This window comes from Cryobacterium sp. HLT2-28 (assembly GCF_004402495.1).
GTDB classification, from domain to species: Bacteria; Actinomycetota; Actinomycetes; order Actinomycetales; family Microbacteriaceae; genus Cryobacterium; species Cryobacterium mannosilyticum.
In genome coordinates, this window is record NZ_SOFH01000005.1 from 1 (window position 1) to 55,579 (window position 55,579).

The 55,579-nt window shown below is 69.4% G+C and carries 55 protein-coding genes (1 of these 55 cut by a window edge); 22 read left to right on the top strand and 33 right to left on the bottom strand.

Going from position 1 to position 55,579, the window contains the following annotated elements; genetic code table 11:
• Positions 1-95: 95 nt before the first annotated feature.
• The 7 genes from E3O48_RS01035 to E3O48_RS01060 all read right to left on the bottom strand — a co-directional run bounded on the left by E3O48_RS01035 (position 96) and on the right by E3O48_RS01060 (position 8,811).
• The gene (locus E3O48_RS01035; protein WP_134536998.1) at positions 96-518 is read right to left on the bottom strand and encodes a VOC family protein; all 423 of its coding nucleotides are present in this window, start codon (positions 516-518) and stop codon (positions 96-98) included.
• Positions 515-2,755: a 4-alpha-glucanotransferase gene (malQ, locus tag E3O48_RS01040; RefSeq protein ID WP_134536999.1), complete on the bottom strand. Its 2,241-nt coding sequence runs from the start codon at positions 2,753-2,755 to the stop codon at positions 515-517. The genes E3O48_RS01035 and malQ overlap by 4 nt, the downstream gene beginning before the upstream one ends.
• A gap of 72 nt (positions 2,756-2,827) precedes the next feature.
• A complete protein-coding gene (locus E3O48_RS01045; protein ID WP_134537000.1) occupies positions 2,828-3,631 on the bottom strand; it encodes a methyltransferase domain-containing protein in 804 nt (267 codons plus the stop codon).
• A gap of 219 nt (positions 3,632-3,850) precedes the next feature.
• Positions 3,851-4,873 carry a non-homologous end-joining DNA ligase gene (gene ligD, locus E3O48_RS01050; protein WP_134537001.1) on the bottom strand — a complete coding sequence of 341 codons (1,023 nt, stop codon included), beginning with the start codon at positions 4,871-4,873 and terminating at the stop codon, positions 3,851-3,853.
• A gap of 61 nt (positions 4,874-4,934) precedes the next feature.
• Positions 4,935-5,672 carry a lytic transglycosylase domain-containing protein gene (locus E3O48_RS17890; RefSeq protein ID WP_241982346.1) on the bottom strand — a complete coding sequence of 246 codons (738 nt, stop codon included), beginning with the start codon at positions 5,670-5,672 and terminating at the stop codon, positions 4,935-4,937.
• Complete coding sequence (locus E3O48_RS17895) at positions 5,669-6,115, bottom strand: hypothetical protein (RefSeq protein ID WP_241982347.1); 447 nt, start codon at positions 6,113-6,115, stop codon at positions 5,669-5,671. The genes E3O48_RS17890 and E3O48_RS17895 overlap by 4 nt, the downstream gene beginning before the upstream one ends.
• 140 nt (positions 6,116-6,255) lie before the next feature.
• Positions 6,256-8,811, bottom strand: coding sequence for an ATP-dependent Clp protease ATP-binding subunit (locus tag E3O48_RS01060; protein ID WP_134537002.1), 2,556 nt, complete (start codon positions 8,809-8,811; stop codon positions 6,256-6,258).
• Between the two features lie 127 nt (positions 8,812-8,938).
• Between E3O48_RS01060 and E3O48_RS01065 the strand changes: the two genes are divergently transcribed.
• Together E3O48_RS01065 and E3O48_RS01070 are read left to right on the top strand one after the other, a co-directional pair.
• Positions 8,939-9,295, top strand: coding sequence for a hypothetical protein (locus tag E3O48_RS01065; RefSeq protein WP_134537003.1), 357 nt, complete (start codon positions 8,939-8,941; stop codon positions 9,293-9,295).
• Positions 9,296-9,298: 3 nt separating this feature from the next.
• Positions 9,299-9,748: a hypothetical protein gene (locus E3O48_RS01070; protein WP_134507254.1), complete on the top strand. Its 450-nt coding sequence runs from the start codon at positions 9,299-9,301 to the stop codon at positions 9,746-9,748.
• Positions 9,749-10,035: 287 nt separating this feature from the next.
• Here the strand turns inward: E3O48_RS01070 and E3O48_RS01080 are convergent, their stop codons facing one another.
• The 4 genes from E3O48_RS01080 to E3O48_RS01095 form a co-directional block, all read right to left on the bottom strand.
• Entirely contained in the window at positions 10,036-10,593 is a 558-nt protein-coding gene (locus tag E3O48_RS01080; RefSeq protein WP_134507256.1) for a hypothetical protein, read from the bottom strand.
• 75 nt (positions 10,594-10,668) lie between these two features.
• On the bottom strand, positions 10,669-14,046 hold the full coding sequence (locus E3O48_RS01085) for an ATP-binding protein (RefSeq protein WP_134537005.1): 3,378 nt from the start codon (positions 14,044-14,046) through the stop codon (positions 10,669-10,671).
• On the bottom strand, positions 14,046-14,819 hold the full coding sequence (locus tag E3O48_RS01090; protein ID WP_166788573.1) for a DUF4194 domain-containing protein: 774 nt from the start codon (positions 14,817-14,819) through the stop codon (positions 14,046-14,048). Before E3O48_RS01090 ends, E3O48_RS01085 begins: the two co-directional genes overlap by 1 nt.
• The gene (locus E3O48_RS01095; RefSeq protein ID WP_134537007.1) at positions 14,812-16,314 is read right to left on the bottom strand and encodes a DUF3375 domain-containing protein; all 1,503 of its coding nucleotides are present in this window, start codon (positions 16,312-16,314) and stop codon (positions 14,812-14,814) included. Before E3O48_RS01095 ends, E3O48_RS01090 begins: the two co-directional genes overlap by 8 nt.
• 117 nt (positions 16,315-16,431) lie before the next feature.
• Between E3O48_RS01095 and E3O48_RS01100 the strand changes: the two genes are divergently transcribed.
• The 3 genes from E3O48_RS01100 to E3O48_RS01110 are packed head-to-tail and all read left to right on the top strand — an operon-like array spanning position 16,432 to position 19,924.
• The gene (locus E3O48_RS01100) at positions 16,432-16,974 is read left to right on the top strand and encodes a hypothetical protein (RefSeq protein WP_134537008.1); all 543 of its coding nucleotides are present in this window, start codon (positions 16,432-16,434) and stop codon (positions 16,972-16,974) included.
• On the top strand, positions 16,974-19,025 hold the full coding sequence (locus tag E3O48_RS01105) for an ATP-binding cassette domain-containing protein (RefSeq protein WP_166788574.1): 2,052 nt from the start codon (positions 16,974-16,976) through the stop codon (positions 19,023-19,025). Before E3O48_RS01100 ends, E3O48_RS01105 begins: the two co-directional genes overlap by 1 nt.
• Positions 19,022-19,924, top strand: a complete 903-nt coding sequence (locus E3O48_RS01110; protein WP_134537010.1) for an ECF transporter S component — start codon at positions 19,022-19,024, stop codon at positions 19,922-19,924. Before E3O48_RS01105 ends, E3O48_RS01110 begins: the two co-directional genes overlap by 4 nt.
• Here E3O48_RS01110 and metH read toward each other — a convergent pair.
• Together metH and E3O48_RS17900 are read right to left on the bottom strand one after the other, a co-directional pair.
• Positions 19,812-23,438, bottom strand: coding sequence for a methionine synthase (gene metH, locus E3O48_RS01115; protein WP_134537011.1), 3,627 nt, complete (start codon positions 23,436-23,438; stop codon positions 19,812-19,814). The two genes, E3O48_RS01110 and metH, sit on opposite strands and share 113 nt — an antisense overlap.
• Positions 23,439-23,508: 70 nt before the next feature.
• Entirely contained in the window at positions 23,509-24,453 is a 945-nt protein-coding gene (locus E3O48_RS17900; RefSeq protein WP_241982356.1) for a lytic transglycosylase domain-containing protein, read from the bottom strand.
• A 199-nt stretch (positions 24,454-24,652) separates the two neighbouring features.
• On the opposite strand from E3O48_RS17900, the gene E3O48_RS01125 reads away from it, so the two are divergent.
• The gene (locus E3O48_RS01125) at positions 24,653-25,462 is read left to right on the top strand and encodes an alpha/beta fold hydrolase (RefSeq protein ID WP_370248833.1); all 810 of its coding nucleotides are present in this window, start codon (positions 24,653-24,655) and stop codon (positions 25,460-25,462) included.
• Positions 25,463-25,477: 15 nt separating this feature from the next.
• Here the strand turns inward: E3O48_RS01125 and E3O48_RS17745 are convergent, their stop codons facing one another.
• Entirely contained in the window at positions 25,478-26,308 is an 831-nt protein-coding gene (locus tag E3O48_RS17745; RefSeq protein WP_174774732.1) for a hypothetical protein, read from the bottom strand.
• Between the two features lie 432 nt (positions 26,309-26,740).
• On the opposite strand from E3O48_RS17745, the gene E3O48_RS01135 reads away from it, so the two are divergent.
• Both E3O48_RS01135 and E3O48_RS01140 read left to right on the top strand, forming a co-directional pair.
• Positions 26,741-28,030, top strand: a complete 1,290-nt coding sequence (locus E3O48_RS01135; protein ID WP_241982348.1) for a glycosyltransferase — start codon at positions 26,741-26,743, stop codon at positions 28,028-28,030.
• A 4-nt stretch (positions 28,031-28,034) separates the two neighbouring features.
• Positions 28,035-28,265: a hypothetical protein gene (locus tag E3O48_RS01140; RefSeq protein WP_198413000.1), complete on the top strand. Its 231-nt coding sequence runs from the start codon at positions 28,035-28,037 to the stop codon at positions 28,263-28,265.
• Positions 28,266-28,281: 16 nt separating this feature from the next.
• On the opposite strand, the gene ctlX is transcribed toward E3O48_RS01140, so the two are convergent.
• Complete coding sequence (gene ctlX, locus E3O48_RS01145; RefSeq protein WP_134537013.1) at positions 28,282-29,229, bottom strand: citrulline utilization hydrolase CtlX; 948 nt, start codon at positions 29,227-29,229, stop codon at positions 28,282-28,284.
• 3 nt (positions 29,230-29,232) lie between these two features.
• Positions 29,233-30,264, bottom strand: coding sequence for an ornithine cyclodeaminase (locus E3O48_RS01150; RefSeq protein WP_134507268.1), 1,032 nt, complete (start codon positions 30,262-30,264; stop codon positions 29,233-29,235).
• Between the two features lie 124 nt (positions 30,265-30,388).
• On the opposite strand from E3O48_RS01150, the gene E3O48_RS01155 reads away from it, so the two are divergent.
• The 4 genes from E3O48_RS01155 to E3O48_RS01165 all read left to right on the top strand — a co-directional run bounded on the left by E3O48_RS01155 (position 30,389) and on the right by E3O48_RS01165 (position 33,176).
• A complete protein-coding gene (locus tag E3O48_RS01155; RefSeq protein WP_134537014.1) occupies positions 30,389-30,859 on the top strand; it encodes an Lrp/AsnC family transcriptional regulator in 471 nt (156 codons plus the stop codon).
• Positions 30,860-30,909: 50 nt separating this feature from the next.
• A complete protein-coding gene (locus tag E3O48_RS01160) occupies positions 30,910-31,542 on the top strand; it encodes a histidine phosphatase family protein (protein ID WP_134537015.1) in 633 nt (210 codons plus the stop codon).
• Between the two features lie 61 nt (positions 31,543-31,603).
• Positions 31,604-32,509 carry a hypothetical protein gene (locus tag E3O48_RS17485; RefSeq protein WP_166788575.1) on the top strand — a complete coding sequence of 302 codons (906 nt, stop codon included), beginning with the start codon at positions 31,604-31,606 and terminating at the stop codon, positions 32,507-32,509.
• Entirely contained in the window at positions 32,436-33,176 is a 741-nt protein-coding gene (locus tag E3O48_RS01165) for a class F sortase (protein ID WP_166788576.1), read from the top strand. The genes E3O48_RS17485 and E3O48_RS01165 overlap by 74 nt, the downstream gene beginning before the upstream one ends.
• A gap of 9 nt (positions 33,177-33,185) precedes the next feature.
• On the opposite strand, the gene E3O48_RS01170 is transcribed toward E3O48_RS01165, so the two are convergent.
• The 3 genes from E3O48_RS01170 to E3O48_RS01180 all read right to left on the bottom strand — a co-directional run bounded on the left by E3O48_RS01170 (position 33,186) and on the right by E3O48_RS01180 (position 35,120).
• Entirely contained in the window at positions 33,186-33,536 is a 351-nt protein-coding gene (locus E3O48_RS01170; protein ID WP_134537017.1) for an MmcQ/YjbR family DNA-binding protein, read from the bottom strand.
• 10 nt (positions 33,537-33,546) lie between these two features.
• Positions 33,547-34,545 (bottom strand): LLM class flavin-dependent oxidoreductase, encoded by a 999-nt coding sequence (locus E3O48_RS01175; RefSeq protein ID WP_134507274.1) that lies wholly within the window; start codon positions 34,543-34,545, stop codon positions 33,547-33,549.
• Between the two features lie 104 nt (positions 34,546-34,649).
• Positions 34,650-35,120: an isoprenylcysteine carboxylmethyltransferase family protein gene (locus tag E3O48_RS01180; RefSeq protein ID WP_134537018.1), complete on the bottom strand. Its 471-nt coding sequence runs from the start codon at positions 35,118-35,120 to the stop codon at positions 34,650-34,652.
• A 130-nt stretch (positions 35,121-35,250) separates the two neighbouring features.
• Between E3O48_RS01180 and E3O48_RS01185 the strand changes: the two genes are divergently transcribed.
• On the top strand, positions 35,251-35,676 hold the full coding sequence (locus E3O48_RS01185; RefSeq protein ID WP_134537019.1) for a universal stress protein: 426 nt from the start codon (positions 35,251-35,253) through the stop codon (positions 35,674-35,676).
• A 212-nt stretch (positions 35,677-35,888) separates the two neighbouring features.
• Here E3O48_RS01185 and E3O48_RS01190 read toward each other — a convergent pair whose 3' ends face one another.
• Entirely contained in the window at positions 35,889-36,215 is a 327-nt protein-coding gene (locus E3O48_RS01190; RefSeq protein ID WP_134537020.1) for an antibiotic biosynthesis monooxygenase, read from the bottom strand.
• Between the two features lie 108 nt (positions 36,216-36,323).
• Here E3O48_RS01190 and E3O48_RS01195 point away from each other — a divergent pair, with 108 nt between their 5' ends.
• Positions 36,324-36,842 (top strand): DNA alkylation repair protein, encoded by a 519-nt coding sequence (locus E3O48_RS01195; RefSeq protein WP_134537021.1) that lies wholly within the window; start codon positions 36,324-36,326, stop codon positions 36,840-36,842.
• Positions 36,843-36,906: 64 nt separating this feature from the next.
• On the opposite strand, the gene E3O48_RS01200 is transcribed toward E3O48_RS01195, so the two are convergent.
• Positions 36,907-38,595, bottom strand: coding sequence for a long-chain-fatty-acid--CoA ligase (locus E3O48_RS01200; RefSeq protein ID WP_134537022.1), 1,689 nt, complete (start codon positions 38,593-38,595; stop codon positions 36,907-36,909).
• 77 nt (positions 38,596-38,672) lie between these two features.
• Complete coding sequence (locus E3O48_RS01205; RefSeq protein WP_134537023.1) at positions 38,673-40,544, bottom strand: PA domain-containing protein; 1,872 nt, start codon at positions 40,542-40,544, stop codon at positions 38,673-38,675.
• A gap of 157 nt (positions 40,545-40,701) precedes the next feature.
• Between E3O48_RS01205 and E3O48_RS01210 the strand changes: the two genes are divergently transcribed.
• Complete coding sequence (locus E3O48_RS01210) at positions 40,702-42,510, top strand: DEAD/DEAH box helicase (protein ID WP_134537024.1); 1,809 nt, start codon at positions 40,702-40,704, stop codon at positions 42,508-42,510.
• Positions 42,511-42,594: 84 nt separating this feature from the next.
• Here the strand turns inward: E3O48_RS01210 and E3O48_RS01215 are convergent, their stop codons facing one another.
• Positions 42,595-43,191: a TetR/AcrR family transcriptional regulator gene (locus tag E3O48_RS01215; RefSeq protein ID WP_134537025.1), complete on the bottom strand. Its 597-nt coding sequence runs from the start codon at positions 43,189-43,191 to the stop codon at positions 42,595-42,597.
• A 202-nt stretch (positions 43,192-43,393) separates the two neighbouring features.
• Here E3O48_RS01215 and E3O48_RS01220 point away from each other — a divergent pair, with 202 nt between their 5' ends.
• From E3O48_RS01220 to E3O48_RS01230, 3 genes are read left to right on the top strand one after another with little or no spacing between them, the layout of a single operon-like run.
• Entirely contained in the window at positions 43,394-43,990 is a 597-nt protein-coding gene (locus E3O48_RS01220) for a DUF6230 family protein (protein WP_134537026.1), read from the top strand.
• On the top strand, positions 43,981-44,475 hold the full coding sequence (locus tag E3O48_RS01225) for a DUF6114 domain-containing protein (protein WP_241982349.1): 495 nt from the start codon (positions 43,981-43,983) through the stop codon (positions 44,473-44,475). Before E3O48_RS01220 ends, E3O48_RS01225 begins: the two co-directional genes overlap by 10 nt.
• Positions 44,472-45,161: a hypothetical protein gene (locus tag E3O48_RS01230; protein ID WP_134537027.1), complete on the top strand. Its 690-nt coding sequence runs from the start codon at positions 44,472-44,474 to the stop codon at positions 45,159-45,161. The genes E3O48_RS01225 and E3O48_RS01230 overlap by 4 nt, the downstream gene beginning before the upstream one ends.
• Before the next feature lie 88 nt (positions 45,162-45,249).
• Here the strand turns inward: E3O48_RS01230 and E3O48_RS01235 are convergent, their stop codons facing one another.
• Positions 45,250-45,963, bottom strand: coding sequence for a DUF4386 domain-containing protein (locus E3O48_RS01235; protein ID WP_134537028.1), 714 nt, complete (start codon positions 45,961-45,963; stop codon positions 45,250-45,252).
• A 71-nt stretch (positions 45,964-46,034) separates the two neighbouring features.
• Positions 46,035-47,462 carry a DHA2 family efflux MFS transporter permease subunit gene (locus E3O48_RS01240; RefSeq protein WP_134537029.1) on the bottom strand — a complete coding sequence of 476 codons (1,428 nt, stop codon included), beginning with the start codon at positions 47,460-47,462 and terminating at the stop codon, positions 46,035-46,037.
• Positions 47,463-47,536: 74 nt separating this feature from the next.
• On the opposite strand from E3O48_RS01240, the gene E3O48_RS01245 reads away from it, so the two are divergent.
• From E3O48_RS01245 to E3O48_RS01255, 3 genes are all read left to right on the top strand, one after another.
• Entirely contained in the window at positions 47,537-48,142 is a 606-nt protein-coding gene (locus E3O48_RS01245; protein ID WP_134537030.1) for a TetR/AcrR family transcriptional regulator, read from the top strand.
• Positions 48,143-48,225: 83 nt separating this feature from the next.
• Positions 48,226-48,546: a thioredoxin family protein gene (locus tag E3O48_RS01250; RefSeq protein WP_134537031.1), complete on the top strand. Its 321-nt coding sequence runs from the start codon at positions 48,226-48,228 to the stop codon at positions 48,544-48,546.
• Positions 48,547-48,637: 91 nt separating this feature from the next.
• Positions 48,638-50,218: an alkaline phosphatase PhoX gene (locus tag E3O48_RS01255; protein WP_134537032.1), complete on the top strand. Its 1,581-nt coding sequence runs from the start codon at positions 48,638-48,640 to the stop codon at positions 50,216-50,218.
• On the opposite strand, the gene E3O48_RS17490 is transcribed toward E3O48_RS01255, so the two are convergent.
• From E3O48_RS17490 to E3O48_RS01285, 7 genes are all read right to left on the bottom strand, one after another.
• Positions 50,215-50,382: a hypothetical protein gene (locus tag E3O48_RS17490; protein ID WP_166788577.1), complete on the bottom strand. Its 168-nt coding sequence runs from the start codon at positions 50,380-50,382 to the stop codon at positions 50,215-50,217. The two genes, E3O48_RS01255 and E3O48_RS17490, sit on opposite strands and share 4 nt — an antisense overlap.
• Positions 50,366-51,592, bottom strand: coding sequence for a Dyp-type peroxidase (locus E3O48_RS01260; RefSeq protein ID WP_134537033.1), 1,227 nt, complete (start codon positions 51,590-51,592; stop codon positions 50,366-50,368). The genes E3O48_RS17490 and E3O48_RS01260 overlap by 17 nt, the downstream gene beginning before the upstream one ends.
• Complete coding sequence (locus E3O48_RS01265; protein ID WP_134537034.1) at positions 51,592-52,125, bottom strand: copper chaperone PCu(A)C; 534 nt, start codon at positions 52,123-52,125, stop codon at positions 51,592-51,594. The genes E3O48_RS01260 and E3O48_RS01265 overlap by 1 nt, the downstream gene beginning before the upstream one ends.
• A 73-nt stretch (positions 52,126-52,198) precedes the next feature.
• The gene (locus E3O48_RS01270; protein WP_134537035.1) at positions 52,199-52,780 is read right to left on the bottom strand and encodes a copper resistance CopC family protein; all 582 of its coding nucleotides are present in this window, start codon (positions 52,778-52,780) and stop codon (positions 52,199-52,201) included.
• A 159-nt stretch (positions 52,781-52,939) separates the two neighbouring features.
• Entirely contained in the window at positions 52,940-53,575 is a 636-nt protein-coding gene (locus tag E3O48_RS01275; RefSeq protein WP_134537036.1) for a hypothetical protein, read from the bottom strand.
• Positions 53,576-53,654: 79 nt separating this feature from the next.
• On the bottom strand, positions 53,655-54,164 hold the full coding sequence (locus E3O48_RS01280; protein WP_134537037.1) for a hypothetical protein: 510 nt from the start codon (positions 54,162-54,164) through the stop codon (positions 53,655-53,657).
• Complete coding sequence (locus E3O48_RS01285) at positions 54,161-54,718, bottom strand: hypothetical protein (RefSeq protein WP_241982350.1); 558 nt, start codon at positions 54,716-54,718, stop codon at positions 54,161-54,163. Before E3O48_RS01285 ends, E3O48_RS01280 begins: the two co-directional genes overlap by 4 nt.
• Before the next feature lie 149 nt (positions 54,719-54,867).
• Here E3O48_RS01285 and E3O48_RS01290 point away from each other — a divergent pair, with 149 nt between their 5' ends.
• A complete protein-coding gene (locus E3O48_RS01290) occupies positions 54,868-55,245 on the top strand; it encodes a metal-sensitive transcriptional regulator (protein WP_134537038.1) in 378 nt (125 codons plus the stop codon).
• Between the two features lie 22 nt (positions 55,246-55,267).
• On the opposite strand, the gene E3O48_RS01295 is transcribed toward E3O48_RS01290, so the two are convergent.
• Positions 55,268-55,579: the end of a sulfite exporter TauE/SafE family protein gene (locus E3O48_RS01295; protein ID WP_134507296.1), read on the bottom strand. The gene runs 453 nt beyond the window's last position; only the last 312 of its 765 coding nucleotides appear in the window; its start codon lies off the right edge, out of view; the stop codon is at positions 55,268-55,270.

Here is a 55,579-nt window from a genome sequence, read left to right on the forward strand (position 1 = left end):
AACACCCTCCGCCTTCGATTAACAGCGTCCACGCCGGGCCAGTCCGATCTGACTAGACGTGTACCGCTACCGACAATCGATTAGGACTCACTCATCTAGGTGGGGCTCCCGGCGATGTTGACCATCCAGCTCACGCCGAACCTGTCCAGGCACATCCCGAAGCTGTCGCCCCACGGGGCTTTGTTGAGCGGCATGGTCACGGTGCCGCCGGCCGAGAGCCCGTCCCAGAACCGGCGCAGCTCGGTCTCGTCCGCGGAGTCGCCGCTGAGGGAGACCGCGTAATTGGTGCCGGGCGTGTACTCCATGCTGTTGGGAGTGTCCGCGCCCATCAGGACCAGGCCGCCGTCCGTTTCCAGCATGGCGTGCATGGTCTTGTCCTGCTCAGCCGGGTCCTGGCTGACCTGGAACTCCGCGAACGTGCTGCGGGTCAGGGTGCCGCCGAAGACCGACTGGTAGAACTCCATGGCCTCCTTGGCCGTGTCGCGAAAACTCAGGTACGGGTTGAGACGTGAGGTCATGAGCTGCACTCCTTCGTTGACGGATTCCTGCTTCGATTATCGACCACCCGGCGCGGATACCCGAGAGTCGGGTCAGCTACGGCGTCGGCACCAACCCGGTCGCCGAGCTTCATCGCCCTGATCAGCGACGCGAAACGCGTGTTGCCGGGCAGGTCGTCGATCAGCACGGACACCCCGTCCGGGCCGGCCAGGGGAATCCGCCAGTTCGGGTACTCGTTCATGGTTCCCGGCTGGTTCTGGGTGCGCCGCTCACCGACCGCGTCCACCAGCGCCACGCCGAGAAGCGATGACGGCGTCAGCGCCGTGAACGCATGGAGCGCCTCGACCGTTTCCTGGATCCCGACGGGCGTCCCGGACACCGGCAGCAGCCCCCGCTCGCGCACGAGGGCGAGCACCGCCTCCTGCTCCGCCGCGTCCGCCGCCCGTTCCTCGTCGACCGGGCGACCGAGCAGACCGAGGGATTCGCGCAGGGCCACGTGGTCTCCGGCGAGGTAGCCGGCGGTCGGCGGCAGGTCGTGGGTGTTCACACTGGTCAGGCACTGTTGCCGGTAGCGCTCGGGGGCGAACGGCACCCCGTTGTCGCGCTCGAACCAGAGGATGGAGGTTCCGAAGATGCAGCGCTCGGCCAGGTACTCCCGCACCCAGCCCTCGAAGACCCCGAGGTCCTCGCCGATCACAATCGCCCCGGCGCGCTGGGCCTCGAGCGCCAGGATGCCGATCAGGGCCTCGTGGTCGTAGTGCACGTACGTGCCGTCCCCCGGACCAGCGCCTTCCGGGATCCACCAGAGCCGGAAGAGACCCAGGATGTGGTCGACGCGCACCCCGCCGGCGTGACGGAGCACGCTGCGGAGCATGTCCCGGTACGCCGCGTAGCCGGAGTCGGCCAGCCGGCCCGGGTGCCACGGCGGCTGGGACCAGTTCTGGCCGATCTGGTTGAACATGTCCGGCGGCGCACCGACGGTCATCCCCTGGGCGAGCACGTCGTGCAGGGTCCAGGCATCCGAGCCGTGGCGCTGTACCCCGACCGCGAGGTCGTGCACGACGCCGATGCCCATGCCGGCATCCGTCGCCGCCCGCTGGGCGGTCTCCAGCTGGTGGTCGCACACCCACTGCAGCCAGCAGTGGAAGGTCACCCGGTCGGCGAGCTCGTCCCGGTGCAGTGCGGCGAAAGGGCCGCGCGGGCCGGTCGGTTCCAGCAGCCACTCCGGCGAGTCCGCCGGGAAGCGTTCGGTCAACGCGCACCACAGCGCGAAGTCCTCGAGCCCCGGGCCCTGCTCCCGGCGGAAGACCTCGAACTGGTGCTCCCTTGCCGGGCTGCGCCGGACCTGGTGGATGAGTTCGAGCGCGGTGAGCTTGGCTGCGTAGGAGGAGTCCCTGTCCAACCGTTCGGTGTCGAGGTTCGCCGGCTGCAAGGTGGCCGCGAGGTTCTCCACGACGGTGCGGGACGCGGCGGGCAGGTAGGCGTACTCGAGGATGTCCTCGACCCGGATGTACAACGGGTGGAAGAACCGCCGGCTGGACGGCAGGTAGGGCGACGGCTCCACGGGCGGGGCCGGCTCCGAGGCGTGCAGCGGGTTGACCAGCACGAATCCGGCGCCGTACTGGGCTCCGGAGATCGCGGCCAGGTCGGCCAGGTCGGCGAAGTCGCCGATTCCCCAGGACCGTGAGGACCGCACGGAGTACAGCTGGGCCATCAGGCCCCAGCTCTGCTGCCCGGCGAGCGCCTGGGTGGTCTGCAAGCGCTCGGGGGTGACCACGAGCGTGCTCCTGGCCGTCTCGCCGGCCGATTCGGCGAGCAGGGTGTGCCAGCCGAGGGGCAGGTCGGCGGGCACGACATAGGAGGCCCGGCTGACACTGCGGCCGTCGATGTTCCGCGGGTCGCTCCAGTCGCCGCGCTGCGGAACCGGATGCCGTGAACCGTCTTCGGCGAGGACCGACACTGTGACCGACTGGCCGGTGCCGACGTGCACGGCGACGTCGAGTTCGCTGCCCTCGCGGGCGACGAGAGTGGGCGGCAGCAGCCGACGCCACGGCTCACTCTGTTTCTCGGCCAGCGACGACGCGAGCTCCTCCGGCGAGCCGGCCGGGACGCCCAGGGCCGTGAGCACGCCGCGCAGAGTCTCGGCCTGCACCGTTCGTTCCACACCGTCCCAGCCGCGGATCGACGTGTCCACCCCGTGTGCCCGTGCCAGTTCCAGCAACGCTGCCGTCGTTTCGTCGGGTTGACCGTGCTTCATGGCCCCACTCGTTTCATGAACCCACTCGTTTCATGACCCCACTCTATGGCCTGTGCCCGGGCCGCCCGCCGTTCAGGCGAGGACGGTGGCGCGCACCGCCCAGGCACGGGCCGACAGGGGAATCGAGCCGTCGGGCTGCACGGGCAGGCGCGCGCGGAGGATCTCGCGCAGGTAGGCCCGCCGGCGCTCGTCCAGTGACATCAGGTAGGCGGGAGCCGGGCCCTGCCCGCCCAGGAACGGCTCCCAATAGTCGTCGAAGTCGGGGAATGGGGTGGGGATGTCGATGGCCCGGGCCTCGGGGTCGGTCAGCCCTGCCTCGGTGAACAGGTCCTGCAGGGCCTCGGGCCGGCAGGAGGGGAACCGGGCGCCTTCGTGCAGGCGCACCGCGTCGGGGTCGAGCAGGGCCGCGGCGTCCCAGAAATACCGGATGCGCTCCATCTTCCCGGCGTAGTCCCAGACATAGGCGGCGATGGTGCCTCCCTCCACCGTCACCCGGGCCATCTCGGCCAGCGCCGCGCGCTGATCCGTGATGAAGTTGAGGACCAGACCGGACACGGTCACGTCGACCGCCTGGCCGGGAAGCGGGATGGCCTCGGCGCCGCCCTGGTAGAGCCGTGCCCGGCCGCCCAGGTTCTCCCGCGCCGCCGCGAGGAATCCTGCCGAGGGTTCCACCCCGGTCACCTCGGTCGGGGAGCACCGGTCCAGGATCTCCTGGCACAGCGCCCCGGTGCCGCAGCCCACGTCGAGCCAGCGCCGACCGGGCGAGATCCCGAGCCAGTCGACGAACTCCGCGGCGACCAGACGGCTCCACCGCCCGATGTAGCGTTCGTACGGGCTTCCCTGCTCCCAGCGCTCGAGCACCGGTTCCGAATCCATGGTCGCTTCTCTCCACGCCTGCGTCTGTGACTCTCGCTGCCGGGACCTCGAGCCTGATCCGCCGGGCCGGGTCTCCGCCACCGATTGCTCACAAACTACAACCCTTCGGGGCGAATGCGACAGGGACTTCTACGCTGGAAGGCGTGGAAGCTCGAATTCCCACGATGACGCCAGCGATCCTCACGGTCACGGTAAAACCTGCTGCCGGGCCGCCCATGGTCAGTGATCCGGACGGGCCCGGCTCGGCTGCACCCGGGGCGGCTCCCCCGGCATCTTCGGGAAGTCGGGCGGGAACGGCAGCTCGCCGAGGCCCGCCTCCCGGTCCCGGGCCCACCAGCCGAGCAGCAGGTCGATCGTTCCGGGGTGATCGTGCATCCGCGCCCAGGGGTCGCCGGTGCTGCGCAGCCGATCCGGCACGGTGGCGACGGTGTGGTCCCGGGGATCGGCGTCACCGAGCTCATCCCAGTCGAGCGGGCAGGACACCGGCGCGTGGGCCAGCGGCCGCGGGCTGTAGGCGCCGGCCATCGTGCGGTCCCGGTTCGCCTGGTTGAAGTCGACGAACACCCGCTCGCCCCGCTCCTCCTTCCACCAGTTCGTGGTGACCTGGCGCGGCATCCGGCGTTCCAGTTCCCGTGCGGCCGCGATCACCGCGTGCCGCACGTCCAGGAACTCATGGGTCGGGGTGATCGGCGCGAAGACGTGCAGGCCGCGGTTCCCGGATGTCTTCACGAAGGCGGTCAGGCCGGCCTCCCCGAGCACCGAGCGCAGTTCGACCGCGGCCGTGACGGCATCGCCGAAGCCGGTGCCCGGCTGCGGGTCGAGGTCGATCCGCAGCTCGTCGGGGTTTTCGGGCAACCCGGCGCGCGAGGCCCACGGGTGGAAGACGACCGTGTTCATCTGCACCGCCCAGACCGCGGCGGCGGGCTCATCAAGGACCAGTTGCGGATGCGACCGTCCGCTCGGGTACACAACCGTCACCGACCGCACGAAGTCGGGCGCGCCCCGCGGCGGGTTCTTCGAGAAGTACTGGTCGCCCTCGACGCCGTCCGGGAACCGCTGCAGGGTCACCGGCCGGTCGCCGTTGGCGCGGATGAAGGCGGTGCCGACGTCGATGATGTAGCGGGCAAGGTCCAGCTTGGTGGTCCCGGTCTCCCGCCAGAGGATCCGGCCGGGGCTGGAGAGGCGCACCTCGCGGTCGCCCTGCGGTCCGGGGACGGTGAGGAGCACGGCATCGGTTCCCATGCGGACAACCTAGCGGGATTGCGCCGCCCGGCACCAGTCTGTTCGACCGCCCGGTCAGCGGTCAGTACCAGTTCACGCTCTCGGAGTGCGCCCATGCCCCGCAGGGGGTGCCGTACCGGGCCGCGATGTAGCCCAGGCCCCAGTTGATCTGGGTCGCGGCGCTCGTGCGCCAGTCGCTGCCGGCGGACGCCATCTTGCTGCCCGGAAGGGACTGCGGGATGCCGTAGGCCCCGCTGCCGGCGTTGTAGGCGTCGGCTCGCCAACCGGACTCCCGGTTCCACAGCGACACCAGGCAGCTGAATTCACCCTGGCTCCAGCCGCGTGCGGACACGGCCGAGGAGGCGTAGGCCCGTGCTGCGGCCGGATCGACGACCGTGCCCGGTGACGGCGCGGTACCCGAACCCCCGCTTCCGGTCCCCCCGCTTCCGGTCCCTCCGCCCTGGCCGGCCGCGGCCTGCGCTGCGGCTGCTGCCCGTGCCGCTTCCGCCTCTTGCTTCTGGTAGGCCTCATCCGCGGCGACCCCGGCCAGATAGGAGCGTTCGGTTTCCGCCGTGGAGTTCTTGAGGCTGGCGAGCTGGGCGACGAGCACGTCGGCCGTCGCGGTCTGCGCGGCCAGTTGCTCATCGGCGGCCCGCTGGGCGGTCACCGCCGCTGCCGCCTGGTTCTGGGCGATCCTGGCCAGCCGGTCCCGCTCGGCGGCGGCCGCCGCCGCCGCCTTCGAGGCGCTCTGGCCCACGTTGGCCTGTGCCAGGGCCCTCTGCTGGATGCCGGCGGCCGTCTCGCCGAGGCGTGTCGTCACGCCCAGTTGATAGAGCAGGTCGGCCCCGCCGTCGGCAGACAGGAGCAGCCGGGTGACGACGCCGCCCGAGCCCGCCCGGTAGAGCTGCGCCCCGTCCGGCCGAGCTGATCGTCTGCCGCCGACGCCTTGTCCGAGGCGACGGCCAGTCGAGCGGAGAGCGCGGCGGCGTGCGCGGCGGCCGTTCCCGAGTCGGCCTGGGCAGTGGCGGCCGCCCCGTTGGCGACGATGGCCGCGTCGCCGAGGCTCGCCGCCGTGGCCTCCAGCCCGGACAACAGCCCGGTGATCCGTTCGACCGCGGCTTGGGTCGTTGCCGTGGTGCTCCGGGCCGCCTGGACATCCGCCCAGCTCGGGTACGTCTCGTCGGCTCGAGCGGGAGCCGGCAGGGACAGGGCGACGAGGGCGACAAGGGCGGCCACGCCGAGCATCCGCGGTGTCGTGCGCACGCGTCTCCCCGGGGTTCTCGTCGAGCGGTTGTCAGTCGAGTCTAGTTCGGCCGCGCAGCGCCTCTCGGCTGCGCAGCTGGCTCTCGGCTGCCCAGACGGCGAACCGGTGGCCGGCCCGATATCGGGCCGGCCACCGTCGCTCACGCGACGAGCACCAGGCGCCGGTCGACCCGGAGGCTGTCGCCATCGACGGAGACGGTGACGTCTCCCCCGGACTCCAGGTCGCCTGCCACCAGCAGGTCCGCGACGCGGTCGTCGAGCTCACGCTGGATGACCCGGCGCAGCGGCCGTGCCCCGTATTCCGGCTGGTAGCCGTGGGTGGCGATCCAGTCGACGGCCTCATCGGTCACCGTGATGCCGATCCCCTGGTTGCGGAGTCGGGCCTCGGTCTGACCGAGGAGCAGTCGGACGATCCGGCGCAACTGCGGCTGGTCGAGCTTGCGGAACAGCACGATCTCGTCGATCCGGTTGAGGAATTCCGGCCGCATGGCCTCGCGGAGCTTGCCCATCACGCGGCCCCGCAGCGCCTTCTCCGAGCCGAAGCCGTTGCCGGCCCCGTCCGTCTCGGTGGTGAAGCCCAGAGCCCCGCTGCGGCTGGCCAGGAACTCCGAACCGAGGTTCGAGGTCATGATCACGACCGTATTGCGAAAGTCCACCGTTCGGCCCTGACCGTCGGTGAGGTGCCCGTCGTCGAGCACCTGCAGCAGCAGGTTGAACACGTCAGGGTGCGCCTTCTCGATCTCGTCGAGGAGCACGACCGAGTACGGGTTCCGCCGCACGCGTTCGGTCAGCTGCCCTGCCTCGTCGTAGCCGACGTAGCCGGGAGGAGCGCCGACGAGCCTGCTCACGGTGTGCCGTTCGCTGAACTCGCTCATGTCGAACCGCAGCATGGCGTTCTCGTCGCCGAAGAGCGACTCCGCGAGGGCCTTGGCGAGTTCGGTCTTGCCGACGCCGGTGGGCCCGAGGAACAGGAAGCTCCCGACGGGCCGGCGTGCGTCGCCCATGCCGGTGCGGTTGCGTCGCACGGCCTTCGCGATCACCGTCACCGCGTCATCCTGCCCGACCACCCGCAGGTGCAGGTCGTCTTCGAGCCGGGCCAGGCGTTCGCGGTCGCCGGCGGTGAGCCGGCTGGCCGGGATGCCCGTCGCCCGGGCGATGATCTCGGCGATCTCGGGTTCGCCGACGACGGCGTCGTCCGGGGCCGGCATGGATGCCCGGCCGGCGTCGGCCGATTCGATCTGCTCCTGCAGGGTGTCGGCCTCGTCACGCAGCCTCGACGCCTCTTCGTACTGTTCGGCGGCCACCGCCAGGGTCTTTTCGGACTCGAGGGCGGCAAGCCGCTCGCGCAGCCGGGCAAGGTCGGGCCGGGAGCCGAGCTTCAGGCGCAGACGGGCGCCGGCCTGGTCGATCAGGTCGATGGCCTTGTCGGGCAGGAACCGGTCGGTGATGTAGCGCGCCGACATTTCGACCGCGCTCCGGATCGCCTCTGCCGTGTAGCGCACGCCGTGGTGCTCCTCGTACCGGCCCTGCAAACCCGTGAGGATCTGCACGGCGTCGTCGATGCTCGGCTCGCCGACCCGAACGGGCTGGAACCTGCGTTCGAGCGCCGGGTCCTTCTCGACGGTGCGGTATTCCTTGAGGGTCGTCGCTCCCACCACGTGCAGTTCCCCGCGGGCCAGGCGCGGCTTGAGGATGTTGCCGGCATCCATCGCCCCGTCGCCGGCCCCTCCGGCGCCGACCACGGTGTGCAGTTCGTCGATGAAGACGATGAGCTCGTCGGTGCGCGCGCTGACTTCGTCCATCGTCTTGGTCAGGCGTTCCTCGAAGTCGCCGCGGTACCGGGTGCCGGCGAGCATGGCGGGCAGATCGAGCGCGATCACCCGCTTCTGCCGCAGCTGCTCAGGGACCTTCCCGTCGACGATGGCCTGGGCCAGACCCTCGACGATCGCGGTCTTGCCGACACCGGCCTCGCCGATCAGAACCGGGTTGTTCTTGGTGCGGCGGGACAGGATCTCGATGGTCTGATCGATCTCGTCGGCCCGGCCGATGACCGGGTCCAGCTTGCCGTCGCGGGCGCGCTGGGTGAGGTCGGTGCCGTAGAGCTCCAGCATCGGGTTCTCGGATTCCACGGCCGCTTCGGACTGCTCACCGGCCGGCCGTCCGTCCTCGGCCGCGCGGGCACCGGACTGCAGGGACTCCTGGGTGACCCCGGCTGCGGCCAGCACCTGGCCGGCCGGGGAATCCTGATTCACGACGAACGCGAAGAAGAGGTGTTCCGGGTCGATGTAGGTCGAGCCGAAGGCGCGGGCGACCTGGTGCGCATCCAGCAGCGCGCGCTGCGCCGACGGCGTCAGTGACGGGTCGGCATCGGGGCGCAATTCGGACTTCTCGGGAAGGCGCTGCTCGGCGGCCTTGGCGATGGCGCCCGGATTCGACCCGGCTCGCCGGATCGCCCCGGCGGCCGGCTCCTGCACCGCAAGGACCCGGAGGATGTGGAGCACGTCGACGTCGGAGTGGCCGTGGTCGATCGCGTATCGGGCAGCCTGGGCGAGCACCTCGTGGGTGCGGCGGCTGAGCAGCCGGGTGATGTCGATAGGACGCGCCGACTGGGCGGCGCGCTGGCCCTGCAGGTAGCGGGCGATGAACTCGTCGAACGAACCGCCGTCGGACCCTGCGGGACCAAGGAATGTAGGCATGTGACCTCCTGATGGTGAAACTTGAGTGCCCTTGACTCAACTTAACGCGGGCATCCTGATTTCATTCCCGGGGTTTCCCGTGAGTCGGCCGTGACGCGCGGATCAGGCCGGGGCACCGGAGAGTGTGGTGGACTGGGCAGACCTGCTCGAGACCGGAGACACTCCCACGATGAAGCTCACCGACATCACCCCGCCCGCACGGAGCTTTTCGCGCTGGCTCACCGAGGAGGAGATCGGCCAGGTGCTCGCCAGCGACCGAGGCTGGCGGCTCGCCCCCGACGGGAGCGTCGTCGCCGGCAAGCTGCGCAGGACGATCATCGCCGCGTCGCTGACCGAGCTCGGCGCCGCGGCCCTGGCCAACCGGTGGACGAGCCGGGCTGCCGCGCCGGGCAGCGACGGCAGCGGCCCGACCCACATCATGTGGGGCGTGTTCAATGCGCGCACCGACGCCGACGTCGCCGCCGCAATCGCCGGGCGGTCCTGAACTATGACCAGACAGGTCGCCGACCGCGGGCGCACCCCGACCACCCTCCCCCGAACGATCGGACGCTGGTTGCTGGGCGCGTTCCTGCTCCTGGCCGGGATCAGCCACCTGAGCTGGAACCGGGAGGCGTTTCTCGCCCAGGTACCGCAGTGGCTGCCGCTGGGGGGCGACTTCGTCGTGATCGCGTCGGGCCTGGTCGAGATCGCCCTGGGCGCGGCCCTGCTCGCCCTGCCCCGATGGCGCGTGCCGGTGGGCTGGGTCGTCGCCGCGTTCTTCCTCGCCGTCTTCCCCGGCAACATCTCCCAGTTCGTCACGGCCACCGACTCGTTCGGGCTCAACTCCGACCTGAGCCGGGGCATCCGGCTGGCCTTCCAGCCCCTGCTGGTGCTCTGGGCCCTGTGGTCCACCGGGGCCTGGCAGGCCTGGCGTTCGGCCCGGTCGGCCCGCCGCTGAACCGGGCTCCCAGTTCCCTGCCAGCATCACGGATACCCCATGGGGTATCGTGAGCGAGACAGTTGAACGAAAGGGACCATCGAATGTGCCGAGCAGTGACGTGTAGGAAGTGCGGAAAGACAACCTGGGCCGGGTGCGGACAGCACGTCGACCAGGTGATGCGAGGGGTTCCGGGCGCGCAACGCTGCCGCGGGCACGAAAACGAACCGTCCCCCAAGGGGTTCTTCGCCCGGTTGTTCTCCGGCAGCTGAGCCGACCGCGGCGCCCTCTGGAGCGCCGCGTCGGAATCAGTAGTCGCTGGCCGGCGAACCGGACCTCTCGGCGTGCTTGAGCCTGAGCACGGCCAGGTCGATGCTCACGAACACCTCGGTGCGGGCGGCCCGCCGGTCCTCGTAGTCCGGGTCACGGTCGTCGATGGCGAGCCGCACCAGCTTCGCTGACACCGCGGCCCGGATCTCGTCACTGGCGGCCCGCTGGGCCCGCTCGACGATACGGGCAACGTGCCGGTCATCCTCGGCGACCGCCCGCAGGGCGATCGAGAGCCGTTCGTGCACCCGACGCCGGAGCCGGAGTTGGCTGATGTCCGCGTGCTGGTCCTCGGTGAGATCGGTGGTCCACCGGGACCTGGTCAGCGTCTTCCGGAGGCGGCGCACCCGCCGGGCGTACGAGTCGTTCTGGCGGATGAGCACGTCCAGTTCGTTCCGGGCGGCGTCCGCATACATTTCGGGATCGTAGTCGGCGTGCTCCCGGAGAGCGCCGATGATGATCTCGTTCTTGACGGCCATCCGCACGGCGGACAGCGCGATGAAGAGGCCCTCGTCGACCATCGTACTGACCTTCGACACGTCACCTCCTCACCCGATGCATCGAGCCTACCGGGAGGCGCGTCGGCACTCCATCGGGCCGGCGCGCCTCCCGGCTCACCCCGCCGCGGAGACCGGGGAGGACAACGGGGTGATGTAGGAGTACCCGGTGCTCGTGTTCTTGGTCATCGACAGCACGAGTTCCATGTGCGGCTCGAGGGCGGTGACCTTGTCGAGCGGCGAGCCGACGATGAGCTGGAACCCCAGGCCCTTCCAGGCGGCCACGGCCCGGCCGGCGAACTCCGAGTCGGACTTGACGAACCCCTCGTCGAGGAAGACCGGCGCGAAGCGTGGCCGGGTGCGACTCTCGTCGCCGAGCTGGAACCGGAGGGCCGCGCCGACGACGAATGCGACCAGTTCCTGGGACTCGCCGCCGCTCTTGCCACCGAGGGACGAGTAGGTGCTGACCTCGTCCCCGTCGGGGGTGATCCTGACCGCGGTGATCTCCACGTGCTTGCGCACGTCGAGCAGCAGGTCCCGCGGCGACTCGGTGCGGGCGCCACCCTCCGGCCGGCGAATCCGGCCCATGAACGCCTGCAACCGGGCGAACCGGCTCTCGGTCTGTTCGTCGCTGAAGTCCTCGGTGGACCCGGAGGAGAGCAGCTTGAGTTCCGTGCGGAACGCCGCCTGGTCGTCGCGGTGCAGCCGGCGCAGGGAGATCCTCAGGCGGTCCCGGCCCGCGCCGAACGGCAGGGTGGTGAGGATCTCGTTGATCGGCTGCAACCGGTCCTCGATCTCCTCGATGGCGGTGCTGAAGGCGCCGATGAGCGGCACAAGGTCCTGCCCGCTCCAGGCCGAGAGCCGGCGCTTCCATTCCTGGCGCCGCTCGTGCAGGCCCAGCGTGTAGACGGCATCGAGGATGTCCCGGTAGCTGGTGTATGAATCCAGCGACACGCCGATGTTCGGGTCGGGCCAGCGGGCCTGGAAGTTCTCGAAGATGCGCAGCAGGGAGTCCCTCGCGCTCGCGGCGTTGCCCCGGTCCAGGACCGACTGTTCGGTGAGTCGTTCGCGCAGCCGCTTCACCCCGTTCTCGAATGCGGCGAGGTCGCCCTCGTCTCCGACGGCGGCGAACTGGGCATCGAGGTGGGCGGAATGCTCTTCCGACAGGGTGACGGATGCCGCGGCCGCCATCCGGTCCAGCTGCACGCTCACGGCATCCTGGCGGTCCACGATCCCGGTCTGTTCGGCTCGGAGCAGCGCGGCCCGGGCGTCGGCGGAGTGCTTCTGTTTCTGGGCGGCGTCGAGCTCGGCCCCGAGGCGTTTCTCCTCGTCGCCGAGCGCGCGGAGCACGTCGCTGTCGGCCAGCACCCGTTCCGACTCGGCTTCCTTGTCCCGGATCCGGGATTCCGCGGCGGCGACGTCGATGGCAGGCCAGGCGGTGTCGAGCACGAACCGGTGGGCGCTGCGGAGGTCCTGGTGCGCGGCCAGGCGGCCGGCCAGGACGGAGGCCTCCGCCGCGAACGCCTCCGCGATCCCGGTCAGCCGGGCCAGCTCGGCGGCGATCTCGTCGAGCCTGGCCCGGCTGGAGAAACCGATGATCGACTTCTGGTCGGAGTTCCAGCCGTGGGCCCCGCGCTTGCCGTTCCGGTTCTGGCCGCTCATCGTCACCCGCGGCCCGTCGCCGACGAGGTCGGCAGGGGTTGCGACGCACAGGGCGTCCAGGTTCGACGCCCTCGCCCGGTCCTGCACCCAGCCGCTGAACGGAGAGTCCTTGAAGACGAGTTTGCCGGAGACGAAACGCGGGTCGCCGACAACGTCACTGTGCTCCCGGAGCTTGACCCCTTCGAAGTGGATCCGCACCGGGATCCGGAGCGGGTCGATGGCTTCGCCGAGTGCCCGGAGGCGCGTCTCGTCGACGAGCATGACCCGCACGACGGAGGCCAGGGTCACCTCGGCGGCCTGGCGCCACGCATCCTCGCCCGGCGCGACGTCGATGAGTTCGGCCACGAAGGGCAGCTCGGCGGCCGGGATCCCGGCGGCCTCGGCGATCATCAGCCGCGCGTTGTGCAGGTGCTGCGGAACCAGGCTTTGCCGCCCGGTTAGGAAGTCCCGTTCCTGTTTCACAGCGCGAATCTGCTCCTCGACCGGATAGGACCGGCGCTGGAGGGCCAGACGCTCCGCGTCCAGGTCCTTCTCCGCCGCGTCGAACCGGGCCAGGAAGTGCCGGGCGGCACCCTGCGCCTGGCTGAAGTCGTGCGGGCTGTCGATCTCGACGGCCAGGGCGAGGCTGCGATCGTCGAACCTCGCCCGTTCCGCTGCCACATCGTCGCGCTTGTCACGGAGCAGGCCGAGCTCGCTCTGCAGGCTGGCGAGGACGTCGCCGCCGTTCTCCCGCTGCTGGTGCTGGATGCCGGCGATCCTGGACTTGAGGAGCGTCTCGGCGTCGCGCGCCTGGGTCAGCGCCACCTGGTTCTCGCGCCGCTCGGCTCCGTTGACGTCGGCGGCGCCCTCGAGCAGGCCCCGTTCGGTGTGCAGCTGCCAGAGAACGAAAGGAGTGTCGCCGGTGCGGTGCACCCCGAACCTGTCGACCAGGTCGGCCTTCTCGGTCGACGTCTCGTAGACCTGGTGCAGGGCGGGCAGACGTTCGAGAACTCGGGCCTTCTGGGCCTCGGTAACCATGGCCCCGTACGAACGTTCGAGGTCTTCGAAGTGGTCGACGGCCTTGTCGGCCGCGGCGAAGGTCGCGGGTTCCTCGAGCACCATGGACTTGTAGAGACCGTCGACGGTCTTGACCTGCTGGCCGGCCTGGATCCGCGCGAGCAGGCGGAGCGCCTTCCCGCCCTCGCCATTGGCGCCGATCCCGAGCCGGGTGTACAGGGTCTGGGCGAACGCCGCGTAGGTGTCGAAGACGGCCAGCTCAGGGAAGCGTGCCTTCATGGCCCGTTTGTCGAACCGGGACTCGGTGACCTCCGACAGGTCGCGCAGGTCGAGCGCGCCGTCGGTGGCGGCCATCTTCATCGTGATGTCGGCGAACCTGTTCCCCCCGCGGGGCACGAAGTAGGCGCGCAGCACGGTGAAACGGCGCTGGTTGTCGTCGATGAAGGTCATCGCCACCGCACCCCAGGTGGAGGCGTCCGCGCCGCGCAACACCTGGTCCTGAAGCTGGCCGGTCCCGGCCTCCCGGTTGGAGTCCGTCTTGCCGCGGAGGTAGGTCATCAGGTTGCGCTGGTCGACGCTGCGCGCCCGGCCCGAGCCGGCGTCGTTGGACGCCCCGTTGAAGGGAGTGTCCGAGGGCATCATCAACGCGAGGTACGCGTCGAGCAGGCTGCTCTTGCCGGTGCCGGACGCACCGGAGACGAGGGTGGACTCTCGGGCGAAGGCCACCTCGTGGTGGCCGTGGAAGCCACCCCAGTTGACCATCTGGAAGCACTCGGCGCGCCACTGGGTGGTGCCCTCGGTGAGTCCGTCCACATAGAACAGAGGGGAATCGCTCATCAGCTGGCCTCCAGGCTGGACTCGGTGATCTCGTCGAGAGTGACCGGCAGGTCGGGCAGGGTGACGTCGTCCGGCAGGGTGACGTCGTCGGGCAGGGTGACGTCGCCCGGCACGCTGGGCTCGTCACCGTTCTGCGCGGCCAGCCACTCCAGCAGCTCGCCCAGCCGCTCGACAGGCAGGAGCACCTCGATCACCGCGGAGATGCGGAACCGGTCGGGATCGCTCGTCCTCAGCAGCACCCGCGCCTTGACCAGGCTCTCCACCGCGGCGGCGGCCCTGCGCGCGTCGCCGGAACGGTCGGTCGCGTGCTCCGGCCGGAAGTGGGCCACGTTGTCGACCAGGTTGTCGCGGTCGACGATCACGATCTCGTGGCCGTTGGCCCGCTCGCTGCGGAACCGCTGCCGCAGCAGCACGAGCAGGATGGTTTCCTCCCGGGTGTAGGAGACGTCGTGCAGGAGGGTCGGGAACCGATCGCCGCCCTCGGCCACGGCCTGCCTCTTGAACGCCACCTCGTAGTGCCGGTCCACGTGCAGGTCGAGGAAGACGTCGTTGAGGCGCGACTTCAGCAGGCCCTCCGACTGCAGGAGGGTGCGCCACTCCGCCGGCTGGAGCGCCGCGGAGATATACCGGTGCTTGAGCAGCAGCACCAGGGTCCTGCGCTGGTCGAGGGTGAGCCCGCCCTCGTCGCCCTCGAACAGGGAGAAGCTGTGCGCGTCGCCCTCCAGCCGCGGCTCGTCTTCGGCGGCGCGGTCGTCTGTCCAGGCGTCAGTCATCATCGGGTCCATAGGTCAGGGCGAACAGCGCCGCCGTTTCGTCATCGTTCAGGATGATGCGGGGCACCTGGAAGCGGCGGCTGGAACCGTCGGGACGCACGGTTTCGAGCGTCTCGACGGTGCCAGCCCGGTGCACGGCGTCGATCTGGGTGGCGATCTGCAGCATCCCGAGGATCTCCACCGGGCGGCGCATGCTCGCGGCGAGCTCGTTGAAGGCGTCGCCGACGGATGCCGCGCCGCCCCGGCCGAGGGCGCTCACCAGGGCGTCGCGCATCTCGCCGAGGCGCGGACCGCCCTGCTGGCGCAGCTCGTCAAGGCTCGGCGGCACCGGCGCGTCGTCGGTGACGTCCTCGAGCGCGGGCGGCGGGCGGTGGCCGGCCGGGTCGTAGAAGCGTTCCCGGAGATGCTCGACCTCGAGCGTGCCCGGCATGAGTTCGGCGGTGACCGTGCTGCGGGGTCCGGCGGTCAGCATCCAGGTCGCGAGTTCCTTGTTGATGTCGCGGAGGAGGCGTTCCAGTTCGCGGTCCTTCACGACGTCGTGGTTGACGATGTGTTCCCGCAGCGTGGTGGTGAGCCCGTTCCGCTGGGTCAGCACGTCATCGATGCCCTTGCGGATCAGGCCGACGGTTCCCATCAGCCCGCGCCGCTCGGCGGCGCTGAGTTCGAGGGCGAACGGGTGCAGCAGGATGGTTTCGAGGTCGTTCTTCAGGTCGGCGAGGAGCGAATCGTTGCGCAGGAGGGTGAAGGCCCCCTCGAAGGCGCGCCCCTCCGGGGTCGATGACATCAGCGCATCCGTCTTCGACAGGTACTCGTCGAGCACCTCGCCGATCGGGCGATCCTCGCTGCGGAAGTCGTTGACGATCTGCCGGTGCATCCCGGCGACGGATTCCTCGACGCGTTTGAAGTCGCTCGGCAGCGCGGTGATCAGGTCGACGAGGTTGGCGTAGCCCTCGTGCATCGCCTCGTTCGACACGGCGGCGATCTCGCCGCCGGCGGCGAGCCGGTCACGCTCGCCCTGTTTCTCGGCGATCTCCTGGTCCAGGCGACGGATGCGTTCCGCCCGGTCAGGGTTGGCCTGCGTGGCGCGGTGGCGCACGGTGTCGACGATGGTGGTCAGGCGGGACTCGCTGATCAGGGCGCGGTCACGGGAGAGGCCCTCGACCAGGAGCAGCGCCTCGAGGGCGTGCGAGGTGAGGGAATACTGCTCCTCGTCGCCCTCCCCCGTCTCCCGGTAGAGCCACTGGTCGTTCATCCACTGCACGCAGAGGGCGCGGCCGTTCTTGCCCGGCACCTCGCTTCCGACCGAGCGGAGGTCGGCGAGGTAGGCGTCGACCTGGGCGTGCAGCCGCTCGGCCGGAACGCTGCGGCGGTCCCTGCTGAAGGAGGACTTGAACACCGCCAGCACGAACGGGGCCCACTTGCGGTCCAGCAGGCGAAGGGTGGGTTTGTCGAACGCTTCGCGCACCCGCGCCAATTCACCCGCAATTTCACTCATCCTGCCACCGATTATCCCATCCCCGGGCGGCGGCATCGGCCCGGGGTCCGGGTCAGGACAGCCGACGCCGGACGTCACAGTCGCGGAGCAGCCCCGCCGGATCGGTATTCTGGGGGCATGAAGATGCCCGCGCTTGCCGCCCTCACCCTGCTGGGGGCGCTGGCCCTGACCGGCTGCGCCGCCGGCACGACCACCCCGGCCGCCGGCCCGGCCACCCCGAGCACGGGGTCGGCATCCGCCGCACCGGGCGGCTCCTGCGCCGGGGTGAACGTCGTGGTGGACTTCGGCCCGCTCGAGGCGGCCACGATCACCGATTGCTCGGCCACCGGTGACGCGGCGACCGTCCCGGCGAGCCAGGTCGTCGCGGCCGCCGGGGCGACAACCGAGGGCACCGTGCAGTACGGCGACCAGGTGGTCTGCCGGGTGAACGGTCGCCCGGCCGCCGACGAGACGATCACCGTCGACGGCGCGGCGCCGTTCACCGAATCGTGCCAGGGCATGCCCGCGGCCGCGGCGTACTGGGCGCTCTGGATCAGACCGTCCGCCGACGCGGACTGGGAATACGCGCAGGAGGGTCTCGGCTCCCTGCAGCTCAAGCCCGGCCAGTCCGTCGGCCTCGTCTTCACGACCGGCACCGAAACGCCCACGCCCGGCAGCTAGTGTTCCGTTTCCGGCCGGCTCCCCTGCGCGCCGCGGCGTTCCTCGCCGTGGGCTTCGTGCTGTTGCGGGCGGGCTACCGGGTTCTCTTCGCCGGGGCATCCGGTCCCGGCCTCCTGCTGCTGGACCTCCCGAGGGTTCCGCTGGCCGGGCCGTTCAGCCAGGTCGCCCTGCTCGGGCCGGTCACCGCCGGCGGCCTGGCGAATGCCGCCCTGAGTGCCCTGCCGGTCGCGGCGCTGATCCTCGTCTTCGGGGTGCTCAACGCCGTGGTGGACGTGAGCCGGCTCTTCGCCCGCGGTGCCGGGCGCGGTCCGCTGCGCACGGTCTCCCGTGCCCTGGTGATCGCCTGGGCCACGTTCCCGGCCCTGCTCGACTCGGTCAGGCGGGTGCGGGTGGCCGGCCGGCTGCGCGGCGGTGAGCGGTCGATCCCGGCCCTGCTCGTTCCCGTCTTCGAACAGACGATCGAGCGAGCCCTCGCCCTCGCCGCCTCGATGGAGGTCCGCGGTTTCGCCGCCGCGCACGTGGTCGACGGCGCCTGCGAGAGGCCCGCCGTGATGACGGATGCCGCGCTCGGCTTCGGCGACCCGCGGGAGGACGGCCCCGATGCCGGCCACGGCGACGGCCGGCGCGACTGGCACCTCGCCGCGCTGAACCTCGAGTTCGAGCCCGGCACGCTCACCGTGATCGCCGGGGCGACCGGGTCGGGCAAGACCAGCCTGCTGCACAGCCTGAGCGGCCTGTTCCAGCATTTCTTCGAGGGTCGCCAGGCAGGCCGGATCACCGTCGGCGGCGCGGACCGCGCCGGGACCCCCCCGCGCGACACCGCCGGTTTCGTCGGGGTGGTCAGCCAGAACGTGCGGCTGTCCTTCGTGGCTGAAAACGTGCGGGACGAGGTCGGATTCGCCCTGGCCGTGCGCGGCGTGGCCGCCGTCATCGTCGACCAGCGGGCGCGGGAGATCGCCGGCCGGCTGGGGATCGAGCACCTGCTCGACCGGCAGGTGCACGCACTGTCGGCGGGAGAGGCGAGCCTGGTGGCCATCGGCGCCGCCCTGGCCTCCCGGCCGATCCTGCTCCTGGTCGACGAGCCGCTGGCCGACCTGGACGCCGCGGCCCGGGTCCGGGTCTGCGGGCTGCTCGAGCGCCTCGCCCACGAGTCGGGGGTGTGCGTCGTCGTCGCCGAACACAACACTCGCGAGTGGGCGGGTGCGGCGGATGCCTGGCTCGAGCTGCGCGGCAACCGGGCGCACCGGCTCAGGGCCGGTGACGCCCCCGGCTCCGCGCACCCTGCCGACGGTCCTGCCGGCCTCGCGACGGCTCCCCCGACCCCCGTCGCGCCGGGGACGACGGGGACGACGGGGACGACGGGGACGCCGCTGGCGAGCATCCGTCGCCTGAGTATGCGCCGCGGGGCCGATCTGGTTGTTCACGAGGTGTCGCTCGAGATCGCGGCCGGCGAGATCATCGCCCTCGAGGGACCCAACGGCGCCGGCAAGTCCAGCCTGCTCGGGGCGCTGGCCCTGCCTGCCGCGCGCGGGACCGTGTTCGTCTCCGGGCGGGACGTGGCAGCGCTCCGCCCTGGGGAACGCCGGGCTGCGGTGGCGCTGGTGCCGGAGCACGCCGACGACCTGCTCTTCTCGACCACCGTCGCCGAGGAGTGCCGCCGGGCCGACCGGGCCGTGCGCCGCAGCGAGGCCGCCGGCGCCGCGCAGCCCGCCGCGGACCGGTTCGCGGGACTGCTCGGCCTCGACCTCGCCTCCGCAGGACATCTCCTGCGCCGGCACCCGCGCGATCTGTCGGCCGGCGAACGGCTCTGCCTGGTCATCGCGATCCAGCTCGCGGCGGCGCCGTCGCTGCTGCTGGTCGACGAACCGACCCGCGGGCTCGACCTGGAGGCCCGGGCACTCGTGGGCGCCGCACTGCTTCGCGCCGGGCGCACCGCCTCAGCCGTGGTGTTCGCCACCCACGACCGGGACTTCGCTCGCGCCCTCGCCACGCGCACGATCTCGATGCAGGCCGGCCGCGCCGCGAACGGGCCGCTGGTGGGGGCACCGTGATCCGCGCGGGCGGTCGCTGGACGGCCGGGATCCTGGTGGGCGGCAGCATCCTCGCCGCCGCGGGCTTCGCCTGGCCCCTCTTCGCCGCCGCCGTTCCCAAAGACGCCCAGGCGGCCGTGCCGATCGTGGCGTTCGCGCTCGTCCCGGCACTGGTCGTGGCGCTCGCCCTGACGCTCGACCGGGAGATGTACACCGCGAAGACCGTCGCCCTGCTCGGCGTGCTGTCGGCGGTCGGCGCAGCGGTGCGCATCGCGGGCACCGGGGTGGGCGGGGTGGAGGCCGTGTTCGTCCTGCTGGTGCTGGCCGGCCGAGCCTACGGCGCGCGGTTCGGCTTCCTGCTCGGGCTGCTGACCATCGCGGTGTCCTCGATGCTCTGGGGCGGCTTCGGCCCGTGGACGCCCTTCCAGATGTTCGCCTGCGGCTGGGTCGGCGCCGGCGCCGGCCTGCTGCCGCAGGTCGGCCGCACCGGCACCAGGGCAGGCCCGGGGAGCCGGCTGGGCGCCCGCCTCGAGATCGCACTGCTGGCCGGCTACGGCATCGCCGCGTCCTACCTGTTCGGCCTGGTGATGAACCTCTGGTTCTGGCCGTTCGCGGTGGGTGGCGGCACCGGGATCTCCTACGCCGCGGATGCCCCGCTGGGCGAGAACGTCGCCTCCTTCACCCTGTACACACTGGTGACCTCGACCCTGACCTGGGACACCGTGCGCGCCGTGACCACGTTCGCGGGGATCGTGCTGGTCGGGCCGGCCGCGTTGTCCGCGCTGCGCCGGGCCCGACTGCCCGGCGCTAGACCGAGAAGTACTTCGCCTCGGGGTGGTGGAACACGAACGCATCCGTCGACTGCTCCGGGTGCAGCTGCAGCTCCTCGGACAGGACCACGCCCATCCGCTCGGGCCTGAGCAGCTCGACCACCTTGCGGCGGTCCTCCATCTCCGGGCAGGCCGGGTAGCCGAGCGAGAAGCGGGCGCCGCGGTATTCGAGTTTGAACATGCCGGCCACATCCTTCGGGTCCTCGGCGCCGACGCCGAGTTCGTCCCGCACCCTGGCGTGCCAGTATTCGGCGAGGGCCTCGGTGAGCTGCATGGTCAGGCCGTTGAGCTCCATGTAGTCGCGGTACTTGTTCTCGGCGAACAGTTTCGCGGTGACCGTGTCGACGTTCGCCCCGGCGGTGACGAGCTGGAGGGCGACGACATCCGTCTGCCCCGACTCGCGCGGGCGCACGAAGTCGGCCAGGCACAGGTGCCGGTCGCGGCGCTGCCGCGGGAAGGAGAACCGGAGCCGCTCGGTGCCGACGACTCCGCCGGAGCCTGCGTCGGGCGCGAGAAGGCCCGGCACGCCGAGCACCCCCGACGGGTCGTCGCCGTGGTGCAGGATGACGAGGTCGTTTACTTCGCTGTAGGCGGGGAAGTAGCCGTAGGCGACCGAGGCGTCGAGGATTCCCTCGGCGAGGATCCGGTCGAGCCAGTACCGCAGGCGCGGCCGCCCCTCGGTGTCAACGAGCTCCTGGTAGCTCGCGCCATCCTCGGCGCGGCTGGGTTTGAGGCCCCACTGCCCCATGAAGGTCGCCCGCTCGTCCAGGAACGCGGAGTATTCGGCCAGGGCGATGCCCTTGACGATCCGGGTGCCCCAGAACGGCGGGGCCGGCACCGGGTTGTCCGCGGCCACGTCGGAGCGGGTCGGCATTGCGTCGGGCTCGGTGACAGTGAGCAGGTTGCGCTTGTGGATGCGCTTCTTTAGGGGAGGGAGCCCCACGGATGCCGGGTCGGCGCCGCGCGCGATGGCCACCAGCGGCTCCATCAAGGCCAGGCCCTCGAACGCGTCCCGCGCATACCGGACCTGCCCCTCGAACAGCCCGGCCAGGTCCTCCTCGACGTAGGTCCGGGTGAGGGCCGCCCCGCCGAGGATCACCGGCCACTTCTTCGCCAGCCCACGCGCGTTCAGCTCGAGCAGGTTCTCCTTCATCACCACGGTCGACTTCACGAGCAGGCCGCTCATGCCGATCACGTCGGCGTTGTGCTCCTCGGCCGCGGCGATGATCTCGTTGATCGTCTTCTTGATCCCGATGTTGATCACGTCGTAGCCGTTGTTGGTGAGGATGATGTCGACGAGGTTCTTGCCGATGTCGTGCACGTCGCCGCGCACGGTGGCCAGCACCATGGTGCCCTTGCCGGCCGCCGTCGACTTCTCCATGTGCGGCTCGAGCAGGGCGACCGCAGCCTTCATCACCTCGGCCGACGCCAGCACGAACGGCAGCTGCATCTCGCCGCTGCCGAATCGGGCGCCGACGACCTGCATACCGGCGAGCAGGTGCACGTTGACGATGTCGAGGGCGCTCATCCCTCCGGCGCGGGCGAGGTCGAGGTCGCCCTCGAGGCCCTTGGCCTCTCCGTCGATGATGCGGCGTTCGAGCCGTTCACCCACCGGCAGGGCGGCGAGCTCCGCGGCGCGCTCGTCCTTCAGCGCGGCTGAATCGACCCCCGCGAAAAGGTCGAGCAGGGCGGCGAGCGGGTCGTAACTGAGGTTCCCCTCGACGTCGTATTCCCGGCGGTCCCAGACGAGGTCGAGCGCCACCTTGCGCCGGTCATCCGGCACGGAGGCCAGGGGCACGATCTTGGCCGAGTTGACGATGGCGGAGTCGAGCCCGGCCTCGGTCGCCTCGTGCAGGAACACCGAGTTGAGCACCGACCGGGCGGCGGGGTTCAGGCCGAACGACACGTTGGAGACCCCGAGGGTGGTGTGGATGCCGGGGTACCTGGCCTTGATCTGCCGGATGGCGTCGATCGTCTCGATCCCGTCCCGGCGGGTCTCCTCCTGGCCGGTGGCGATCGGGAAGGTGAGCGCGTCGACGATGATGTCCTGAACCCGCATTCCCCAGTCGTTCACAAGGGTCTCCACCAGCCGGGTGGCGATCCGCACCTTGTGCTCCGCGGTGCGGGCCTGGCCTTCCTCGTCGATGGTCAGGGCGATCACTGCGGCGCCGTGTTCCTTGACCAGCGGCATGATCCGGCCGAAACGCGATGCCGGGCCCTCGCCGTCCTCGAAGTTGACCGAGTTGACGACCGGGCGGCCGCCGATGAGTTCCATCCCGGCCTGCAGCACCGCGGGCTCGGTCGAGTCGACCACAAGCGGGAGGGTGGACGCGCTGGCGAGCCGGGAGACGACCTGGCGGATGTCCGCGACCCCGTCGCGGCCGACGTAGTCGATGCACACGTCGAGCAGGTGGGCGCCCTCGCGCACCTGGGCACGGGCGATGTCGACGCAGTCGTCCCACCGTTCCTCGAGCATGGCGTCCCGGAAGGCACGCGACCCGTTGGCGTTGGTGCGCTCCCCGATCGCCAGGAAGGCGCTGTCCTGGTCGAAGCTCACGTGCTGGTAGAGGCTGGCGACGCCGGGATCTTCCTCGATCGTGCGTGTCGTGACGGGGGTGCCGCGCAGCCGGTCGACGACGGCCTTCATGTGTGCGGGGGTGGTGCCGCAACATCCGCCGACCAGGGCCAGCCCGAATTCCTTGACGAACTGCTCATGCGCGGTGGCCAGCTGGTCGGGCGTGAGTGGGTAGCTCGCGCCGGTGGCGGTGAGCATGGGCAGTCCGGCGTTGGGCATGCACAGCACCGGCACGTGTGAGTAGCGGGAGAGGTGGCGGAGGTGTTCGCTCATCTCGGTCGGCCCGGTCGCACAGTTGAGGCCGATCGCGTCGATGCCGAGCGGTTCGAGCGCGGTGAGTGCCGCCCCGATCTCACTGCCCATCAGCATCGTGCCGGTGGTCTCGACGGTCACTTCGACGAAGATCGGCAGCCGGATGCCGGACTCGGCGATCGCCTGCTTGCACCCATTCACAGCGGACTTGGTTTGCAGCAGGTCCTGGGAGGTCTCGATCAGGAAGGCGTCGGCGCCGCCACGGATCAGGCCGATGGCCTGCTCGGCGAACGTCTCCTTGAGGTGGGCGTAGGTGGTGTGGCCGAGGCTCGGCAGCTTGGTGCCCGGGCCCATCGAGCCGAGCACCCAGCGCATCCGGCCGTCGCGCGCCTCGTAGTCGTCGACGCTTTTGCGGGCGATGGCCGCGCCGAGGCGGGCGAGCTCCTCGATCCGGTGCTCGATGTTGTAGTCGGAGAGGTTCGACCAGTTGGCGCCGAAGGTGTTGCTCTCCACCGCGTCGATGCCGGTGTCGAGGTAGGCCCCGTGGATCGCCTCGATCATGTCGGGGCGACTCACGTTGAGGATCTCGTTGCAGCCTTCGAGCTGCTGGTAGTCCTCCAGGGTCGGGTTGTGCTCCTGCAGCATCGTGCCCATGGCCCCGTCGGCGATGACGACCCGCTGCTTCAGCGCGTCGAGCAGTGCCTGCGCCCGTTCAGGCCGCACGGCGGCCCCGAAGGTGCTCTGCCGCTCGCCGGCCTGGTCACGAGGTTGCGTCATCGGCCCAGCTTAACCGGGCCGGGCCCGGCCGTTCCCCCCATTACGCCGGGCGTCCGGGCCGGGCATCCGGTCAGTACCAGCCGGCCGACTGCGAATGGTCCCAGGCGCCGCACGGGGTTCCGTAGCGGCCGGCGATGTAACCCAGGCCCCAGGTGATCTGGGTGGCCGGGTTGTTCTGCCAGTCGGCGCCGGCCGACGCCATCTTGCTGCCGGGCAGCGCCTGCGGGATTCCGGTGGCCCCGCTCGACGAGTTGTAGGCGTTCACGTTCCAGCCGGACTCCCTCGCCCAGAGGCTGACGAGGCAGCCGAACTGGTCGCCGCCCCAGCCGTACTGGGCCATCATCAGGTCGCGGGCGATGGCCTGGGCGCCGCTCGGGTCGGTCGGCGCGGACGGCCGGAACGGGGCGGACGGCTTCGCCGACGCCGCGTTGGCGGCCTCCGCTGCTGCGGCCGCCGCAGCCGCGGCCTGAGCCTCGGCGGCCGCCTGGGCCGCAGCGGCAGCCGCTGCGGCCGCGGCCTGCTCGGCGGCGATCCGGTCGGCCTCCGCCATCGACGCCTGAACGTTCGCCGATTCCGCCTTCGTCAGGTCGACAAGCTCGAAGACCCGCTCGGGCGCCAGCAGTGTGAAGTGGGTGAGTGAAGCGACGGATGCTGCGAGAGCCGTCGCATCCGCCTTTCCCTCGGCCGCGGCCATGACGACGACGGCCTCGTTCAGCGCACCCTTGGCCGTGGACGCGGCACGGGCCGGCATCACATTGTCGTAGGCGATCAGCTGGTCGGGGTGCACCCCGGTGCTTTCGGCGAGGTCGCGGGTGGCCTTGATGCGTACATCCTGCGCCGCCGCGACGGATTGCATGACGAAACCGGTTCCGACGACGGCGGTGACGAGGAGGAACGCGCCGGCCGCGAGGATGCGCTTCCGATCCTGGCGCCGATGCGTGTCCCGGTGGCGGGTACGGCCGCTTCCGGGGGTGCTGACGGACGGGAAGGACGACGTTTTCTTGATCCGGGGCATAACTTTCACAGGGCGAATCGCTCGAGCACAGGCGCCAGCGGTTCTGGTTCGATGAGCTCAGGCGGGGTTCCGCCCGGGCGAAGCTGCAACAGTGCCTTCGCTTACTGGAAGAATCCTCATTTTCCACTGGCAAAGTACTGGCAGGCGGGGGTGCCTGCCGGCGGCGTGGCCGCCGCGGAAGCACCGCTCTCATGGTGCAATGGTGGTGATGTCACTCCGCACCGCGCCCTCGCACCGGTTCGTCTATTCCCCCGACGGCATGCAGCTCGCCACCTACGAATTCGGCGATCCGGCGGCCCCCACAGTGGTCGTTGTGCACGGTTTCGCGTCCAGCGCCGTGGCGAACTGGCATCTGACCGGCTGGACCAGGGACCTGACCCGGGCCGGGTTCCACGTGATCGCGATCGACCAGCCCGGCCACGGAGCCAGCGATAAACCGCACTCCCCGGCCGCCTACACGATGGCGATTCTCGTCGCGGATGTTCAGCGGGTTCTCGACGCGTATCTGCTCGACGAGGTGGACTACGTCGGTTATTCGCTCGGTGCGCGGGTCGGCTGGCAGGCCGCCTGCGAGTTGGAGGGACGCGTCCGGCGCGCGGTGCTCGGAGGCATTCCCGACGGCGATCCGTTGCGGCGCTTCCGGATCGCGGATGCCCGGGCGCACATCGAACACGGCACCGACGTCGACGACCGGCTCACCGGCGCCTACCTGACCATGGCCCGCGCAGTGCCGGGCAACGATCTGAGGGCGCTCGTCGCACTGGTCGAGGGGATGCGCGGCGGCTCCCAACCGGGGGCGGAGAACGCCCCGGCCCAGCCGCTCCTGTTCGCGACCGGGAGCGAAGACCGCATCCTCGAGGCGTCGCGGGCGCTCGCCCGCGCCGCCCCGGATGCGGCCTTCGTCGAGATCCCGGGCCGGAACCACTTCAACGCACCGACGGCGCGGGCGTTCCGGGAGGCCGCGATCGGATTCCTCAGCAGCCCCGGAACACCCGTGTCACCTCGGTGATGCCGCGCGGCTGAGTCAGTACCAGCCGACGGACTCCGACTTGTCCCAGGCGGCGCACGGGGTGCCGTAGCTGCCCGAGATGTAGCCAAGGCCCCAGGTGATCTGGGTGGCCGGGTTGGTCTGCCAGTCGGCGCCGGCCGAGGCCATCTTGCTGCCGGGCAGCGCCTGCGGGATGCCGGTGGCCCCGCTCGAGGCGTTGTACGAGTTGACGTTCCAGCCGGACTCCTTGTTCCAGAGGCTGACGAGGCAGCCGAACTGGTCGTCGCCCCAGCCGTACTTGGACATCATCAGGGCGCGGGCGATGGCCTGGGCGCCGCTCGGGTCGGTCGGTGCGGACGGGCGGGACGACGAGCTGGTCGACGCCACGGTGGCCTTCGCGGCCTTCGCGGCCTCGGCAGCGGCGGTGGCGGCCTGCTCGGCGGCCACGCGGTCCACCTCCGCGGTGGCGGCCTGCACGGCAGCGGTCTGGGCCTTGGTCTCGTCGACGAGGTCGTAGACCCGGTCGGGAGCCAGAAGCGTGTAGTGGGTGAGCGAGGCAACCGACACGGTCAGTGCCGCGGCATCCGACTTGCCCTGGGCCGCCATGATCACAGTGTTGGCTCCGTCCAGGGTGCCTTGGGCGGCCTGGGAGGCCTGGGCGTGGGCGATGCCGGCGTACGCACCCAGCTGCTCGTGCTGGCGCCCGGTGCTCGCGGCAAGTTCAGCGGTGGCTTCGACGCGGTCGTTCGACGCGGCCGACGCGGATTGGATCACAGCGCCGGTTCCGATCGTCGCGCCGATGGCGACGATGGCGCCGGCCAGGAGGAAGCGGCTGCGGCGCCGACGCGGCTTCCGCGGGCGGGTCAAGCCTTCGTCGGAGGTGCTGGTGGACGTGGGGGAATCAAACGAGGAAGAAATAGGCAATCCCTTTGCAACACGAATCGCCCGGGCCCCCGCGCGTCATCAGGCAGGTGCGGAGCGATTCTTGTCCGGCAACCGCGGGCAGAGTGCGCGCGGGCGAAGTTCCCAGTCTGCAATATGTTTCTGGACGAAACCTCACTTGTTGCTGGCAATGTCATGGCAACGCGCTTCCCCTGCCTTGCGCGCGGCATGCGCGGGCAGGCCGCGCCGCTCTGATAATCTCTCACAATGGGAACCAAGTCATTCGATCGAGGTGTCGGCATCGTGATTGCCGCCGTGGCCGGGGGCGCTGCGGTTCTCCTCTGGCTCGTCGTAGCAGCGGGCAAGCCCGCCCCGGGCGCATTACCCTCCCAGGGCTTCCTCCTCGGCATCTGGCGAGTGCTCTACGACCTCGCCGCGCCGGCGCCCAGGGTGATCCTGGGTGCCGTCGCCCTGGCCTTACTCCTTGCCGCGGGAATCGCCATGCTCGAGAGGCGAACCTCGAGCAAGGCCCGTCGCTCCTTGAACAATCGCACCACCCCGCTATCAGCCGGAATCGTGATGGCCAGGACGCGCGGCATCTATGCCGGCGAGGTGACCGTGACCGTCCTGGTGCCTGCACACAACGAAGAGGCCTCCATCTTCGGGACGCTCTCATCGCTGCTTGCCCAATCGCACAGGCCGGACCGGGTAGTCGTCGTGGCCGACAACTGTACCGACGGGACCGTCGAGATTGCCCGGGCCCTCGGGGTGGAGATCTTCGAGTCGCTCGGGAACACGGCCAAGAAGGCCGGCGCACTCAATCAGGTCCTGAAGCAGCTGCTGCCTGGCCAGGGCGACAACGATCTGGTCATGGTGCTCGATGCGGACACGAGTCTCGACGACGGATTCCTGGCGGCCGCCGTCGCTCGATTCACCAGCGACCGAGCCCTCATGGCGATCGGCGGACTTTTCTATGGCGAGGAAGGTTCCGGGATGCTGGGCCAATTCCAGCGCAACGAGTACATCAGGTACTCCCGAGAGATCCGACGCCGCAGGGGCCACGTCTTCGTCCTCACCGGCACGGCCTCGCTGTTCCGGCCCGTCGCCTTGCGCACCGTGGCGAGCTGCCGTGGTGACACGATCCCCGGCGCCCACGGAGATGTCTACGATACCGCCGCCCTCACCGAGGACAACGAACTGACCATCGCCCTGAAATCGCTCGGTGCCCTCATGATCTCCCCTTCGGAATGCTCCGTCGTCACCGAGGTGATGCCGACCATTCAGAGCCTGTGGGTGCAGCGCCTCCGCTGGCAGCGGGGGGCATTGGAGAACATCGGAGCCTACGGCGTCTCGCCGCCGACATTCCGCTACTGGGCGCAGCAGTTGGGCCTGGGCTACAGCGTTATCGCGCTGAGCGCCTTCGTCCTGCTCCTGCTCGTGACGCTCCTCGCAATCGATTCGTGGGTGTGGTTCCCGTTCTGGCTGGGCATCGGCCTCGTCTTCACCGCCGAACGTGTCGTGTCAGTGTGGGCGGGAGGGCCGCGCGCACGCCTGCTGGCGCTCGCGCTCTTTCCAGAACTGCTCTTCGACGTGTTCCTCGACCTCGTCTATGTGAAGGGGATTGTCGATATCGCGCTGGGCCGGCAGGCCGATTGGGGCCACGTCGTCCGCTCCGCGCCGAACGACGCATTGCAGAAGGTGGAATGAACTCATGATGGCCGTCTCTCTTCCCTACCTGGTTCCGGCCGGAATCCTCTTCCCTTCGGCGGTGCTTCACTCGCAGGAGTTCGCCATCCTCGCGGCATTCGTAGCGATCAATACGGTCATGTTCGCCTCCTTGGCGGTCGCGAAGATCCTCCCGAAGGTGCATCCCACCGACTGGCTACCTGGACGCAACCGTCGCGCTGAGACCCGGAGCATCCACCCGGACGGGCGCGTCTAGCCGCTACCGTGCCGGCTCAGCCGGCGGCGGCCGGACTGAGGAGCACGGAACGACGGTCCAGGTGGATGCCGGCGACCATGCACCGCACGGACCCGCCCGCAAGCTCGATGGTGGGCACGGAGAGCGGGACGATCTCGCAGCTGCGTTCGATGATCCGCCGTTGCGGTTTCGTCAGATTGGCCAGCGCGCGCTCGGACAGTGCCAGGATCCGGCCGGTCTTCCCGTGCAGCTCGATCGCGTTGCCGGCGAAATTGCGGATCTGCTCCGGGTCGAGGTCGATCACCTCACGGTCCTGCGCGGAGAGGCGCTCGACGACCTGGGCGCGACGGGCGGCCGACGTGATCAGGCGCAGCCCGACGAGGGCGAAGTCGGTGGCGACGCACATCATGACGTTGGTGTGGTAGATCGCGGTGCCCGTCTCGTCGACGGCGTCGAAGGCCATCGGCTCGTAGCCGAAGTTGGTGCAGAACCGTTCGAGCGCGATCGGATCCGCCCTCCTCGAGCGGGCCACATAGGCGATCCGGGCGCCGTGGTCGAGCACCATCGCCCCGGTGCCCTCAAGGAAGACGTCGTCGAGTTCCAGCCCCGAATAGTCGACGACGTCCTGCACCCGGTAGCTGTGCTTGAGCATCTCGACGATGTCGCCGCGGCGCTCCGTGCGCCGGTTCGGCGTATGCATAGGGTACAGCGCCACGTGTCCCCCGGCGTGGGTCGAGATCCAGTTGTTGGGGAAGACACTGTCGGGACGGCCGGGACCGTCGTCGTCGAAGAGGTGCACCGTGACCCCGTGGGCCTCCAGCATGGCGGCCGCCTCGGACACCTCCGCGTATGCGGCGGCAGCGACGGCGTCCGCGTCCTCGCCGACGGCGTGGGTCTGGAAGACGTTGTCGAGGGCCGTCTCCGGATTGGGCGTGAAGAACCGGGGCCTGATCAGGAGAACGGCCGACGGGGCCTGGACCGACATCGGTCAGACGAGCGCGGGCGAGCCCGCGGTGACCAGGCCGAACAGGTCCTTGGGGTCGTCAGGATCGGCGACGAGATCGATGTCCGTGTAGAAGGTGGTGTGGTCGACGGCATCCTGCAGAAAACGGAGCGCGGAGAAATCCTCGATGGCGAAGCCGACCGAATCGAAGACGGTGATCTGGCGGTCGTCCCGACGCCCGACGGCCTGGCCGGCGAGCACCTGCCAGATCTCGGTGACCGGGAAGTCGGGATCCATCTGCTGGATCTCCCCCTCGATCCGGGTCTGCGCCGTGAACTCAACGAACACGTCGCCGCGGAGCAGGATGGCGGCGTCGAGCTCGGTCTTGCCGGGGCAGTCGCCGCCGATCGCGTTGATGTGCACGCCGGGCTCGACCATCTCGTCGGTGAGCACGGTGGCGTTGGCCTTGTCCGCGGTGCAGGTGGTGATGATGTCGGCGCCGAAAACGGCATCCGCCGCGCTCGTCGCGACGACGATCTCGAAGCCCAGCGGGGCCAGGTTGCGCAGGAACTTGTCCAGAGCCGCCGGGTCGGTGTCCCAGACCTGGAGCCGGTTGAGACCGAGCACCCCGCGGAAGGCCAGGGCCTGGAATTCGGACTGGGTGCCGGTGCCGAGCATCGCCATGGTGTGCGAGGCGGGACGGGCCAGCGCCCGGGCGACCATGGCCGAGGTCGCGGCCGTGCGCAGCGCGGTGAGTACGGTCATCTCGGACCAGAAGGTGGGGTAGCCGCTCTGCACATCGGCGAGCACGCCGAAGGCCGTGACGGTCTGCAGGCCGCGCGACGGGTTCGAAGGGTGGCCGTTGACGTACTTGAAGCCGTAGGTTTCGCCGTCGCTGGTGGGCATCAGCTCGATCACGCCGAGCGGCGAGTGGCTGGCCACCCGGGGTGCCTTGTCGAAGGAGGGCCAGCGCCGGAAGTCACGCTCGATGTACTCCACCATGTCGGTGAGGATGCGCTCGACCCCGGTCTCGGCGGCCCAGCGGTTGATGTTTCCCACGTCTACAAAACGCACCATGTGCGGCTCCTCTCGATCAGGTTCCCACAGTAGGAGGGACCGATATGTGCCCGCCATTCGCTTTGCGCGCCGATCCGACCAGGGAAATGGTCAATCTGTTCGGTTCGGGCGTACACTTCGCCTCATGTCTCCTCTCGACGACCTCGACCGACGACTCCTGGCCGCGCTGCGGGTGAACGGGCGTGAACCCGTGGCGAGCCTGGCCCGCGAACTCGGGGTGACCCGGTCGACGATCAACAGCCGGCTCAAACGCCTGACCGACTCGGGGACGATTGTCGGCTTCGGCGTGCGAATCCGCGAGGACCGCGACCCGGATGCGATCCGCGCGATCACGCTGATCGAGGTGGAGGGCCGCGCGACCGACCGGGTGATCCATTCCCTGCGCGGCTTCCCCGAGGTGGAAGCGCTGCATTCCACGAACGGCGGCTGGGACCTGGTCGCCGAACTGCGCACCGAGAGCCTGGCCGACTTCGACCGGCTGCTCGGCCAGGTGCGCTCCATCGAGGGCGTCGTCAACAGCGAGACGAGCCTGCTGCTCAGCTCCGTCGCCCACGACGACCTTCCCCCGGCCGGGGCCCGCAGGCCCCGGCCCTGACCCGGTTCCCCGGCGGATCCGAAGCTGCCCGCGCCTAAGCTGAAGCGACCATGCGACTCTTCCTGATCCGCCACGGCCAGACTCCCGGCAATGTCCTCGGCCAGCTCGATACCGCCCACCCCGGACCGGGCCTGACCGAGCTCGGCAGCCGCCAGGCCGCGGTGCTCCCGGATGCCCTCCGCCATGAGCCGATCGACGCCATCTTCGCGTCGACGCTGGTGCGCACCCAACTCACCGCCCGGCCGCTGGCGGAGGACCGGCGCCTCGAGATCCGGGTCTCCCCCGGCCTGCACGAGATCGAGGCCGGTTCCCTCGAAGGGCGGAGCGACCGGGCATCCGTTCGCTCCTACCTGGAGACAGTCTTCACCTGGGGTGCGGGCGACCTCGGCGCCGCGATGCCGGGCGGCCCCGACGGCCATGCCTTCTTCGCCCGCTTCGACGCCGACATCGAAGCGGCCACCGCCGGCGCAGAGGCGGTGGTCGTTTTCAGCCACGGCGCGGCCATCCGGGTCTGGACCGCGGCCCGCGCCCGCAATGTGACCTCGGTCTTCGCGGGGACGACCGAACTTGTCAACGCGGGCATGGTCGAGTTGACCGGGTCTGCCCAGGACGGCTGGACGCTCGTCTCCTGGGCCGGGCTCCAGACCGACAGGAACCCGCGCGCCGATAGGAACCTGCGCTGACCCCCGTGTTAGGGTCGGATCCTATCTAAGGAGTGCTGTGCTGACAGCTTCGTCTTCCCCTGTGACAGCAGGCACCCCGCGTTTCCGGTCTTCGCTCGTGCGAACCCTGGCCCTGACGGCGTCGCTGGCCATCGCCGTCCTGGCCCTGACCTTCGGACCTCCCGGCGCCAACGCGTTCGCCGCGACGCAGGACCTGACCCAGTGCAACGGCGAACTGGGCGGCGGCGGCCGGGAACTCGACTGCACCATCGACATCGTCAACACGCTGAATCTGACGACCGGCACGGAAACCTCGACGGCCACCACCAAGGTCTGCTCTGGACCAAACCAGGCCGCGATCTGCGGCGACGCCGTGACCACCTCGTACAACCTGCTCACCAAGTCGGTCGACCAGTGCAACGGCTCCGTGAACGGCGGCGGTTCCACCCTGACCTGCAAGGTGACCGTCGTCAACAACATCATCGGTGCACCCGCGAACTCGGGCACGACCGGTGCAACGGTCAACCAGTGCAACTACGCCGGCACCGGCGGTGGCACTGCGCCGACCCTCAACTGCGACCCCAACCCCGCCTCCGTATCAGGCGCCACGATCACGCAGTGCAACTACTCTGTCAACGGCGGCGGCGCCCCCGACCGGGTCACCTGCACCGTGGGACCGTCCACGGTGAGCGCGCTGCTGCCCGTGACGGTCAACCAGTGCAACGACTCCGCCAACGGCGGCGGGTCCCTCGTCACCTGCAGCGTGGCGCTGACGAACAACATCACCACGGCCGCCGGGAGCACGACCCCGATCCCCGTGAAGAACGTCCTGCACGATTCCAAGACCGACGGGTTCGGCCTGGCCGCGGGCCACGACGCCGGCAACCTCGGCGGAACGGCGTTCCTGGGCGCCGGTGTCCTCATCCTGTTGGCCGCCGGCCTGCTGGCCGCGTCCGCCGCCACCCGCAAGGCTGACGCCCGTCGCTAGCAGGAGGCTGCTGGTAGGGGCCGCCGCCCTGCTCTGCGCGATCGCCGGAGGCCTGATCGCGGTCGGTGTCGCCGGTGGTTCGGATGCCGGCCCGCCGGCATCCCTCCGCCGCACTCCCGCTCCGGCCGAGACCACGGCGCCGTCCTCGGCGGCTCCGACCACGGATCCGGTCGCGAACGCCGTCATCGCGGCCTCCGCGCCGCTGCACCTCCGGGTCCCTGCCATCTCGCTCGATGGCGCGGTGACGGAGTACACCCAGCAGATGATCGACGATCGGGACGGCTTCGATCCCCTCGACCTGTCGACCATTTCGTGGGACACCACCATTGCGGGCGGACTGGCCGGAACGGACTCGGCCAACACGGTCTATCTCTACGGGCATTCCTGGGTCGATGCGGCGGTCTTCAACGGCCTCAAGGAGATGAACGCCGGGGACCTGGCAGCGGTCGACACGGCAAACGGCACCCTGTGCTACCAGGCCCAGAAAACGCTCACCCTCGACAAGGCGGAGTACAAGAGCAACGACGAACTGACGAATGCGATCCCGAACCGCCTGGTCCTGGTCAGCTGCTATCGACCCGTCGGCTACGATCCGAACTCGGCCACGGTGAAGAACATCGTCGTGGTGCTGCAACTGGACCAGAACGCCACCAACGCCGGCTGCTGAGCGACGCCGTCACTGCGCCCTGGCCCGCGGCACCCTCGGCCGCACGAGCGAGTGGCTGTCCCTGAGCAGCTGCTCGACCAGGGCGTCCTCGACCTGACCGTCGAGCACGATCGTGATCCAGTGCTTCTTGTTCAGGTGGTAGCCCGGGGTGATCTGCCCGGCGAATTCCTCCCGCAGGGCACGACTCTCCTCCGGGTCGCACTTGAGCGACACCGTCAGCGGTTCCCCCGCCAGAGCGGAGAGGGCGAAGATCTTGCCGTTGCCGCTGGTCTTGAACACGCTCGTCTCCTCCCCGAACGGGAACGTCTCCACAGCCTGGGGCAGGCTCAGGCAGAAGTCGACGAGGGCATCCGGGGTCATGGCTTCGAGACTAGACCGTCACCGCATTCATGGCACCGGCCGTCAACTCCACGGAGCGCAACCGGTCGGCGACGTCGCGGGAGGCATGCGCGATGATGAGCTCGTCGGCCTGGGTGGCCGCGGCGAAGTCCTCGAGGAAGTCCCGCACCACGTCGGGCGTGCCGATGGCGGAGTACCGCATCATGTTCGCGATCTGGCGTCCCTCGTTCGTGGTGAGGAACGCGTCGATCTGCGCGTCGGTGTAGTCGGGTGCGGCCGGACCGCGGGCGATCATGCCGCGCACCCTGGCGCGCCGGGTCGTCTCGAACTGGAGCGTCGCATCCGCCTGGTCGTCGGCGGCGATCACGTTCACGCCGACGATCACGTGCGGGGCGGAAAGCTGGCGCGACGGGACGAAGTCGCGCCGGTAGGTGGCGACCGCTTCGAAGAGGGAGTCGGGCGCGAAGTGCGACGCGAACGCGTAGGGCAGGCCGAGCCTGGCCGCGAGCTGGGCTCCGAAGAGCGAGGACCCGAGGATGTAGAGGGGCACGTCGGTGCCGGCGCCGGGCACGGCCCGCACTCCGGGGACGACAGACTCGTCGCGCAGGTAGGCCTGCAGTTCGACCACGTCCTGCGGGAACTGGTCGGATGCCCTCGGGTCGCGGCGCATGGCCCGCGCGGTGGTCTGGTCGCTGCCGGGCGCGCGGCCGAGCCCGAGGTCGATCCGGCCGGGGTAGAGCTCCGCGAGGGTGCCGAACTGTTCGGCGATCGAAAGCGGCGAGTGATTGGGGAGCATGACGCCGCCGGCGCCCAGCCGGATCGTGGAGGTGTGCGCGGCGACGTGGCCGATCAGGATGCTCGTTGCCGACGAGGCGATCGTCGGCATATTGTGGTGCTCGGCGTACCAGACCCGGCTGTAGCCGTGCCTTTCGGCGGCCTGGGCGAGCGCGACGCTGGCCGCGAAGCTCTCCCTCGCGGTCTGCCCGGGGGCGATGGGGGCGAGGTCGAGAATGGAAAGCGGAATCGTCATGCTTGGGGCAACGGGATCCGCCCCCGAATCGTTACCCGGCCCCTGAAATCAGATTCCGCACGAAGGACCGGCGCTCCCGGAACCGGCGGTGAGCGCCTACCGGGTCAGGCGGACCGGCGAAGCCGGCCGACGCCTGGCAGGAAGCGGCCCACCCGCGCCCCATAGCCGGCGTAGTCCGGATGCTCGGCCAGGAGCATCCGTTCCTCCCACCGGGCCTTGCCGGCCAGCAGCAGCACCAGCGCAAGCCACGTGGCAAGATGCCAGGCCGAAGCGCCGAAGAGGGCGAGCCCCAGCCCGCCGGTCATCAGCCCGGTGTAGATCGGGCTGCGCACGAGGCCGTACACGCCGGTGGTGACCAGCGGGGCGTGCTCCCGCGGGATCGGGCTGGCCGTCAGCGCCGGCCCCAGGCCGACCACGCCGAGCACCGCGAGGCTCACGCCGCCCACGCAGAGCACGATCGCCGCGACCAGGACACCCGGGTTGACGGGCCACAGCGCCCCGTGCGGGAGGAGGGCCAGCGCGGCGAGCAGCACGAACTGCGCGGAGACCAGGCCGAACGCGAACACATGCTTCATGACTCGAGGCTACGCCGGTGCGGGTGGCACCGGGTGGCGGCAGGGAATCGCGCACGGTCGCCCTTGACCGCCCGCGCGAACAGTCACACACTGGCACGGCCGGCACCGGCCGGACTGAAAGGACAGACCGATGGACTACGAACGCTCCTTCCTGATCGTGGTCGGCGTCGATGGTTCCCCCGAGTCGATTTCCGCCCTGCGCTGGGCCGTCGACGAGGCGCGCGTCCGCCACGGCCGGGTGCGCCTGATCACGTCCTGGTCCTACCCGCCGCGCACCGCGGACGTCGACGGTGAGTTCATCGACGACCGGTCAGAGTGCGGCGCCGAGCGGATCCAGGCCGTCGCGCTGGACGCCGTCCCTTCCGACGGGGTGGCCGTCACCGGCACCATCGTCCAGGGGCCCCCGGCATCGGTTCTGCTTGACGCCGCCGACGGCGCCGACCTGCTCATCGTCGGGTCGCGCGGGCTCGGCGGGTTCAGCGGGCTGCTCCTCGGCTCGGTCTCGAGCCAGCTGATCCACCATGCCCCGTGCCCGGTGCTGGTCATCCGGTCGTAGCGGTGCCCTGCCGGTCATGTCCACCGGGCTGGTGCCGACGGGCCTGCGCACCATCTTGGAATTCGCCGCCGCCGAGGTGAAGCTCTCCGCCGTCAACCTGATGGCGATATGGACTACGGCGACGGCACCAGCGCCATGGGAACGGCAGCGATCTCCGCGGCGAAGGCGTTCGTCGCCGCAACGAAGTAGCGCCGGTCAGGGGCTGACCCCGATCAGCCGAGCGAGCCGCCGGCGATCTCGTAGGACCACAATTCGCTGCCGACCCCGACGGGGCGGGGGGCAGGCTCGCCGTCCTTGGGCGTCTCACTGCGGTGCCCGTGGCCGAACGCCGGCGAATTCAGCCAGGCCTGGAACGAATCGTCATCCGCCCAGCGGGTCACGACGAGCCAGGTCTTGCGATCGTCGGTGGGCTTCAGCAGTTCGAAGCCCTCGAAGCCGGGGCGATCGTCGACGGCGCCGGCCCGCGCGGCGAATCGGCGGGCAAGCTCGTCACCGCCGTCTTCGGGAACGGTGATCGCGTTGATTTTGATGATCGTCATCGGGGCTTCCTTCGGTTCGTGGCAACAGAGCCTCCCCCATGCTGGCACGACCGGCTGTGCCGAAGCTGCGACGCCCACCGCGTCACGCCAGGTTGAGAGAATGAACGGATGAGTGACGCCGCCGAGTTCGTGGACGCGACCCTGCAGCGCGAGGGCGACCCCCACCGGGCCGGCGCCGAGCAGGCCAGGCTGCGCAGCGAACTGCGATTCTACGGCGCATCGGTCGGCGCGGTGCGGGGAACGATTCGCGACGCTCTCCGCCGCTACCCCGGACTTACCCACGACGAGATCACCGCGTTGAGTTCGGAGCTGTGGGCGGTGCCGGTGTTCGAGCGCCGTCTCGCGGCGATCGTGCTGCTTCAGTCGCGAGTGCGGATGCTGCAGAACTCGGACCTGACCCGGATCGAAGGCTTCGTGCGGGCCGCGCGACTGCCGGTCCTGGTCGATCTGCTCGGCGACGGCGTGGTCGGACCGTTGCTCGCGCTGCTGGACCCGCCCGGCCGGACCCGGGCGCAGACCGTGCTGGACCGCTGGGTGAATGACGGCGATGAGTGGCTTCGGCGCGCCGCGCTGCTGGCCCGCGAGCAGGCAGGGGGCGACCGGGCAGGGAGCGAGCACGCGGGCTGAGGCGCCTGGGCCGGTCCCTCCCGATCATCCTCCTGTGCGATGCCGACCGACGTCGCCGGTGCCGTCAGAGCAGCGGAAGCACCTGTTCGCGCACCTGTTTGCGCAGGATCTTGCCGAGCATCGACCGCGGCATGTCCTCGATCTGCACGATCCTCCGCGGGATCTTGTACGCCGCGAGGTGCTCGCGGCAGTGGGCCCGCTGCGCCTCCTCGTCCAGCGTCGTCCCCGGCTTCAACTCGACGGCTGCGACGACCATCTCCCCGCCCCGCTCCAGCGGCTTGCCGAAGACGGCGGCGTCGACGACATCCGCGTGCAGGCGCAGCACGGCCTCGACCTCGGAGGGCGACACGTTGAACCCGCCGGTGATGACAAGTTCCTTGGCCCGGTCCACAATCGTGGTGAAGCCGTCTTCGTCGACGGCGACGATGTCGCCGGTGCGTAGCCAACCGCCCGGCAGAAGCGTCTTCGCGGTCTCCTCCGGGTTGTTCCAGTAGCCCTGGAACACCTGCGGCCCCTGCAGCAGCAGCTCCCCAGGCTGGCCCTGCGGCACCAGGGCGGTCGGGTCGTCGAGGTCGACGACCTTCATCCGGGTCGAGGGGAAGGGAACGCCGATCGTGCCGGGGCGGCGGCTGGGATGGAACGGATTGCCCAGCGCCACCGGGGAGGATTCGGTCATGCCGTAACCCTCGACGAGCAGCCCGCCTGAGACCGATTCCCACAACTCGACGACATGCTCCGGCAGGTTCATCGCGCCCGAGATGCAGTACTTGCAGGAGCGCAGCGAGATTCCGCGCTCCTTCGCGGCGAGCGCGGTGCGCTCATAGATCGGCGGCACCGCGCAGTACACCGTCGCGGGCGACTTCTTCATGGCGTCGAGGATGAGATCGGGGTCGAACTTGGGGAACAGCACGAGCAGGCCCTGCTTGCGGATGCCGTAGGTCAGGTACAGCGTCATGCCGAACGCGTGGAACATCGGCAGGATCGCGTAGAAGATCTCCTTGCGGTACTCGGCCCCGTGCATCCACGCCTCCCCCTGCAGGGCGTTCGCATACAGGTTGAAATGGGTGAGCTTGGCACCCTTGGGCCGGCCGGTGGTGCCCGAGGTGTACTGGATCGCCGCGAGGTCGTCGACGGAGGGGCGCGGATGCTCCCGGTCGAGGTGCCCGTGCGCCAGCAGGTCCTTCCACGGCGTCGTTCCCGGCGCGGCGCCGGTGAGCGCCTCACGGGACTCCCGCAGGCTCTTCACCGGCAGGTACAGGGCGAGCCGTTTGACCGCGGGGAACGCGCTGAGCAGGTTGACCGAGACCACATGGTCGATCTCGATATCGGCCGGGAACGCGCGAACCGATGCCGCCACCTTGTCCCAGGCGATCACGACGCGGGCCTGGTGGTCCTCGAACTGGTGCCGGAGCTCCCGGGACGTGTAGAGCGGGTTGTGCTCGACCACGACCGCGCCCAGCCGCAGCACCGCGTAGAACGCCACGACGTGCTGGGGGCAGTTCGGCAGGATGAGGGCGACCCGGTCCCCTGACCGCACGCCCAGGTGCCGGAGCCCCTCCGCGGCACGGTCGACCTGGTCGCCGAGTTCGGTGTAGCTGGTGCGGCGACCGAAGAACTCCAGCGCCGGATGATCGCCGGCCTCCGCCACCGACCGCTCGAACATCGCCACCAGCGATTCCGTGGGCAATTCGATCTCGGCCGGGACGCCCGGCTGGTAGTTCTTCACCCAGGGCTGCTGCTCAGTGTTCGCCATGGACCCATTCTCCCGCGAACCGGTCCCTCCCGTCGCCGGTGATCGCGCTGTATGCGGAAAGCAGGCGATCGCCCGACTCAGCCGCCGGTGTACCGGAAGATGTAGAGCCCCGAGTCCCGGTCGCTCGCGGCAACATATTCGATGCCATTGCTCTCGAACACTTGGACACCCCAGATGTTGTTGCCTCCCTGGTCAATGAAGCGGCCGGTCTCGACGAGTTTGTTGTCGACGATCTTCGCCACGCGGAAACCCCCGGAATAGTAGGAAAAGTACGCCAGATCAGCCCGCTGCTTGGACGTGGCCACCTCGTGCACCGAAAGATCGCCGAACCCCTGCGCGAAGGCCGGGTCTTCTGCCTCGGGGATGGCATACGTGTCCAGCTCGGCCATCTTCCCCGTCGAGTTGTCGAAGAGGTGGACGTAGCCCCAGCCGTCGAAGAACGCGCGGACCGAGACGACGTCTCCGATATCGCCCAGGCTCACGCCTGGAATGAGGCTGCCTGCACCCGCAAGACAGGCCGCGTTGTCGTACAAGGCCGCCCTATCGAAGAAGCCGAATCCGGTCTTGCGGTCGACCGAGAAAGTGGGGATGGAGCCGTCGACGCTCATACCGAACGCGCCGCATCCGTCGGAACCCTCCCGGTTGACAATGACGATGCCCTCATAGCCGCCGGCCGCTTCCACGCTGGCCACCTTCTCCGTGAACGTGCAGAGACCGCGGGTGACGACCGCGACTTGCCTGCCGCTGGCGGTGTTCGGCGCCGGTATCACGAGCGGATCACCGGCACAGGCCCGGCCCGCGTAGACGGCGTCCCCGGTCAGCGACTCGCCGCCCTGCAACTGAGGCGTATTGCTGCCCTGCGAGATCTGGAACGCCGTCGCCGTATCATCCGTGCTGCCCTCGGCGCCGTTGGGTGCGAAGTCCTCGTCGGCGCCAATGACGTACCTGTTGTCGAGCGTGAACTCGCCCTGGTGGCCGTTGCCCTCCGGTTTTTCGATCAGGCCGGCGGCCTCCTTGAGCTGCGGATCGGGATTCGTGAAGTCCGTATCGCCCAGATAGATCGGTTTCTGCACATCGGTCATGTCGACGGAGACATAGCCGGCGTCCCAGTAAGACAGGAGCATGACCTGTTTGCCGGCAATCTGCTTCACCACCAGATCGTGCAGGAACACCTCGGTCAGGTTCGCCGGTGCGCTCTGCAGGATCTGCGGAAAGGTTTTGGCCAAGTCGTACTCTGCAGTGAGGAAGGGCTTCTTCGGGTTGGTGATGTCCATGATGTCGACGTCGGTGCCCTCTTCGTTGTCAACGATAACCGCGTAGGCCTTGTCGCCGGCATCCCACGCGAACACGCTGTGGGTCTCGTTCGCGGCTTTCTTGCCCTGGCCGTTCACTGTGGAATCGCCGACGCCCTCGGCGAGCGGCGTGGGGTGGGCCGGGTTCGTAACGTCATAGAGGTTCATGCCGCCGAAACCTACTTTGTCCTTGCACTTCTCGTTATTGCTGACCAGCACGTCGCCCGTGAAGGCGGGTGTGTCGATCCTCAGCGCCTGGATACCCTCCCCCGGGTAGCTGCCCTCCTTGGCCTGGATGAAGGCGACCTCCTTCGGTTTCGCCGGGTCCTTGATGTCGACGACGTGCACGCCGTTATAGGTGCATGTCACGGCACCCCACGCTGCGAGGTAGGCGTAATCCTTGAAGACGCCGACATCGGCGATCTTCTCCGGGACGGCGTTCTTCATCTTCAGCTTGGAGATAAGGTCCACGTTTGACTGGGTGGCGGGCAGATGGCCGGCCGTACCGCCGTGCTGGCTGGCGTCGCGGGCGCCGTCGGCGCTCGACACCGCACCGTCTTCGACGGGTTGCGCTGAAGCGACGGATGTTGTGGCGAGGATCAACGCGGCGACTGACACCATCGTCAATGCAGCACGGATGGCGGACGACTTGACCATGACACTCCTTCGGGTCTGGGTTCCTCGGGCGGTTCAGGCGAATACCGGAACTGTAGTACTGACCTTGCGTCTCCGGGAAGGCCCCCGGCGGATAAATCAGGTCGATTGCCCGGAAGCGGTCACCGGGCGACCACCCGGACGCGATACCGTTGGTAGTATGACGCCCCCTGATACCACCACGCCGCGTGAGGCAGACACTGCCCCCGAAGCGAAGACTTTCTCCGACCTCGGGCTCAATGATGCAATGCTCAAGGCACTCAAAGACGTCGGATACGAAACCCCCTCGGCCATCCAGGCCGCCACCATCCCCCCGCTCCTCGCCGGCCGCGACGTGGTCGGCCTCGCCCAGACCGGAACCGGCAAGACGGCCGCCTTCGCGCTGCCGATCCTGTCCCGCCTCGACCTGGCCCAGAAAACCCCCCAGGCGCTCGTGCTCTCGCCGACCCGTGAACTCGCCCTGCAGGTGTGCGAGGCATTCGAGAAGTACGCCGCCCACATGCGCGGCGTGCACGTGCTGCCCGTCTACGGCGGACAGGGCTATGGCGTTCAGCTCTCCGCGCTGCGCCGAGGCGTGCACATCGTCGTCGGCACGCCCGGCCGCATCATGGACCACCTCGAAAAGGGCACGCTCGACCTGTCCCAGCTGAAGTACCTGGTGCTCGACGAGGCCGACGAGATGCTCAAGATGGGCTTCGCCGAAGACGTCGAGACGATCCTCGCCGACACCCCCACCGACAAGCAGGTCGCCCTGTTCTCGGCGACCATGCCGGCGCAGATCCGGCGGATCTCGAAGAAGTACCTGAACGACCCCGAAGAGATCACGATCAAGAACAAGACCACGACCTCCGCGAACACCACGCAGCGGTACCTGATGGTGTCGTACCCGCAGAAGGTCGACGCGCTCACCCGCATCCTCGAGGTCGAGAACTTCGAGGGCATGATCGTCTTCACCCGCACCAAGAACGAGACCGAGCTGCTCGCCGAAAAGCTGCGTGCGCGCGGCTACTCCGCCGCGGCCATCAACGGCGACGTGGCCCAGGTGCAGCGCGAGCGCACGGTCAACCAGCTCAAGTCGGGCAAGCTGGACATCCTGGTCGCAACGGATGTCGCCGCGCGCGGCCTCGACGTCGACCGCATCAGCCACGTTGTCAACTACGACATCCCGATCGACACCGAGTCGTACGTGCACCGGATCGGCCGCACCGGCCGCGCCGGGCGCAGCGGCGCCGCGATCAGCTTCGTCACGCCGCGCGAGCGTCACCTGCTCAACGCGATCGAGCGGGCGACCCGTCAGCCGCTCACGCAAATGCAGCTGCCGAGCTTCGAGGACGTCAACGTCACCCGCCTGGCGCGGTTCGACGACGCCATCACCGAGGCCCTCGGCCAGGCCGAACGGATCAGCGCGTTCCGCGACATCATCGGTCACTACGTCGAGCACCACGATGTTCCCGAAGCGGATGTCGCGGCAGCCCTGGCGGTCGTCGCCCAGGGCGAGACTCCCCTGCTGCTCACCCAGGCGGATGCCCGCGCACAGCGGCCCGAGCGCGCCGACCGCGGCGACCGTGCTGAGCGTGCCCGCGCCGACGCCGGTCGCGGCGACCGCCGTGACGACCGCGGCGAACGCGGAGAGCGCGTCGAGCGAGTGGAACGACGCCCGCGCGACAACAACCGGGCGATGGCCTCGTACCGCATCGAGGTCGGCAAGCGCCACAAGGTGGAGCCCCGCCAGATCGTCGGCGCCCTCGCCAACGAGGGTGGCCTGAGCCGCGAGGACTTCGGTCACATCCAGATCAACCCGGAGTACTCGCTCGTCGAGCTGCCCGCCGACATGCCCGGCGATGTGCTGGGCCGCCTGGAGAACACCCGCATCAGCGGCAAGCTGATCGAGATCCGCGCCGATGGTGGCGGACCCGTCCGTCGGGAGGGACGCGCCGAGCGCCCACCGCGCCAGCCGCGCCGCGACTGACCCCGTTCGGCGGACGCTTCACCTGCGGGTGGAGCGTCCGTCTGTTTAACGGGGGTGACAGGTCGGGGCCGGACGGGACGCTGGCTAGCCGGCCGGGGCGACGGACGCGGCGATCGCCTTCGCGCTGCGCTCCAGGAACGACACGATCTCAGCCGAGGGCATCTCGGTATTGAGCGCGCTCTCGATGAGGATCTCCTCGACGAAGGCGACCCAGGAGCGCATGGCGATGCGGAGCATGTCGGAATCCGGGAAGCCGAGTTCCAGCAGGACGTCGATGACCCGCTGCCCCTGCAGGGCTCGGGCCTGGTCGACGACGTCCCGCACCTCCGTGTCACCGCTCGCGACGCCGCGAACGAGGGAGTAGAACGTTCCCCGGTGATCGCGCACGAAACGCACGATCCGCTCGAGGGTATCCCGCAGCCGGTCGTCGGGCGGGAGGTCGGCGGACGGCTTCGTCGCACGGAGCATGCTGTCCCTGGCGGTGCGCACGACCTCTCGGTGCATCCCCTTCTTCGAGACGAAGTAGTGGAAGAGCAACCCGCGCGACACTCCCGCCTCGGCGGACAGATACTCCATCGTGAGCGATTCCAGGGGGTGATCGGCGAGCGAGGCCACTCCGATCGACACGAGCTGGGCGCGCCGTTGTTCGGGGCTGAGCCGGGTGCGTCGATCCGCTTGCATGAGTCGAGCCTACCGGCCCGGGGGGTCGGTGCCACGGCCGCGCGAGCCCGTGCCGCCGTGTCGGTTTCCGCGCACGCCCCGGCCCCGATGAAGGGCAATTACCCCCATTCGCGTGACAGATCACCCTGATCCATGCAACTCTTATTAGCATCTTCGTCAATAACGACGAGGCGGCCACCCTGGCCTGGATCAAGGAGGATCTATGACCATTTCCCAGCTCACCGGCTCGTATCCCGGCCGGATCGTACTGGCCGCGGTTCCCGTGGCGGTCGCGTCCACCCTGCTGCTGGCGGGGGTCGCCCAGGGCGCGGTGCCCGTGTCATTCGCGGTGTCCGGCAGCCAGTTCCAGATCAGCGCCTCGCAACTCGACGGCACCGGCTTCTCGCAGTACGCCGGGGTCACCGACGACACGGCCGGCGATCCGCACCAGGTGGCCATCGCCAACATCACCTCCGCGAGCCTGGCCGACCTGTGCCAGTCCGTGGTGACCGACACCCCGCTCGGCAAGGTCGGCATGCTCATCACGGCGGGCGGCGGCGGCAAGCCGGCGACCGCGACCGACCTGCAGATCGGCATGACCGACCTCAAGGGAGACTCGACCTTCGGTAACATCCGCATCGGCGTGGACGCGTCGACGGTCAATACCGCGCCCAAGGGCTCGGCGGGCGATTTCGCCCAGGATGCGGACACCATCAAGATCGCGGGCCTGCAACAGACCGCCTGGAGCACCCAGGCCTCGGTGTTCACCCTCACGGGCATGCATCTTGAGCTCACGGACGGGTCCAAGGGATGCTTCTGACCAGGATTGCCCGTCCGGACGTGGCCGAGCGCGTGACGACCTCGCCGTGGGCGGCCTTCCGAGCCTGGCGCCGCGGCAGGCCGTTCGCGGGCGGCGTGCTCACCTCGCTGGCGGGTGTGGAGATGTTCTTCTCCGGCCAGCTCGACGTGGGCAAGATCCACGTGCAGGTCGGAATCGAGGGCCTGCAGGCGACAATCATCCCGCTCCTGCTCGTGCTGCTCGGCATCCTCGCGGTGACGATGCCAGTGCACCGCATCTTCTACGGTGTGATCGCACTGTCGGTGTCGGTCTACTCCCTGATCGGCGTCAACCTCGGCGGGTTCTTCATCGGCATGCTCCTCGGCGCCATCGGCGGGGTACTGACGGTGGCGTGGCTGCCGAGACCGCGTGCACCGCGCCAGCCGGGCGCCGAAACGCCGGCGTCCGACGCCGACGCCGGGCACTCGCCGGCGGAGCCGCCCCCGCTCGTGCGGCGCCGCCGGTGACCGCCGGTACGGGCCGCACCCGCGCGCCTGGCACCGGGCTGCTCGCCGTCGTCTTCCTCGTCTCGCTGTCCGGGATCGGGGCGGCGCGGGCTCCCGCATCATCCGGATTCTGCCTTCCTCCGCTCATGGAGTGCAGTTCCCCCGCTCCCCCGGCACCGCCACCAGCCCCGGTGCCGAGTCCGCTCAGCGACCTGCCCGGAGGCCTCGGCACGGTTCAGGGCACGGCGCCGCCCGGCCCCGCGGCACCGGCCGCGCCGGCCGTGGCGGATGCCGGCGCTCCCACGTTCACCCTGCCGGCCGCCCAGCTCGGAGGATCGTCGATCTCCTTCTCCGGGATCACCGCCGTGAGCGTCGTTACCGTTCCGCTCGCCGACGGCAGCCGCACCCCGGTACTCAAGCTCGAGGCCGACGACATCGTCATCGACGACTTCCTTCTCGACGTGCGGAAGGCGACCGGCCCGTCCCTGGTCACGAATTCCGGGCGGATGGAGCTGCGCGGCAACGTGAAGGTCTACCTGGACTCCGTCACCGGAACCCTGCTCGACGGCGCTGCGTTCACGCTCGGCGCGGCCACCCCTCCCCCGGGCGACGAGTTGCCGCCATCGCTGCTCAAGGTGCACCTCGGTCTCGTCGGAGTGACCGCGAATTCGATCACCCTGACGCCATCCCACCAGCAGATGCACTGAGCCATACCCGCTGCGGCGGCACCGGGGCCGAGGTCATCGCCCGCGCCTGCCCCCCTGGAGAACACCCGCGGACTCCGACCTCAAGGGATTATTCCGCACGCGCGGGAAGCCGGCGGCCCCTGATCAACAGCCAGAAGATCAGCGCCACCTCGCCCACGAAGAGGAACTGGCCGAAGACGGCGGTGAAGCCGTCGACGAGCAGGGTACCGACAGCATCCGCCAGATAGCCCGTTCCGGCCACAGAGAGCAGGATGCCGAAGATCCGCGCCATGAACCCCGACCGGTAGGCCAGGTAGCCCACCAGGAGCAGGTGAATACCGAAGAGGCCGAGGCCGGTCACCCAGATGGTGGTGAACGCGTCGATCGAGTTGAGCGCAGCGACCGGGTGGTCCAGGAGCGTGTACGCGGTCACGAGCCGACCGATGGCCACCATGAAGACGGCGGCGAAGACCACCCGCGCCCAGGCGGCCACCGCCGACACGACCGGGTTCACCGGCCGGAACAGCGCGTACAGCGCACCGGCCACGATGACGTCGAGAATCGTCACGACGAACAAGCTTGCGATGCCGGCGAGGAACAGCGGCGCCGACTCGGCGATGTCCCGGGCTGTTCGTTCCGCGTCCCCCGGGGTCACAAGAGGAACTATGGCGCCGAAGTTGCCCAAGCCCGCCAGCACCGCCATCAGCGCCAGGGCGATTCCCGCGACCAGGCTCGCCATGCGGGGCGGCCAGCCCCTGAAGTCCACTGTCACGGGGTGTGCTTTCCCGTCGATCTCGCCGGCGGCCTGTCGGATTGCGGTCATCGTAATCTCCATCTCCTGATAAACTTATGTTGTAAGTAAAATACCGCTACGCCGTAAGCGTGTCAACCGGCTCAGTGCATGAACCGGGGAGTATCGGTGGCCGGCTTCCCGGCCGGCACAAGCAGCAGCGATGCCAGGGCGGCCGCGGCCGCGGCGACTCCCGCGGTCACAAAGGCCGCCACGAACCCGTCGACGGTCCGCGGTGAGGCGAGACTGCTCGCGGCGACGACGGACAGGGTTGCGACACCGAGTGCGGCGCCGAGTTCGTGGAAAGTGTTGATCACCGCAGAGGTGATCCCCAGCTCGTCCGGCTGCGCCTGCGACATCGCGGTCGTCGTGGCAGCGACGAAGGATGCTCCCAGACCCACGGCCGCGACGCTGACGCCGGTGATCAGGAGCGGGACCACGTCCACGGTGAGCGCCGCCATCCCCGTGCCGATCGCGGCGAACACGAAGGCGCTCGTCGCAACCGCTCGGCCGCCGGCATGGGAGACCAGTCGCCCAGACCGGTGGGCCCCGGCGAGGGTGGCCAGGGCGACCGGAAGGAAGGCCAGCCCGGACACCAGCGGCGACCATCCATGGTGGTTTTGGAGAATGAAGGACAACAGGAAGAAGCTGCCGACGAGCAGCGCGCTCGCGGCGAGCATGACCACGATCCCCGCCCGCACCGGGCGCCGGGCCAGGATTTCGAGATCAAGCAGCGGATCAGCAACTGTGCGTTCGCGCACGATGAACAGCGCGAACAGCACCACTGCCGCGATGATCAGGGCAATCCCGCCCACTGGCTGCCGCGTGTCGCCGATGCTGGTGATTCCGTAGATCAGGCTGCCCACGCCCAGCGTCACGAGGACCGCGCCGACCAGGTCCATCCGCCGATCGGAGCGGAGAACCGTCACGGCCGGAACGACGAGGGGAAGCACAATGGCCACGACAACACCGACGGGGATGTTGATGAAGAAGATCCAGCGCCAGCCCGGCCCGTCGGTGAGGAGACCGCCCACGAGGACGCCGGCGGCCGCGCCGACGGCCCCGACGGCGCCCCAGATGGCCAGCGCGCGGTGACGCTCCGCCCCGGCGAATCTCCTGGTCACGGTGGCCAGGGCGGAGGGAGAAAGCAACGCCGCGCCGATGCCCTGACCTGCTCGCGCGAGCAGGAGGGCCGCCACAGAACCGGCGAAACCCGCGAGGAGTGACGAGACGGTGAAGAGAATCAGACCGACCAGGAAGACGCGCCGGGAGCCCAGGAGATCAGATAGCCTGCCTCCGAACAGCAGGAGACCACCGAAGGGAATGACATAGGCGGTGATCGCCCAACTGGCGGAGCCGCTGTCGAGGCCCAGTTCCCCCGCAATCTGCGGCAACGCGATATTGATGACGGTGATGTCGAGGATGAGCATGAACTGGGCCGCACAGAGCAGCAGCAGGGCAAGCCAGCGCCCCCGCCCTGGCGCCGCCTGGGTTTGCGGGTGGATGCGCTGCACAAACGATGGATGCGACATGAGTCCTCCTAAATCAAACATTAATGTACGAGATACTATAACCCCAACATATCTGTTTGAGATAGAGTGATGTCATGACCACAGCAACGGCAGATCGCCCCCCCCGAGCCGACTCCCAGCGAAATCGCGCGGCGATCCTCGACGCGGCCCTGTCCTGTCTGGCGGCGAACCCGCGGGCGAGCATGGCAGAGATCGCCCAATCCGCCGGAGTCGGGCGAGTGACTCTTTACGGCCACTTCTCATCTCGCACGGAACTCATCGAGGCCGCCGCCGCCCAGACCATGCACCGCGCCGAAGCCCGGCTCGCCCCACTGGACCTGAACGGAGATCCCCGCGAGGCACTGGAGCTGCTCGTCACCTCCTCCTGGCGGATCGTCGACGACTCCCGCGGGATCATCGCCGCCGCAGAGGCCGAACTGGGCACCGACCGCGTCCGCGACCACCACGACGAATCCATGCACCGGGTGCAGCGGCTGATCGAGCGGGGCCAGGCCGCCGGGGTCTTCCGCACCGACCAGCCCGTCGAATGGCTCACCGCGTGCTACTTCGCGATAGTCCACGGCGCGGCCGCCGAGATCCGAGCCGGACGCCTGAACGAAACCCAGGCGGCCGCGTTCCTTCCCGCCACCATCCTTGCCCTCGTCACGGAACCGGCGGAGCGGCTGCCGCGCGCGGATTGAAAGAGCCCGCTCCCCCCGCCCGGACCCTCCGATCGACCGGCCTGCTACAGCAGCGTTGCGACGGCAGGGGGCAGAATGGGGGTATGAAAGCCGAGATTCTCTATATCCCCGACTGCCCGAACTCGGCCGCTGCCGGGGTCGCACTCCGGGACGCGTTGAACGAGACCGGGCACTCCGACGTCGTGATCGATTTTCACCTGCTGACCTCCAGCGATGAGGCCGCGCAGGTTCCGTTTGCCGGGTCGCCGACGATTCTGCTGGACGGAGTCGATGCATTCCCGCCGCGTGCGCAGGTCACCGACCTTGCCTGCCGGGTCTATCGAACCGACCAGGGACCAGCCGCAGTGCCCTCGGCGAACGACCTCATCGACGTGATCCGCGAACGATCGGGCACCGCGCGCTGATTCTGCTGTTCAGGTCCCCGTCACCAGGCGGACACTTCGGGCGACTTGTCTGGTCTGCGGGTTGGGCACAGGCCCCCACAAGGAGGACACGATGAAGTACACGAAAATCGGTGTGACCACGGCAGTGGGCCTGGGACTCGGCCTGGCGGTTCTCACCGCAGCCACGCTTCCTGCGACCGCAACCCCGGACACCCCCAAAGCCGGCGTCGCAGCGAACTCCGCCTTCGGCATCCAGAACAATGTTCTCGCCGCGGGCCTTGAGCAGAGCCCGGTGGCCTACGGCCAACTGCCGTTGACCAATCCGAACGGCGGAATCTCGCACTACGGCTACAACACCTCCAACGGCGGTCCGCTGACCCAGGATGCGAAAGAGGCGTTCAAGACCGAGCCGGACAAGAACGTCTACCTCAACTTCGGCGGGAAGCACTACCTGTTCCAGGGTCACGAGGGAGGACCGCAGGGGTACGTCACCCGGGTCAACCTTGACGAAAAGGACCTCGCCAAGCGGGTCACCCTGATTGCCGACACCCGGTCCGACGGGGCCGCCGTTCCCACCTTCGACGGCATCACCTGGGATCCGTTCACCCACCAGCTCCTCCTGGCCGCTGAGGCCGCGGCACCGAAGGGTGGCGTCTTCGGCATCACCCTCGACGACAACGGCGACCCGGTCGACGGCAAGATCGTCCCCCTCCCGGCGCTCGGTTCCGGCGGCTATGAGGGCATCCAAAATGACTCAGCAGGCAATGTCTGGCTGGTCGAGGACATCGGCGGCGCCAAGTCTGCCGGCGGCAAAGTGCCCAACAGCTACGTCTACCGGTTCACGCCGACGAAGGCGGGCGACCTGTCCACCGGCACCCTGCAGGCCCTGCAGGTCAGCCGCACCGACGGCTCCGCAGTCACGGCCGAACAGTTGGCGGACAACCCGTCCGACCAGTTCGTCACCGACCTGCACAGCTACGGTGCATCGTTCGATACGAAGTGGGTCACGGTCACCCCTGGCGCCGACAACGGCGCGACCGCCGCGGCGGCCGCGGCCGGCGCGACCCCGTTCAAGCGCCCCGAGAACGGCGTCTTCCGCCCGGGCACCAAGTTCGGCGAGTTCTACTTCACCGAGACCGGGGACACCGACACGCGCAGCACCCTCCCCGGAGCCTATGGCGGCGTGTTCCGCCTGAGCCAGTCCTCGCCGACCGCGCAGACCGGCAAACTGTCCCCTGTCTTCCTCGGCGACGTCGAACACACGGGCCTGGACAACATCCAGTTCGCGACCAGGGACAAGCTGCTCGTGGTGGAAGATGCCGGCGACTTGCTGCACACCCAGCGCGACGCCCTCGACTCCGGCTACCTGCTGGACCTGGCCAGGAACGGCAAGAAGGGTCCGGAAGCCGTGCGCTGGCTGGCCGAGGGCCGCGACGCCTCCGCGACCTACGATCACAACACCAGCCCCGGCTACAACGACGGTGACAACGAGATCACGGGCATCCACGTCTCAAACGGCGACGCAACGGCCGAGGGAATCCTCGGCGCCCAGATCCCGCAGCTGATGACCGGCGAATGGCGCACGTTCTGGACCCAGCAGCACGGCGACAATGTGACCTGGGAGTTGCACACCGCGGCCGACGCGGACTCGCACGGCGCCGACCGGCACGACGGCAAGAACGACCGGGACTAGGCGCCGCCCAGCCCGCTCCCCACGATTAGGACGATGCCCCGGTTGCCGCCAGCGACCGGGGCATCGCTCTGCGCCGGGCAATCGACCCCGACGATCCGGCGGCGACGAAGTCGGGCGACACTGGTGCCGATCGCGGCGGCGAAGGCGCTAGAAGAGAGTGTCACCGATGTAACCGCCGGGCGAACACCCCGGCGGGATCGCGAACACGGCGGACCCGATCGGGGTGGTCCACTGGTTGAGCAGGTCGAGTGTGTCGAGGCGCTGCTGGAGGGGAACGAATTGACGGTCCACGTCGGACTGGAACGAGACGAAAAGGAGGCCGGAGTTGGAAACGCCCTCCCCGGCGGGCACCTCGTCGTAGTTGTAGCCGCGCCGGACGATCCGCTCCGCCCTGTTCTCCGACCGGGCACGCCGCAGGTGGGAGTACTCGGGAATGATCGGGAACCCGAGCGGTGTCGTCGCCGTGAGATCCGGTTCGTCTTGTTCCTTCGTGCCGGTCAGCGGCGCCCCCGTGGCCAGTGTCCGACCGAGAGCGGATTCGCGGCCGGCGCGGTCGAGCCTGTCCCATTTGTCGAGGTCCATGCTGATCCGGCGGAGCACGAAGCCCGTGCCTCCGGCCAGCCAGCCCGGGTTGTCGGCGGTCGCCCAGACCAGCCGCTCGAAATCGTCCGTGCCGGGGACCGGGTTCACGGTGCCATCGACCTGGCCGAACAGGTTTCGCATCGTCGTTCCCGGCTTCTCGGAGCCCGATGCTCGCCGGAACCCGGTCTGAACCCAGTGGATCGTGGCAAAGGAACGCAGGTCTTTGAGGAGCATCCGGGTCGAGTGCGCAATCGTGACCGGATCGTCGGCGGCGACCTGGATCAGGAGATCGCCGCCGCTCCACGCCGGGTCGAGCCGGTCGACGCCGAAGGCGGGCAGGGGCCGCAGCCAACCGGGCGCCTCCCCCGCCGCGCGTGACACCAGGCCGGGTCCGAAGCCGAAGGTGATGGTCAGGCGCGCGGGGGTGACCGCGAGTTCGGGCTCGGAGTCGGCCAGTGCGCCCTCGCCCTGGGTGAGGCGGGCCGCGTCCCCGGTCAGGATGCGCATCATCCGGGTGAGCGCAGCGCGGTCGACGGTGTCGCGCAGGTTCAGCGCGACCAGGCTGGCGTGGGCCTGGGGCGGTGTCTCGATGCCTGCCTGGTGGAGGCCGAAGAAGTGCACGGTCTCCGCGCCGTTGAGCGGCACAACAACGGCTGACGACGACGCTCCGGCTTTGCCGGCGAGATCGATGCCGACGGCTCCGGCCGCGCCGATTCCCGCGGCGGCACCGCCCAGGAGGAGGTGCCGTCTACTGAGTCCCCGAGCCGTCGATGGCTGCTGGCCGGCGGTCATTACTTCTTCGTGTCCATGGTCTTCGCGCCCGAGTACGTCTCGTTGGCGCCGGAGTAGTCCTTGGCCGCCGCGGCAAACCCATGGGTGGAACCGTCCGAGAGTGTCAGGATGACTGTGATCTCGTCGCCGGCTTTGATCGGTCCCGTCAGCGCCATCAGCATGATGTGATTGCCGCCGGGAGCGAGTTCGAGGGTACCGCCGGCCGGCACGACGAATCCGTCCTCCTTCCTCTGCATGACCATGTCCCCCGTGTCGTTGGGGACGGTCTCGTGCAACTCGAGCATGCTCGCCGCCGGGGACTCGGCCGATACGACGGTCACGTCCTCCGTGCCCGAGTTTTCGAGGATACCGAAGCCGGCGGACATCCCGGTATCTGCGGCCTTCACCCAGGCATCCGTGACGCTCAGCGTGTCTGAGGCCGCCGTCGGTGTCGGGGTCGCCGGGCCCGCGCCGGTGCCGGCACAGCCGGTGAGGGCGAGGATCAGGACGACGGCGCAGATGGCGAGCCGACCGGTGATTGTGCTGGTCTTCATGGGGAGGTCTCCTTGGTGGCGCGATGGTGTTGGTGTCGGTTCGGCGGTCCCGCGGTGCGGGGCCGGAGGAGATTCAGGGTTGGCGGCGGCCCATTCGCCTCCGAACAAGGAACGAGACGAGCGCGAAGAGCGCGATTCCGGTCGAGGCGCCGATGATCCCGACGACGACGGTGGGGATTCCGCCGTCGACAACGGTGTCCCCGGCCGAGTCGACCACGGCCGGTTTCGCGGTCGCGGTCGTCGGCACGGTGGAGTCCGTCGGCGCGAGCGCTCCGACCGAGAAGGCGAAGGCCCCGGAAACGGGATGCCCGTCCGCAGAGACGACCCGCCAGCGCACCTGGTAGGCACCGTCAGGGGCTCCATGCTTGAGCGTCTGGGTGGCCTCGATCCCCTCGAGCCGCACCTTCCCGTCGGTCCAGTCGGTGCCGTGGCCGTCGACGACGAGGACGACTGCACCGATGCTCAGCACGTCCTCGGTGAAACGCAGGGTCACCTCCGTCGGCGCGGCCGTGACCTGCTGCCCGTCAGCGGGAGTCGTCGACAGGATCTGGTCGTGGGCACTCGCGGTCACCGCGGAGTTCACGACGAGGAAGAGTGTGAGGGCGACGGTCGCGAGGGCACCGCCTGCCCAGCGGGATCGTGTGGGGTCGGACATGGTGAGCCTCCGGGGTCAGCGGCGCGAGCAGGCTCGCAACCGGTCATGCGGGTTCGGAGCACCGATTGCGCGGGCCGGCCCGCCGGTTCGACGGGAGGGACGGCTGCGGCGTTGCCGACTGTCGCGGCGGCGCAGGGTGCGGGGTGATCCGAAAAGAGGTCAGAAGGCGATGCGTGTCGCCGGAGGGCCACGGCGGGTGAGGCTTGACCGCAAGAGGTCGAACGGAGTCGGCACGAAGTCATCGGCCGCGACGACGGGGGCCCACGCGGCGCGTACGGCTACGGGCACGAGGTCGCCGCCCCAGTGGAGCACCACAGCGAGGCCCGATGCTGCGAGATCGACGAGGAACCAGAAGGCCTTCTCGCCCCGGTGAAGGGCGAGGATCGTCAACACCGCGGCGGCGCCGTGGGCGGCCCACATCCACGCGTCGACACCCACGGCCCCTGCGGTGGACATGGCCATGGAGTCGACCGCGGCCACGGCACCGGGTGTCATCGTCACGGGAGGGTGGTGGCCCGACCCGGCCATGACGAGCGACGTTGCGCCGCCGGACCCAAGGCCGAACAGCAGATGGAAGACGATCTGGCTGAATGCCACGGAGAACGTCGACCGCAGCACGGAGAGGGTCTTCCCCGCCAACGCGACGCAGGCCATGCCGGAGAACGCCAGGGCGAGCACCAGGCTCATCAGCCCCGGCGCCGCGCCACCGGCCACGAGGTGGGAGAAGGCCGCCACGAACACGGCGAAAGACGCCGTGAGCCAGCCCCGGACGAACCTCCCCCACCGTGACGACATCTGATCTCCCGAACGATGAATCTTCTCCGATTGGAGAATGTCCTGCTCCGACAACCCTAGCGAGTCGAGCTTCCGGAGGCTATCTGCCGGAGGAGTTCGGGAAGAGCGGCCGACAAGTTGTGCAGACTTCACCGTCGGCACCCGCCATCTCGGAACGATCCCGGCCGGCCACGGCGCGGTATTCGCTCGCGAGCCGCTCGAGCAGCGCCCAGACAAGCAAGGCGATCGCGGCGACCGCCACGACCGGCCGAACGAATTCGGCCAGCAGCGGCACCGTGGTGCGCAGGTCGGTCGAGAGATAGATCGAGATCATACCGAGCACGGGCCAGCGCAGATCGCACATCGTCGCCGCCGCGCCGATCGGGGCGTCGAAATACCCGGCGACGATGAGGCCGACCAGGCCCGACCCCGCGGCGACGACAAGGTAGCCCCACCACGAACCGGGGAACGTGACCGATCCACCGGCGAATCCCACGGTGCCCGAGGCGACCACCAGCGCACCGACCACCAGGGCGGAGACGCCGCCCGCGATCATCCGCCGCCTGGCGGGCCAGGTTCGCAGTTCTGTGAACGCGCCGGCAATGTTCATGCGCTCACTGACTCCCGGTCCGGCTCGGCCGCGGCGAGGCCGCAGGAACTCTCCCGGGTGAGGCGCGCGTGCAACGCCCAACCGAGCAGGACGATGGATGCCCCGGCGAGGTACGGCTGCACCGGCTCGAAGAATTGCAGCGCCCCGCTTGCCCCGAGGGCCAGGAGCACGATCTTGTTGCAGACGGGGCACCCGACCGCGAAGAAGGTGATCATCCAACCGGCCAGGCCGAGGCGCCCCTCCGAACGACTGGGCGTCGCCCCGTCCGGGTAGGCGACGTAGGTGGCAGACACGAGCCCGGCGAGGATCGCGCTCACGGCGAGCACCGGCCAGGACCAGGCCGTCGGGGCAACCTCGCGGGCGAAGAACGGCGTATCGATGAGGTCGGTGGGAATCGCGATCACCAGGTAGGTGCCGACCGCGGCGGCCAGGGCGACCCACCAGCGGCGAGCCGGCCAGCGGCGAAGGGACCCGCCCGCGATCAGGAAGGAACCTGCCAGCCGTGACGCCGGCGACCGTCCCGGGTCGACGGCGGCGGTTCGTATACTCTGCATCGCTGGCCTCATCACAGGGTGGAAGTGAATACCGGAAAAGAATCGATACCCTAAGGGGTATTTTATACCGTACGGGGTATTCTGTTGAGGGTCAACCTCGACCGGGTACCCCTTCCGTCGACACCACATCACCAGCACAGGAGCACCGAATGGGATCGTCACCAGACTCCGCGCCGCACCCTGCGGGCCCCTCGGCATCCCCCCGCGACCAGCCGACCGCTGCCGCCCCCGCACCGACGAAGCCCGACGACCTGCGCAAGACCGTCAACCGGCTCAAGCGCGCCCAGGGACAGTTGGCCGCGGTCATCGCCGCCGTCGAATCCGGAGCGGACTGCCGGGCCGTTGTCACCCAGCTCGCGGCGGTGTCCAGCGCAATCGGCCGCGCGGGCTTCACGATCATCTCCACCGCGATGAAGGAATGTCTCACCGACACCGGCACAGACACAGGCACGGGCACGGGCACGGATGGCGCCAGGAAGCCGCTCCGGGTCGAGGAGCTCGAGAAGTTGTTCCTGGCCCTCTCCTAGCCCAGCTGCGCAGGATGCACGGCTAGCCGATCAGCGCCTGCACGGCCACATAGACGGCGACGCCGAGCACCAGGACAGCGAAGCCCCGCTTGAGGACCGTATCGGACAGGCCTCGACCGAGTCGGCCCGCCACCAGGGACGCGGCCATGGCAGATGCGGCGAACGCGCCCGTGACGGCCCAGTCGATCTGGACGTCGCCAAGGTGGGCGGCGAATCCGGCGACGGAGTTGATGAGGATGATGACCAACGAGGTGCCGACCGTCACGCCCATCGGCAGGCCGAGGACCAACGTGAGCGCCGGCACGATGAGGAATCCCCCACCGACGCCGAGCAG

Excerpts from the sequence above, each read along its gene's own strand:
- E3O48_RS01225 (WP_241982349.1), top strand. The coding sequence starts at position 43,981 with ATGCTTCTGACCAGGATTGCCCGTCCGGACGTGGCCGAGCGCGTGACG.
- E3O48_RS01240 (WP_134537029.1), bottom strand. The coding sequence starts at position 47,462 with ATGTCGCATCCATCGTTTGTGCAGCGCATCCACCCGCAAACCCAGGCG.
- E3O48_RS01155 (WP_134537014.1), top strand. The coding sequence starts at position 30,389 with ATGTCTCCTCTCGACGACCTCGACCGACGACTCCTGGCCGCGCTGCGG.
- ctlX (WP_134537013.1), bottom strand. The coding sequence starts at position 29,229 with ATGTCGGTCCAGGCCCCGTCGGCCGTTCTCCTGATCAGGCCCCGGTTC.
- E3O48_RS01215 (WP_134537025.1), bottom strand. The coding sequence starts at position 43,191 with ATGCAAGCGGATCGACGCACCCGGCTCAGCCCCGAACAACGGCGCGCC.
- E3O48_RS01285 (WP_241982350.1), bottom strand. The coding sequence starts at position 54,718 with ATGCAGAGTATACGAACCGCCGCCGTCGACCCGGGACGGTCGCCGGCG.
- E3O48_RS01070 (WP_134507254.1), top strand. The coding sequence starts at position 9,299 with ATGACCAGACAGGTCGCCGACCGCGGGCGCACCCCGACCACCCTCCCC.
- E3O48_RS01060 (WP_134537002.1), bottom strand. The coding sequence starts at position 8,811 with ATGCCTACATTCCTTGGTCCCGCAGGGTCCGACGGCGGTTCGTTCGAC.
- E3O48_RS01220 (WP_134537026.1), top strand. The coding sequence starts at position 43,394 with ATGACCATTTCCCAGCTCACCGGCTCGTATCCCGGCCGGATCGTACTG.
- E3O48_RS01090 (WP_166788573.1), bottom strand. The coding sequence starts at position 14,819 with ATGACTGACGCCTGGACAGACGACCGCGCCGCCGAAGACGAGCCGCGG.
- E3O48_RS01140 (WP_198413000.1), top strand. The coding sequence starts at position 28,035 with ATGATGGCCGTCTCTCTTCCCTACCTGGTTCCGGCCGGAATCCTCTTC.
- E3O48_RS01180 (WP_134537018.1), bottom strand. The coding sequence starts at position 35,120 with ATGAAGCATGTGTTCGCGTTCGGCCTGGTCTCCGCGCAGTTCGTGCTG.
- E3O48_RS01170 (WP_134537017.1), bottom strand. The coding sequence starts at position 33,536 with ATGACCCCGGATGCCCTCGTCGACTTCTGCCTGAGCCTGCCCCAGGCT.
- metH (WP_134537011.1), bottom strand. The coding sequence starts at position 23,438 with ATGACGCAACCTCGTGACCAGGCCGGCGAGCGGCAGAGCACCTTCGGG.
- E3O48_RS01175 (WP_134507274.1), bottom strand. The coding sequence starts at position 34,545 with ATGACGATTCCGCTTTCCATTCTCGACCTCGCCCCCATCGCCCCCGGG.
- E3O48_RS01160 (WP_134537015.1), top strand. The coding sequence starts at position 30,910 with ATGCGACTCTTCCTGATCCGCCACGGCCAGACTCCCGGCAATGTCCTC.
- E3O48_RS01095 (WP_134537007.1), bottom strand. The coding sequence starts at position 16,314 with ATGAGTGAAATTGCGGGTGAATTGGCGCGGGTGCGCGAAGCGTTCGAC.
- E3O48_RS01200 (WP_134537022.1), bottom strand. The coding sequence starts at position 38,595 with ATGGCGAACACTGAGCAGCAGCCCTGGGTGAAGAACTACCAGCCGGGC.
- E3O48_RS01210 (WP_134537024.1), top strand. The coding sequence starts at position 40,702 with ATGACGCCCCCTGATACCACCACGCCGCGTGAGGCAGACACTGCCCCC.
- E3O48_RS01190 (WP_134537020.1), bottom strand. The coding sequence starts at position 36,215 with ATGACGATCATCAAAATCAACGCGATCACCGTTCCCGAAGACGGCGGT.
- E3O48_RS01270 (WP_134537035.1), bottom strand. The coding sequence starts at position 52,780 with ATGTCCGACCCCACACGATCCCGCTGGGCAGGCGGTGCCCTCGCGACC.
- E3O48_RS01290 (WP_134537038.1), top strand. The coding sequence starts at position 54,868 with ATGGGATCGTCACCAGACTCCGCGCCGCACCCTGCGGGCCCCTCGGCA.
- E3O48_RS01195 (WP_134537021.1), top strand. The coding sequence starts at position 36,324 with ATGAGTGACGCCGCCGAGTTCGTGGACGCGACCCTGCAGCGCGAGGGC.
- E3O48_RS01255 (WP_134537032.1), top strand. The coding sequence starts at position 48,638 with ATGAAGTACACGAAAATCGGTGTGACCACGGCAGTGGGCCTGGGACTC.
- E3O48_RS01085 (WP_134537005.1), bottom strand. The coding sequence starts at position 14,046 with ATGAGCGATTCCCCTCTGTTCTATGTGGACGGACTCACCGAGGGCACC.
- E3O48_RS01185 (WP_134537019.1), top strand. The coding sequence starts at position 35,251 with ATGGACTACGAACGCTCCTTCCTGATCGTGGTCGGCGTCGATGGTTCC.
- E3O48_RS01100 (WP_134537008.1), top strand. The coding sequence starts at position 16,432 with ATGAAGATGCCCGCGCTTGCCGCCCTCACCCTGCTGGGGGCGCTGGCC.
- E3O48_RS01280 (WP_134537037.1), bottom strand. The coding sequence starts at position 54,164 with ATGAACATTGCCGGCGCGTTCACAGAACTGCGAACCTGGCCCGCCAGG.
- E3O48_RS01250 (WP_134537031.1), top strand. The coding sequence starts at position 48,226 with ATGAAAGCCGAGATTCTCTATATCCCCGACTGCCCGAACTCGGCCGCT.
- E3O48_RS01045 (WP_134537000.1), bottom strand. The coding sequence starts at position 3,631 with ATGGATTCGGAACCGGTGCTCGAGCGCTGGGAGCAGGGAAGCCCGTAC.
- E3O48_RS01235 (WP_134537028.1), bottom strand. The coding sequence starts at position 45,963 with ATGACCGCAATCCGACAGGCCGCCGGCGAGATCGACGGGAAAGCACAC.
- E3O48_RS01260 (WP_134537033.1), bottom strand. The coding sequence starts at position 51,592 with ATGACCGCCGGCCAGCAGCCATCGACGGCTCGGGGACTCAGTAGACGG.
- E3O48_RS01035 (WP_134536998.1), bottom strand. The coding sequence starts at position 518 with ATGACCTCACGTCTCAACCCGTACCTGAGTTTTCGCGACACGGCCAAG.
- E3O48_RS01205 (WP_134537023.1), bottom strand. The coding sequence starts at position 40,544 with ATGGTCAAGTCGTCCGCCATCCGTGCTGCATTGACGATGGTGTCAGTC.
- E3O48_RS01265 (WP_134537034.1), bottom strand. The coding sequence starts at position 52,125 with ATGAAGACCAGCACAATCACCGGTCGGCTCGCCATCTGCGCCGTCGTC.
- ligD (WP_134537001.1), bottom strand. The coding sequence starts at position 4,873 with ATGGGAACCGATGCCGTGCTCCTCACCGTCCCCGGACCGCAGGGCGAC.
- E3O48_RS01245 (WP_134537030.1), top strand. The coding sequence starts at position 47,537 with ATGACCACAGCAACGGCAGATCGCCCCCCCCGAGCCGACTCCCAGCGA.
- E3O48_RS01150 (WP_134507268.1), bottom strand. The coding sequence starts at position 30,264 with ATGGTGCGTTTTGTAGACGTGGGAAACATCAACCGCTGGGCCGCCGAG.
- E3O48_RS01125 (WP_370248833.1), top strand. The coding sequence starts at position 24,653 with ATGGTGGTGATGTCACTCCGCACCGCGCCCTCGCACCGGTTCGTCTAT.
- malQ (WP_134536999.1), bottom strand. The coding sequence starts at position 2,755 with ATGAAGCACGGTCAACCCGACGAAACGACGGCAGCGTTGCTGGAACTG.
- E3O48_RS01275 (WP_134537036.1), bottom strand. The coding sequence starts at position 53,575 with ATGTCGTCACGGTGGGGGAGGTTCGTCCGGGGCTGGCTCACGGCGTCT.
- E3O48_RS17900 (WP_241982356.1), bottom strand. The coding sequence starts at position 24,453 with ATGCCCCGGATCAAGAAAACGTCGTCCTTCCCGTCCGTCAGCACCCCC.